Consider the following 57,671-nt stretch of genomic DNA (forward strand, 5'->3'; position numbering starts at 1 on the left):
GTGAAATGGGAAGAGCTAAGGCAACTCGTCATGGACGAGTTCGCGATCTTTAAAGGACATCGATATGCCACGGTCATCGCTGACGCAAAGACTCACCAAGTCATTTGGATAGGATTAGGTCGTAGCCGCAAAGACATACGGCCGTTCTTCGAGCAGCTAGGTGAGCATGGGATAAATATCGAAGCCGTCGCGATGGACATGAATACGGCTTTCGATCTTGAAGTTCAAGCGCACTGCCCGAACGCAAAATACGGCTCTTACAATTAGAAGAGCCGTTAGTTTGTGAGCCCCTGTTGTGTAATTAAGTGATCAGGCAGGCTCTTTAAAGGTTTTAACCGCGTCATTCAGAGCTTTTTCACGATCTCCTAATGTCTTTTGAGCTCTAGTGATTATTGGGTCTAATATAGCTTGTTCTTTAGCTACTTCTTCTAAAGACATTGTTGCAATATCAGCGGTGAATTTTTCCTGTACTTGCGTAATTGCTAGAGCGGCGTCAGAGGCTGATTTAGCAAGTGATTGAAGAATAGATATCTCCGCTTCGGTCTCTAGTTTTACTGCATTGAATACGACTTCGTATTGGATGTAGTAAGTGTATATTGAACTGCCACTAAAAATTTTTGCGTTATCTGACTTTTCAACAACCGCGTAGACGAACATATAAGTTCCAGGGTTGATTTGTTCTGCTGAAAATCCCTCAGAAAAGGTGTCTTCAGAGGAAGTGTCAAGATTGTTGAGGACAGAGGAGACGATTCCGAGCGCAGCCGCTGCCATTACGTTTTCACCTCCTGTTGCAACAGCAAGCGCTGAGGAAGATAAAGAGCTAGTAGCATCCTTAATCTTATTACCATCAACTTTTGCTTTAGTTTCACCGGAATCTACATCTTTTGCTTTCGACGGATCTGTCAGCATACTAGCAAAAGCTTGCACTACTTTATCGATACGTGTGAAGGTGGATGTAAAAGAGCCACTGTAATCGTAGGAAGATCCCACAAGTAGAGTGTCGCTTTTACTCAGCGAATCACCAAATACTTCTTTGTTCAATGACTCTATTTTTTTAGTTCCTGAAGAAACGTATTTGCTTTCCACAGTTCCTTTTTGTTTTTCTACAAACGCGTCAAATTCTTTCTGATCTGATACTTTTGAATTACCCATAATAAATTCCTTTTTCTATTAAGTTGATTTAACGTTAAGCCGTAATTGAGTCGGGATCGTATGAGAACTTGACACCAGAGTTTTTAAACAAAATAAAGATGTCTGATGCATTTATATCTGATAAAAGAGCATGATTAGGGAACCCTGGTTGTGCGTTTGAAGTGATTGTTCCGTGTTTTTTAAGAATCGAATCTTTTGATATTAAGGTGATTTCACCTTTACCGATTCCTGTTATTCCGTCTGATACATCTCTACTTCTGTAGTCCATCGACTTTGCTTCGAATAGAGCAATACTTGCATTCATAAGAATGCCTTGCGTAGTAATTTCATTTCGTTTTTCTAAACGCTCTATGAAATTTGACTCGTTGGTGATGGCGCCTCTGAAAGCAACAATATCCATGTATTCATATCCTATAATAGGTATTAGAATGCAGGGTCCATTAACGAATGGTTATCCTGCTAACTGAAGTCAACTGACGTTGACTAGAAAAATATAGGACACTTATTGCATATTACAAGGAGTTGGCATAGCTTTTTCAAGCTAACTTAAGCAAGGTGCACAAATTTGTAAACTCACTCTCAAAAGTGAGTGATATAAATAGTAGATATATAAACTACAAGCGTAACTTGAACGGTAAACAGTTGCTCAGTAATTTATTCTTGATTCTCTGAGCATTGATCGATTTGATATCAAACTCTGTGCCTTTTGAACTTGGTTAGGTGAGCATGAATTAGTGTCGACTTGTAGGGATATTGCGTTTTAAATTACTGAAATTATGAACATAAAATGTACATTTAGGTTTGATGTTGAGCTTCGAAATAGTCATTTGGGGTTCGAAGTTAAATATTCCAAAGTAATTAAGGACACTCCTCCTAACTCGAAGATATCTAGAGGTTGGAGCTTACTGTGGCGAATAAAATCGTGATCTGTAGCCACACCTCATGCAACAAATGAATATAAACCTTAGAAATTTTGCTGTGCTTCACAGTTTTTTAATTTTGGGAACTTACATTGGGGAACAAATCTGACGTGAACATTTATCGACATAGGGTCTCTACATGAAAAAGAACATTATCATCCTCGCTCTTGGTGGCATGCTAGCCTTTGGCGTAACCCCATTTTCTTTTGCTGCTAACGATGACACAGTTCAAGCTTCTGCCGATTACGCGCAGTTAGTCACTAAGCGACAAGTTGTCGATCAATTGCTCCTTGATGCTCTGCAGGCGTTTAAGTCTCCGGCAAGAATTTCCCATGCTGGCTTCACGGCCAAAATGCCAAGCAATATGGAAATTGTGACCAACCGATTGTTAGAAGCGTACCAGTTAGAACCTTACCGTACCGACTTGCTGATCTCCGCAGCAAACGCTCAGATCTATAACAAGAATGCAGAGCGCGCTATTGAGTTGTTTGAGCAAGCTCTGACGGTTGCACCAGACGATGTCGATCTTCATGCTTATCTTGCGGTTTGGCAGCGATTTGAAGGTAATGAAAGTGAATCCAACAAACACATGGAAAAGCTAGAAAGTCTGAATAAAGGTAAGGCAGAAGATATTAAACGTATTTTTGCTACGGTCGATCGCGTGTTAGAAACACCACTTAAAGAATCTGCGGACAAAGGTTTGCTTGATGATCACGGCGCTATCGTGACTCTAGGTTACGCGTTGAATCCAGACGGCTCAATGCACCAAATCTTGATTGAGCGTCTTGAGACGACATTAGCGATGGCTAAAGCGAATCCGGATGCGATGATCGTGTTAACGGGTGGCGTGCCGAAGAACCGCAAGACTGAAGGCAAGTTGATGGCGGATTGGCTTATCGAGAAAGGGGTAAGCAAAGATCGCATTATTGAAGAGAATTATGCGACCAGCACGGTAGGTAATGCCTTATTCAGTAGTTATGCGTTAGCTCGCCACAATATTAAGCACGCGACTATTATTAGCTCGGCAAGCCACGTTCGCCGTGGTCAAACTCTGTTTGAAGTTGCAAGCTGGCAAACCGGCCCTCAGGGCATTACCTTCGATACAGTTTCATACCCAGACAAGCCACTTGCAGCACTTAAGACAGCGAGTGATGGTGAACTGTTAGGTATTTACCGTGATGCCCTTAGAACTTATGGTATGTGGAGCTACCGTTCTTATCCATTAGAGTCTCGTTAAGCTTAAGGCTACTTTATTATTCGGAAGTCTAAGTTGTTGGTACAATCGAGCACAGCTAGATGATATGCTGTGCTCCTATTTTATTTAGTGTTTCAAAGGTAAAAAGATGAACCCGATTCTAGCAATGTTGAAAGAGAACAATATTAGCGATGAGCAGATCAGCGAGCTATTCCAAACGTTGACTGAAAACCCTCTTGCAGCAATGGCGACGATCAGCCAACTTGGTTTACCACAAGACAAGCTTCAAATGCTTATGGGTCAGGTAATGCAAAACCCTGAGCTAATCAAAGAAGCAGTTGCAGTGCTTGGCCTAGATTTTTCTAAGGTTGAAGCCGCTAAAGAGCAATTTCAAAAATAATTGAGTGTGAAGGGGCAATTTAGTTAGTGAGAGATAGCCAGCTAGGTTAACTGTTCTTAGCTATACCAATCAGACTTGAGTAAAAAGCCGTTTGAGTTGTAATACTTAAACGGCTTTTTTGGGCCTGCATAGAACAGGCTAGACAGGGGAGACGACAAACAATCGCCAGCGCGATGTAACTCCCTCGCTTAAATCATGTGATTATATTTTAACACTCATGCATCAATAAACTGAATTCCGGCGTTGCCCATGAAATCTAGCTTAAGTATTCGATCTTACACCAAGCCATTTTATAATAAAGTTTCTTAAAACTGCTGTCGTGACTTACATCTGGCGACAACAGTACTTAAGTTGGTTTATCAGCACGCACGTTATTGTTTACGTACTTGTTTTCATGACGTGTGGCTTACAGGTCGACCATAATGGTCTTAGTCGTGATCCCGCCTTGGTCATCGATGATTCTTAGTTTCACTTCATGCTTTCCGTATGAAGGGAAGATAGAAGTGAATGTACGACCTCGTTTCACTTTACCATTTGGTAATGTCCACTCTGTATCGACAATTCGACCATCGCTGTCTGAACTTGTTGACCACATTGTGACCCAACGACCCAAGTGAATGTACTTAGCGCTTGCTTCAGGAAGCGCGTTGGGAACCTCAACATTAACGAGTGAGCTAAACGATGCGTTAGCGCCTTTGTCGTCGACTACCGTTAGGCTGACTGTGTACTCGCCGGTTTCTTGGTATGTCCACGTTGGCGTGATTTCACTGCTTGTTACGCCGTTCCCGAAGTCCCATAGGTAGCTGATGATCTCGCCATCTTGATCTGAGCTGAAGTTACGGGCTGATACGTTCAATCCATCCGTATTGAGTTCGAAGTTTGCTGTTGGCGCAATGTTGTGTTGGCTTACTTTCGATAGACGTATAACACCATATTCGTTGTCATCGCTTTGGTTAACAATGTCTATCACCAAACCAAACTTAGTCAAAATACGACCTGAATCAGGAGCTTGTGGTGATGTGTAATCTTGGTCATCAGAGAAACTTGCTGTACTCACTAGGCTCGTGTCCTGGAGTACATCATTGTCACTGTTTACAAGACGCATTGGAGTATGGTCTTTCAGTGAGAACGCAGCATCACGAACTTGGTAGCGTGTTTGAGCGGCTTTTCCTGAGTTTTGCCAAATCATGGCATTTTGGTCGGCATCGACCACACCCAACCAACCTTCACCAGGGTGTTTGCCTACCCAGTTATCTGTGAGTGATTCATCGACATACCAAATGATCAGGCCTGGATCGAACGACATGAGTTGACCCATGCGCTTGATATTCGCCAAGCCTTCATCCACGTCCATGTGACTACGCCATTGGAGTAGGTAGTAGTGTTGAGCTTGATGGAAGCCATTACTTAATTTGAAGCCATTGAGCGCAAAGCTAGAGTTATCTTCGCCGTCATCTACCGCAACCGTGTCACCGTCAACAACAAGGCTGAGTTTGTCTAAGTAGAAACCTTCCATGGCTAAGCCGCCATCGGTGATGTATTCGAACGACAGTTCTACCTCTTGGCCAGCCCATTGAGAAACATCAAACTCAGCATCAACCCAACCGTTTGACTCGCCACCAACCGCTGGAACTAGACCGGTATTGTATGGGTCATCCATAGAGGTGATGTTGCCTGCGATGGCTTGTCCGTTCACAAGGATACGAGCAAAGTCATAGTCTTTCTCGATTTGGTACCAAGTTTTGAAGGTAAGCATTGCTGATTCGCCTGCCGGGATTTCCAACTTGCGGGTCATGCTATTTTTTAGGTCGTCGCCTTTCTGAGAGTGGAATGAGTACTCACCCTCGAACGGTTTCAGACCTTCAATTTGTTTCTCTGGAAGGTCGACCTTAATCATGTTCGGGCGGTCGTTATCTGTCGTGTGGAACAAGGTGTAAATTTGTGGGTTATCTTCTAGGTCATTAATTGAGATTTGATCATCGTTAATCCAGCGACCACCAATCGATTTTTGTAAGAAGTGTTTTGCCCACGAGCTGAATGCAGTCGGTTGTGTACCACCGATTTGACCAGCCCAACTGCCTGAAGACATGATAGACCAATAGGAGACAGGTTCACCTTTGCCTGTGTATTGTGTGTCGTACTCGTCTGGCAGACCTAAGTCATGGCCATATTCGTGCGCACAAACACCGGCAGCAGCATCGATCGGCTGAATCGTGTAATCAAACGCCGCGTACTGGCCGCCAAAGCGGTCTGGAAGTGAGCTTGAGGTACCTTCGAGTACATGTGTGCGACCAAGGTTGAACCGGTGAGACCAAATTGCATTAGGGCCTAACACGCCACCACCGGCCTCTTCGCCTACAGAGGCATGGAATACCATTAGGTGATCAATTACGCCATCTGGCTCACGGAAATTTCCGTCGCCATCGTAATCGTAACGATCTTCTATATCGTAATCAGCAAGGTTGATGCTAGGGTCTTGCGCCAACTGGTCAAGGGCTTCACGCACTAACTCTTGGGCATTCAAGTCATTGTCCGTAGTAGGGGAGTTACCACCATAGAAAGCGACAGGTTTAGAAGCACGATACCAACCTGCTGCCTGACCAGCCACACTGTAACTGTCACCCGATTCGCTTTGATAATACTGGCGCATCGAGATTAAGTTTTCGCCATTTGGCCCAGTATAGCCTGTGTCTGAAAACAACAGCTCTTGGTAGTGTTCAGGATTGTAGCTCTCGTAGAGCATTTGGGTGTGCTCTTTGGTTAACCTGTTGTCATCCCAGTTTAAGTCGGGAAAGTCGACAAGTAGCGCGAGCACTTTGTCTGTGCGCTTAGTGCCGACTTCCAGAGCAAAAACACTCGCTTTTTTAACGCCAGACTCTTTTTCGATGGCTTTGAGTATTTTTGCTCGTTGTTCCAGTGCTTTTTTACCAAATTGAGCATCACCTTTAAAACCAGAGTTAATCTTGTTTTTTAGATAACGGTCAAGTGCACCATGCTTTACCGCATCGGTTGCATTTTGGTCAACTAAGCCCTGTCTTACTAACATTTCAATTAGCTTATCTTCATTAACAACACCAAGATCTATTGGTGTTTTGGCATAACTACTGACGCTAAATAGAGTAAGCATTGCTGAAGCGAGCAATGTTTTTCTCATTATTTTCATTGTATTTCCTTTTTATATTTCCATGTCGATGTTTGTATCAACTAGCCTTATTCGGTTCGATTGTCCGATTTGGATTTATACACTCTGTTGGTGTTTTATTTTTCTGACGTTTGTTTTCTATCTCTTTATATTTTTTTGAATCAAACTGGTGGCTCTTTTGGGCTTTTGCATTGAGATAGATACGCAAAGCCTCTTGGTTGTCCTCATAACTTAAGCCGGGACAGATAACGCCTTTTTCTATCAATGAGTTAAGTAATGGTTCATCATTATCAATAGTGGAAGCCTGTGACAGTGATGTAAAGAAAAGAACCATTAAGGTCATTGTTTTCAGAGGCATAGATAGTAGAGCCATTAGTTTTGATTATGCAACAAAATATATTTATAAAATCAACCAATCAAATGAATGTTTTTTACAAATCATTGTTCGTTCCGTTTTCAACATTAAGAGTTAATATCAATTAGTGAATGTAAATTATCGTATTATCAGTTATTTATTTTGTTTTGGTGAATTTATAGTTGATGGTTTTAATATTTAATGTCGGTGTGGTTAATATGATTATTGTCGCTAGCGTTAATCGAGGTAAGGCTTTAGATAATAATAAAAATACCACTATATTATTTTTTGATATAAGAATAATGAATTTTATTGTCAGACCAATAGTGAATTATTAGTGTTGAAATTATTTTCACTTAAAATTTCAGTATTTCTTTGATTTCGGAGAGGTGAACATGCTTTTAAAAGGTATGCTAAGCCAAGTTAAGGGGTGGAACGGCTGGTGGTTGTGCGATAACAGACAGCAACGTTGAATTCGCTGTATCACGGATAAATTATCGACCGAAAAGTGTTTAGACTTCAAGCAACCCGCTATTGTCTTTAAAGAAATGGTATTGGCTGCTTGATATTGGAGAGTGTCACACATCGCAGTTGAATTGGGGGGGAACTAGCTTAAATTCGTATAAATAGCAGGCATTTACACAAAATGTGACGTTCACATTTTGTCATAACTTTAATAATTGTATATATTCCTCGCCTAAAATAATAATTAACAAAAGTTAATAACAATGATTGTCAGTTCATCTTCTTCATCTCGTGAAACGTTATTCAGCGAGCACGAGCAACTAGTGTCAACGACGGACCTTAAAGGCGTGATTACTTACAGTAATGATGCTTTTTGCCGTATCGCAGAGTACAGCCAACAAGAATTGCTAGGACAACACCACAATATTGTGAGGCATGGTGATATGCCTAAGGCTGCTTTTGCCGACATGTGGTTAAACCTTAAGCAAGGTAAAGCGTGGCGCGGTATCGTAAAAAACAAAACTAAATCCGGTGGTTTTTACTGGGTAGATGCTTATGTGACGCCAATTTACGATAATGGAAAGGTGAGTGGTTACCAATCTGTACGTGTAAAGCCTAAAAACGAATGGGTACAAGTTGCCGACAAAGCATATCAAGGTCTATTGAAGGCTGAGAAATCTGGTCGTCAATGGTCGCTGCAGATCAGTGATAGTGTTCGTTATGCTGTGTTGCTTGGCTCGTTAGCTGCACCATTGATTTCAAATCTTGTCGAAGTAGGGCAAATGTCCCAATGGCTTTTGAGCTTACTACCTGTTTCTGCTCTTGCGTTGTTGTTCCGCCAAGAACTCATCGACACTCCTCTACAATTGAAGAAACTGCAATCAAAGTTCGATAGTGTGAGTCGCCTTGTTTATTCAGGGAACAGTAAGTTTTCTGTGGCTGATTTTCATTTAAAGCTCTTGTCCGCTCGCATACGTACGGTATTAGGCCGAATGACAGATTCAGCGAAGCCATTGCAAGATTTGGCTGACAATCTTAATGCCACGTCGTTTGAAGTGTCTGAAGCGCTAGATCAGCAAACAAAAGACATTCTGCAAGTACGCGAGGCTACCGAAGAGGTTGAATTAACCGCGAATGAAGTCTCGTCTCGCACCGAAGAAGCGCATCAGATTGTCGATGTGACTCTAGAGACTTGTTCTGGCGCTAAAGAGAGCATTAACCAAACTCATCGCAACCTTGAAAACTTAGCTTCACAAGCTGAGAAAGCGACACAAACTACTTACCAACTGAGCGATCAAGCGCAAAGTGTCAGTAAGATAATGGAAGAGATTGGTGGCATCGCGGAGCAAACCAACCTGCTGGCGCTCAACGCAGCAATAGAAGCGGCGAGAGCGGGTGAGCAGGGTCGAGGTTTTGCCGTAGTGGCTGATGAAGTACGTGCTCTGTCTGGGCGTACCTCGAACGCGACAGTACAGATCAAAGAGAGCATCGAAACCATGCTCACAACCATTGAAGGTTGGCAGAAAGATATTCTGGCGAACAGAGAGCAGACCGATGCGTGCGGTGATGTGGCTAAGGTGAGCGCAGAACGTTTATCTGAAGTTGAAAGCCTGATGCAATCTATGAACGAGTTGATGCAGTCGGTAGAAAATTCTGCCCATAAGCAACGTACTCTTTCGAGTGAGGTTAATCTTCACATGCAATCTATCGCGTCGACTGCAGAACAGAATTTAGTTGCCACTCATTCAGTGAAGGATCATTCGACAGAGCTTAAAGAACAAGTAAACGAGTTCTATCGGTTAGCTAAACGTTTTGAAGAGAAATAGCGGCCTTAGCTTGCCCAAAGGGCATGCAAAGATGAAGTCTCTGTTTCAATGGTTAGCAGAACAAACAGTATCACTACCAAAAAGCTTGCTATATGAATTGATATCTATCCACGAACACGACAAGTACCTTAATGAACAAATCAAAACCCAAGATAACAAGCTTCAAACTATTGTTTATAAAAACGAAAGTGCTCAATTATTCAAAACTATAGCTGGAATTGGCGATCTTACATCCAAATTGTGTATTGCCGATGTAAGCTCTCCGAGTAACTTCACTAATGGCCGAGAGATGGCTGCTTGGTTGGGGCTTGTGCCAAGGTAATTCTCAACGGGAGGAAATACCAAGCTACTTGGTATGAGTAAACGAGGAAATAAACACCTCAGAGCTCTGTTCATCCATGGCGCAAGAGATGTACTCTCTAAACTAGAGACGACAGGGAAAGTGTTTGGAGAATGGCTTTTGAACCTACGAGCCACCAAACCATTTAATGTAGTGGTAGTCGCATTAGCCAACAAGCTAGCTAGGATAGTTTGGGCGGTGTTATATCACCGGCAAGCTTTTAAGGCTGTTTAGCTATAACCAACTTTGCAACGCTAATGAACGTGATGACAAAAACGGTCAATCGGCCATATTAAGAACCTGACACAAAAAATAGCAATCAATGCTTTGGGCTTTTTAAGGATAATCTGGCGCGGATATCATCGTGGAGCTGGGAAGCGAGTGCTCCAAACAAGAACTCCGAATACATTAGCGCAAACCAACTCCGTTATTACTTAATGGTAGTTGCAATAACGGGGCGGACCATACATTTACTTTGGCCGGAAAAATCTTGCTGATGTTCTTGATGCAAGTGGGCGAGCGATACCGTACGATCAACCTTCGAAGACTAGTCAAGAAGATCATCATTTTCGCGCTAGTGGCTGAGCTTATTGTCTTTGTAATGCTCTGTTTCCCATGGGCTCCCGAAATCGGGTGGGCAACAGGAAGCTTTTACGCGCTCTTTCATAAGATATCAATATTCAATAACGCAGGTTTTGCTCTATTTTCAGACAGTATGATGGGTTTTCTTGATGATCCACTTGTGATCTTTACCTTAGCGGGCTTGCTTATTTTCGGCAGACTATGATTTACAGTGGTCGGCGATTTGTCGAGCAACTGGCGTAAAGGTTTTCAGTATCAGCATTTACATTACAGACCAAGATCATGCTAACCGCCACTCCGACTCTCTGTTGTTTATTGAGAGAGCTGTTGGTGAATTGAACGAGTGGGCTTTAGGTTAGATATTAATTAGCCCTAAAACATCTCAACGTATTCTTCGTAGCCTTCTTCAGCCAATTTATCTGCTGGGATAAAGCGCATTGCGGCTGAGTTCATGCAGTAACGTAAGCCTGTTGGTTCAGGGCCATCTTTGAAGACATGACCTAAGTGAGAATCACCAAATCGGCTACGAACTTCTGTGCGTGGGTACAGCAATTTGTAGTCTGTGGTTGTCACTACGTAAGCTTCGTTGATTGGTTGGGTAAAGCTCGGCCAGCCCGTACCTGATTTGTATTTGTCTTTTGACGAGAACAAAGGCTCACCGGTAACGATATCAACATAAATACCTTCTTCTTTGTTATCCCAGTATTTGTTGTCAAATGGACGTTCAGTCGCGTCTTCTTGCGTTACATCGTATTGAAGTGCTGTAAGCTTCGCTTTGATCTCCGCATCAGAAGGCTTAACGTAGGTTTTAGCATTGGCTGTCGCATTCTTACTGTCGATAATCTGGCGAAGTGTTTTAGGATTATCCTTTCTATCGTCACCGAAGATTTTATCTAAATACTGATCACGACCTGAAGCGTAGCGGTAGTAGTTATAACGAACCTTACTCTTCTTGTAATAATCTTGATGGTAATCTTCTGCTGGCCAGAACTTCTCAAATTTGATCAGTTCTGTTTTTAGTGGTGCACCAAAGATTTGAGCCTTGTCGATCTCCATCATAAAGTTCTGAGCAACGTCTTTTTGCTCTTGGTTATGATAGAAAATGGCAGGTCGATATTGCGGACCACGGTCTACGAATGACCCTTTGTCATCGGTTGGATCGATATGTCGGAAGAATTGGTCAAGAACCTGTTCATAGCTGACAACATCAGGGTTATAGGTCACATTGATCACTTCGATGTGACCAGACTTACCTGAAGAAACTTGTTTGTAGGTTGGGTTTTCTAGCTCGCCACCAGAATAGCCAGAGACAACGTCTGTTACGCCTTTTAGTTTCTCTAGATCAGACTCTGTACACCAGAAACAACCGCCCGCGAGTGTGGCGATTTCACTTTTCCCTGAATTAGCCGTTTTATCCATTGTATTGGCAGTGCCAGTTTGGCTGACAAACAACGAAATCAGTGGTAGTGCAACCACGAGTGATACCAATATTTTAGATAATTTATTCATAGATACCTCATCTTGACGTTCTTTTTCATTCGATTTTGAATGTACGAATAGAGACAGGTTTTAGATGGAAAAAATTGCACCATTCATGAAAAAAATATGTGTTAGAGAAAATCTTGCTCATGAATGCTGCCAGTAGTAGGGTGTCGGTACTAACAATAAATAACAGACAGTGATGGCGGTTATCGGTCATCTAAGGAACAGCATGCAAGCAGAAGTTAAATGGGTCGAAGGTTTTAAATTCTTGGGTCAATCTCAATCAGGCCACTCTATTGTTATGGATGGCAGCGGTGGTGCAACGGCGCCAAGCCCGATGGAAATGGTCCTTATGGCCGCTGGTGGTTGTAGCTCTGTTGATGTGGTAGATGGATTGAAATCTGCTGGTCAAAACATTACAGGCTGTAACGCAAAACTTGAAACGACACGTCGTGAAACCGCGCCAAAAATCTTTACCGCGATTAACATCCACTTTGAAGTATCAGGTGACAACCTTGATCCTGAGTTGGTTGCAAAAGTATGCGCTGATTCATTAGAAAAATACTGTTCAGTGTGCCTAATGCTAGGTGCAGGCGTAGAAATGACGCACAGCTGGGAAGTCTTATAAGTTCACAGGGAGATAAATGCAAACCTGTATCTGTCGGCTTTGTGTTTAAGTGTCAGGATTGGCGAAATACTGCACTGTATTTCGCCAATTTTTAAGCCAATTTATCGTAAAAAGTTGCGTTTATTTTGTAGCTTCTACAAGCACCTTTTCAACTCGCACTTCTTGGTATTCAAAAGAAGGGATTATTGCGTCAACACGTCTATTTTGAGCTCGGCCTTCTGCGGTATCGTTTGGTGCAATCGGGTTGCCTTCGCCTTCACCGGATGCTGAAATACGGTCGGCTTGAATACCTTGTTCTTCGATGTATTTTGCTACAGCATCTGCTCTTTTCTTGGACAGCATCATGTTGTACTCTGCCGCACCTGTTGAATCTGTGTGTCCAACTAGAATCACTGACGACTGAGGGTAAGATTGAAGAACATCAACAATAGATTTTAGTGCCATTTTACCGCTTGTCGATAGGGTTGAGCTGTTGGTTGCGAATATTTCTTGAGAGTAGCTCTGTGCCTGTTCTTTAGTCACTACAACTGTTGTATTTTCTTCGACCATGACTACGGGCTCTACCACTGGCGCAGACGGAGCTTGTGTCACGACTGCAGCTGCAGCTGCAGCTGCCGCCGATGCTGTTGTGTAGCCTGTACCAAAATTGTAGCTAAAGCCAACAGACAGTAGGTTAGAGTTTAGGTTTTGAACGTAGTTGTCGTCGAAGTCGTCAAAGTACTGGTATTCAACACGTAGAGCCCAGTCAGAAGAAAGCTGCTTCTCTACACCGATACCAGCAGAAAGAACAACGTCATCTTCGCCACCGTGAGATATATACGCAGGTCCCGCTTTGAAGAATACGTCAAACTCTTTTTGTACGGGCAGACGGTACATCGGGGTTAGTGAGATTGCGATTAGCGGATCGCTGAATGCTGCAGTAGTTCCATTCTTTGAAAAACTAGTTTTGTAATCACCTAAGAAGTCAGAGCTTAACTCGATACCAAGTCTGTCAGTGAAGTTGTAACCCGAGTAAATACCCGCACCAATGGCACTATCATCACATTTAACACCGCTTACACATGCGCTGTCTAACCAGCCAGCACCGACTTTAGCACCAATATACGTAGTCGCAGCGAAAGAAGGGATAGCAGCGAGGCCTGAGGCCGCTACTATAGCGCACATAACTTTTGAAAGTTTTTTCATAATCTTATCCTTGGATTAACTCTTATCTTTATCTGAACTTACCACTAAAACGATCACTTATTGGAGTACGACACTGCTTATCAAAAGTAAATCAAGGTGCAGGCTCAGGTGAATCTATTTTTTCAGTAATTATATTGTTAATCTGATTGCGTATTAGAGTCAATGAAATTGTTAGATATTCCATATTCTGATGGTTTTTATTGTTTTTTATCACTTATTTAGGTTACTTACACTTAAGCTATAGACTAGCCTCATCAATTTGCCAGCAATTATGAGGGGAATAAGTAAAAAACTTGCGCTTTATCATGCTTGTAAACGCAAAAATCCGCATCAAACATTTTAACTCGGCTGAGTACATGATTAGATAGAGATTCAAACTAAAGCTATATTAGGTGCTTTCTTGCGATTTACATCACGGGAATAGCTCGATTTTGTTTATGGACGCTCACCTGCTAGTAAGCGCTTCTCGATATCAGCAATGACACCCGGCAGATCTGCAATAGTATCGATCAGGTAGTGTGGTTTTGATTTGTTTAGCTTAACGCTCGCTTTTTCTCGTGCTGCTGTGAGCGTTGCTTCATCTGCATCTAAGTATTCTTGGTAGGTTAATCCTGCTTCGTTGCCTGATAACACAAGGCCTACTGTCCACATGCCTGCGTTGTGACCTTCATCGATGCCCGGGGCCGCATCATCCACTTTCACACAGGCTGCAACGTTTGTTGCGCCTAGGTCAATCACGTTTTTAAGCGCCATGAATGGTGCAGGGCGACCACCTTGAGGTAAATCATCGGTTGCAACCACGTTGTCTGGACGATAGCCGTAATCTGCTGCTGCAGGAATGAGAACATCCATCACTTCACGTGGGTAACCGGAACAAGAACCGATTTTTACGTTTTTCTCTTTTAGGGTATTTACCACTTCAATCGCGTTTAAAATTGGCGCTGCGTGGTCGGCTACTTTGGCTTTTTGAAGAGGCATGAATGCCGCGTAGATCGCATCAACGTCTTCACTGGTCATCGAACATCCGAATTGTGCGTTCCAACGCGTATCAACTGAGGGGATTCGACCTACTGCTTGGATGTGATCCCATTTGCCGATACCCATAGGTTCACGAGCTTCTGCTAAGTCAATGTCAAAGTCGAAACCTTGTTTGAATGCTTCAACGAAGATGCTGGTTGGAGCAAACGATCCAAAATCAACGATAGTGCCTGCCCAGTCAAAGATAACCGCTTGGATTGGTGATGTTGTGTTCATAGTGGTGTCCTTTCTTGCCACTCCCATTTAAAAGTACGGGAGGGACGAATGTGTTTTAGGTTATTGGTTTAGTGTTGGTTTAAAGGTATTCAAAGTCTTTACAGACTTTTGCTATCGCGTTTTCGAATACAGACAGAGCTTCTTCTAGCTCGCTACGGCTGATGACCAATGGTGGGCTCAACTGAATCACATTACCTTGTGACACCTTAAAGCTCAGGCCATCGTTCAGACACTGATAAAGTACGGCTTCTGCTTCATCGAACGCGCGGGTTTTGGTGATATGGTCGGTGACCAACTCAACGCCCCAAAGCAGTCCGATGCCGCGAACGTCACCAATGACTGGGTATTTCTCTTTCATTTGAAGTAGTTGCTCACGCATGAATGCACTGTCCGCTTGTACTTTTTCAAGCAAATTCTCTTGCTCAATCACTTCCATGGTCGCCAGTGCAGCCGCGCAGCCAATTGGGCTTTTCTCGTGGGTGTAATGCCCAAGTGATACTTGCGCTGCCGTGTTGTATTTGTCTTTGGTGATCATGGCGGCAATTGGCAACAAGCCACCGCCAAAACCTTTACCAATACATAGGATGTCAGGTTCGATATCAAACGCTTGGTGAGTAAACCATTCGCCGCTTCGTCCCATACCGTTTGGAATATCATCAATGATTAACATGACATTGTGCTTATCACAGATCTCACGGATGCGCTTCCAGTAAGCTTTGCTTGGAACTTGAACATCGGTGTTACGCACTGCTTCCGCAATAAAGGCACCAATGCCACCTTCTTTTTCAATCACATACTCAAGGTAATCGGCGTAGTGAACATCACATGATGTCTCACTTTCACCGCCTGAGTTTTGCCCGCGAAGCGATAAAGAGTCATTAAGCGGGAAAGCACCACGATAAGAGACTGCTGGTGGGATACGTTCTACGCCAGCCATTAACGGGCCCATACCTTCGCGGAAACAGGCTTCACCACCGACAGAAATCGCATCCAATGACGCGCCATGGAATGAATCCCACAATGAAACAACTTTGAAGTTGTTGGTGACATGTCGAGCCAGTTTGAGTGCCATACCAATCACAGAGGTGCCACCCGGTGCAAACAGCACGCGATTTAAATCACCACCGCAAATCTGTGTTAGCTTTTCAGCGCATTGCACGGCGGTTTCGTTGGAAAAGCGACGTGGTGAAAACGGCAATGACGCCATTTGCTGAGTCACTTTATTAATGATGTGTGGGTGGCCATAACCTAGTTGATGGACATTATTGCCATGAAAGTCCATGTACTTTTTGCCCGTCGCATCTTGAATGTAAATGCCCTCTGCGGCTTCAAGTGTGTCTAGGCAAGGCGTTGACATCGCTTGATGGAGAAACACGTCAGAGTCGCGTTTTAACATCGCTTGAGTTGCCTCGTCGTTTAGCGACTCATTCCACTTTTCACGTGCGGGGGTGGTGTTCACATCGCCTTCACTTCGAAAGTGCGTTGCCTTTAGTGCTGGCTCTTGGTTAGTTATTGTCATTACTTAATGTCCCAGTACATAGCATTCTTAACAGCACCAATGAGAGCTTCAATATCAGACGGGTAAACTTCACCAATGTTACCAATGCGGAAGCAGTCTGCGTTTGAAACCTTACCCGGATAAATCACAAACCCTTGCTCTTTCAAACGGTCATAGAATTCCTTGAATTGGTAATCGCTATGAGTTGGAGAATAGAAAGAGGTGATGATAGGAGAGTGAAGTTCATCAGTAAGTAGTGGTTCAAACCCTAGGGAGCGCATGCCAGCAACTAACGTGGTTTGGTTGGTGTGGTAACGATTATGACGAGCTTCGATGCCACCTTCTTGCTCAAGCTCAAGCAGTGCTTGGTAGAAAGCACGCACCGTGTGAGTCGGGGAGGTGAAGCGCCATTTGCCGTGATTGATTTCCATGCAGTGCCATTGGTCAAACAGGTCAAGGCTTAGTGAGCGAGCTTGGCCTTTACACTTTTCTAGTTCCGATTGCTTAGCAATGACAAAGCCGAAGCCTGGCACACCTTGGATGCACTTGTTAGCTGAGCTGATCATGTAATCGATACCTAAGTCAGCAATATCCATAGGGGTGCCACCAAAGCTCGACATTGCATCAAGAATGACTGTCTTGTTGTGCAGTTTTGCCAATTTAGCAATGTCATCAATTGGATTCAGCATGCCAGTAGTGGTCTCACAATGCACAATCGCAACATGAGTGATGTCTGAATCCATGGCCAATGCCGTTTCCATTTCGTTCAAGTCAGGCTGTGATGTTTCACCAGGAGAAACGACATGGCATGGAATGTTTAAATATTTTGCGATTTGAGCAATACGAGCGCCGTACGCACCGTTATCCACCACAAGAAGCTTTCCATTTTTAGAGATAACGCTACCAATTGTTGCTTCAACTGAAGCGGTACCGCTACCTTGCATTAATACGCTCGTGTATCCCGCTTGTTTAGTCGCTAAATTCACAAGCTTGCTACGAATCACTTCAACAATGTCTTTGTTGTATTCATCATCCCAAGTACACCAATCTTTAAGCATCGCTTGGCGAACTGTTTCAGAAGTCGATAGTGGGCCCGGTGTCAGTAATAAGTAATCGTTTCTCATGTTCAATTTCTCGTGATTTAATTTGGACTATACCAATTTGTGCGGTTACTTTAACAACCAATTTAAACGGTCGTAAATAGTCAAAATGCCATTTTCACAAAAACTTCATATTGAAATTAATCCCTTGCCCTGAGAAATTCATCGATCTTTAAACTGCCATTTTTTGTTCATTTAACCGTCATAAAAGCCAGTTAGCTTAATAATCAAAATCTGGTACATACCAATATAAATGTGTGCCAACAACATAAATGAATTTATGGATATAGCTGTCTCTTGATGGGACTTCTAATTTTTAACTTTGGCATCGGGCCTGACTGGAGAAAATGATGAAAAACCGTTTTATGAAAGGATCACTTGCAGCATTAGTCACTCTATTAGCTGGTAACGCTTATGCGGCACAGGAAGTGACGGTTTACACCGCTTTTGAAACCGACATCTTAGCGAAATACAAAAATGCTTTTGAAAGCGAAAACCCAGGCATCAGCATTAAGTGGGTTCGTGATTCAACCGGGATCATGACGGCAAAACTGTTGGCTGAGAAAAACAACCCTCGAGCAGAAGTGGTTTGGGGCCTTGCGGGGTCTTCAATGGCTCTGCTTAAAGAAGAGGGCATTCTTAAGCCTTACACTCCTCAAGGTGTAGAAGCGCTACGTACTAACCTCAACGACCCGCAGTCTACTCAAGCATGGTATGGCAATGATGCATTTTTCAACGCAGTTTGTTTCAACGAAGCGGTAGCAAAACAACTTAACCTACCAGCACCTAAATCTTGGGAAGATCTCACTAAGCCGATTTACAAAGGCCACATTGCGATGCCAAATCCAGCGTCTTCTGGTACGGGTTACATGCAGGTTTCGGCTTGGCTACAAAACATGGGTGAAGACCAAGGTTGGAACTACATGCAGAAGCTAGACCAAAACATCGCTCACTACACGCACTCAGGTTCTAAGCCATGTGTTCAAGCGGGGATGGGTGAAGTCGCTATCGGTATCTCGATGGCTAGCCGCGGCGCTAAGCTGAAAACTCAAGGTGCACCGCTATCTGTGATTACACCTGAGGGTATTGGTTGGGAATCTGAGGCGGTTGGTCTTGTTAAGCCGTCGGATGCGGCGCAGCGCGTTGTTGACTGGTCTATCTCTAAAGCAGCAAATGAGCTCTACATCGAAATGTACCCAGTTGTTGGCCACCAAGACGTGACAGCAACAATTGATAACTTCCCTAATGTTGAAAAGAACATGGCAAAAATGGACTTTGCACGCATGGGCAGCGAGCGTGCAGACGTATTGAAAACATGGTCTGAGAAGTTCGACGCTAAATCAGAGCCAAAATCTTAATCTATCGAACTACTCATTCAATTAACTATTTAGTTCGTTAGAAGTTAGTAATCAGTAAAGGAAGGCTTCGGTCTTCCTTTTTTAGTTTTACGCCTTTAAGTCTTAGGTAAGGTACAACAAATGACAAAGCACTACTCATATTGGTTCAAGCAAGCACTAGAAAAAGAATTTGGCAGCATCAACGCAGGGTTAGAATCAGCCAGCCCACTTCAAAAAGACATCAACTGCGATATCGCGATTGTTGGCGGTGGTTACACAGGGCTATGGACGGCGATTTTAATTAAACAACAGCAACCTCAAAAACATGTTGTGGTGATTGAAAAAGGCTTGTGTGGCAGTGGTGCTTCTGGTGCGAACGGTGGTTGTATGCTGACGTGGTCGACTAAGTACCCAACGTTGAAAAAGCTGTACGGAAAAGAGCAAGCAAAATGGTTAGTTCAAGAATCGGAAAAGGTCATTTACGAGATCGAAGCTTTCTGTAATGAGCACAACATAGACGCACATTTGTACCGCAGCGGGACGTATTACACGGCAACCAATGAAGCACAAAAAGGTGGTATGCAACCTGTTGTGAATGAGTTGGTTAAGCAGGGTATCAATAGTTGGAAGAAGTGTGGAGAGTCTTTGTCTAATAAAGCGGGATCTGAGCGTCATATTGAAGGTTATTACTCAGAAGCTGCAGGCAGCGTGCAGCCAGCATTGTTGGCGAGAGGTTTACGTCGAGTTGCTATTGATCTAGGTGTTGAGATTCACGAAAACACAGAGATGACTTCGCTTGATTATGGTGCTCCAGCTCGAATCCAAACTAAGGGCGGGTCTGTATTTGCCGACAAAGTGATTTTGGCGCTCAACGCATGGATGCTCGATCACTTTAAAGAGTTTAAACGCAGTATTGTGGTTGTTTCGTCAGACATGATCGTAACTAAGCCCATCCCTGAAAAGCTCCAGCAATTTGGCCCAGAGAAAGGAGCGGCAGTGGTGGATTCACGTATCTTTGTCCATTATTACCGAGACACCCAAGATGGACGACTGATGCTGGGTAAAGGTGGTAATAAATTCTCGTTTGCCAATCAAGTTGAAAGCATGTTTAACCAAAAGACAAATTACCTGCCGATTCTGAATCAATCCTTCCAAAAACTGTTTCCTAAGCTGGCGCAGAGTGAATTTGATTACAACTGGTCGGGTGGCTCAGATCGTTCGGTAACAGGATTACCATTTTTCGGTAATCTAAAAGGCCAAAACAACATCTATTATGGGTTAGGTTATTCCGGTAATGGTGTGGCTCAAACTCGTATGGGCGGGAAGATTTTATCATCTATGGTGCTCGGCGCAGACAACGCTTGGACCTGCTGCGGATTAACCAAAGGACCGCTTGGCTATTTCCCACCAGAGCCATTTCGTTGGATAGGGGCGATGACGGTGCGCAATGCAGTACGTAGAAAAGAAAACGCAGAAGACTCAGGCAAGGCGCCATGGTGGTTAGATAAGCAATTGGCAAAGCTGGCTGGTGCAGCAGGCAAGGCCGATAAGGTGGAGTCATAGGTCAATCTTAATATCTAAACCAAGACTAAACTCAGCCCTCGTGTCAGTTTTATATCGCTACAGAGGGCTTGTAACACTGTATGGGCATGCATCTTAAATGCTTATTATATCTGCAATATAACTGTCATTTAGCTTCTATAAATTTGTCACTCAACTGAAATATTCAAAGTTTAAATTTGGTATATACCATTTAAAGAGTGCTGTAGTATGAGCAACCAAACTTATTTGAATATTGAAAACGTTGTAAAGCAATTCGGTCAATTTACAGCGCTTAAAGACATCTCCTTATCTATTGAAAAAGGCGAGTTCGTCTGTTTCCTTGGCCCATCTGGCTGTGGAAAAACTACCTTATTACGTGCTATTGCGGGTCTAGATTTACCAACTTCAGGCTCAATTGAGCAAAATGGTCGCGACACGACCTTTTTACCACCAGAAAAGCGTGACTTTGGCATCGTGTTCCAATCTTACGCTCTTTTCCCTAACCTGACAGTGGAAGAAAACATTGCGATCGGCTTGAAAAACCAAGGCATGTCGACCAAAGAAGCACTAGAAACGGTGGAATCTTGGCTAGAAACCATCGGCTTACCAACATCCGGTCAAAAGTATCCGAATCAATTGTCTGGTGGACAGCAGCAGCGTGTGGCGCTGGCTCGCGCATTAGCACTGTCTCCTGGGTTACTTCTGCTTGATGAGCCGCTGTCTGCACTCGATGCGAAAGTAAGAACACACCTGCGTGATGAAATTTGTCAATTACAGCGCAAATTGGGCATCACCACGATCATGGTGACACACGATCAAGACGAAGCTTTGACTATGGCAGACCGCATCGTGGTCATGAACCATGGGGTTATTGAGCAGGTGGGTGCGCCGCAAGAGATCTACCAAAAACCAGCGAGTCGTTTTGTTGCGGAGTTTGTCGGTAGCATGAACTTCATTCAAGCCTCTGTGGCTGTGCAGGGCAAGATGCGTATTGCTGAGTCTATGTTGCCACTTCCTGGACTAGACAATCTGACTCCAAAGCAGGGGGATGTATTTGATATTGCAGTTCGCCCAGAGCAAATCCAGTTCGTTGATCGTTTTAATGAGTCACTGCCGGTAAGAATCCTTTCGAGCGAATTTCTGGGCGCGTTTTATCGCGTCGAATGTCAATTGCAGCATGACTCTACGGCAAAAGAGATAATCGTTGATGTGCCAGTCAAAGAGTTCAATCGATTGAAACTGCGTCGCAGTGATATTCGTTACGTAGCGTTTGATCAAGAAGGCTTACGAGCTTATCCATCGAAAAGTGTTCAAGTGATGAAAGACGAGGCGGCGTAAACAATCATGGAATCGACTCAAATGATGCAATCTAAGCTGCTAATTCAACGACGAGTACAGCCTTTTCTGGCTCGGTTAAGCACGGACAATGTGATTCTATTTGGGCTGTTGGCATTTCTGTCTGTAGTCATGACGCTGTTTATCCTGATGCCTTTGTGGGCGATGCTGAAAAAAAGCGTTCAGAATGCGGATGGCGAATTTGTAGGTCTACAGAACTTCGCTACGTATTTCGCCTCGCAAAGCCTTTGGCAGTCCGTGGGTAATACATTTACGCTTGGCATACTGGTAACGGTTGTCGTTGGTGTTCTGGCGTTTGGTTATGCTTATGCGTTGACTCGCTCATGTATGCCTTTTAAGGGGCTATTTCAGGTGTTGGGCTCTGCACCTATCCTTGCCCCCTCGCTGCTTCCAGCAATCAGTTTGATTTTTCTGTTTGGTAACCAAGGCATCGCTAAAGAGGTCTTAGGCGGTAATTCGGTATATGGCTTGATTGGTATCTCATTAGGCTTGATATTCTGGACCTTTCCACACGCTCTAATGATTCTTACTACCTCATTAAGAACCTCGGATGCACGCTTATACGAAGCGGCTCGCGCACTGAATACTTCATCTTTCAAAACCTTCTTCATGGTGACGTTACCTGCAGCCAAGTATGGGCTGATCAGTACACTTATCGTGGTGTTTACGCTGGTGGTTTGTGACTTTGGTGTGCCGAAGGTCATTGGTGGTAGCTACAACGTTCTATCGACGGATATTTTTAAGCAGGTAGTTGGTCAGCAAAACTTCTCGATGGGTGCGGTGACCAGTATTTTACTGTTATTGCCTGCATTGTTAGCCTTTACCGTTGATCGTTGGGTGCAAAAGAAGCAGAAGAGTTTGTTTGATACTCGCTCAGTCGCCTACCAGCCAGAGCCGAACGCCCTGCGTGACGGTGCATGTTTTCTGTATTGTGCAGCGATATCCGCGGCTGTGGTTATTGTTCTCGGTATGGCGGTATACGGATCAATGGTCACTTTTTGGCCTTGGAACAAAGCCCTTACACTGAATAACTATAACTTTGCAGAAATGAGTACCTATGGTTGGACTCCATTCTTCAACTCATTAACGTTAGGTGCTTGGACTGCGATAATCGGTACCATACTGATTTTCTTAGGCGCGTACTGTATTGAGAAGGGTAGAGCGTTTGGTCCTGTTCGTCAGGCAATGCAGATGCTCAGTGTGGTACCTATGGCGGTTCCGGGGATGGTACTGGGTTTGGGCTATATCTTTTACTTCAATGACTTGAGTAATCCACTTAACTTCTTGTATGGCACAATGGCGTTCTTGGTGATAAACACTGTGGTTCACTACTACACTGTGGGTCACATGACGGTGTTAACTGCGTTAAAGCAGCTGCCTGCGGAAATTGAAGCAACCGCGGCCTCTGTAAATCTTCCGCAGTACAAGTTGTTCTTTAAAGTGACGGTACCCGTTTGTCTGCCTGCCATTTTAGATATTGCGACATACCTGTTTATTAATGCACTCACCACCACATCTGCGGTAGTATTCTTGTATTCTACCGATACGATACCTGCGTCAGTTTCAGTACTGAATATGGACGATGCGGGGCAAACCGGTGCAGCAGCAGCCATGGCGGTGATGATCATGATATCCGCAGCGAGCGCGAAGTTGATTCATATGCTGATCAACAAGTTATTTGAGAAGCGCACTCAAGCTTGGCGAAAGCGCTAGCGAACCATTTTATATTGCAGTTGGCCAAGGAGTGGCTGACGACAAGAATAAGAATGAAAGGAAATTAAGTGCAGTACGTAAAAATCAAAGATGTCATCGTAGAGCAGATTGAGTCTGGGATGTTAACACCACGACAAAAACTGCCTGCAGAACGTAAGCTTGCTGAGTCGTTTGATACGACGAGAGTGACGCTGCGTGAAGCATTATCTTCACTTGAAGCCGAAGGACGCATTTATCGAGAAGACCGACGTGGTTGGTTTATCTCACCAGCGCCACTTCGCTACGACCCAACTCAAACGCTAAATTTCACTAATATGGCGTTGTCGCAGAATCGACAGCCGAAAACTGAGCTGATCGCTGCCAAAGGGATGTTAGCTACCAAGGAGGCGACCAAGCTTCTTGAACTGCCTCCTTTCTCAGACGTTTATCGCGTAGATAGAGTTCGTTATCTTGAAGATAGGCCAGTTGTGTATGTGACAAACTATATCCGACCAGAGCTTTTTCCTAACTTGCTTGAACATGATTTATCGAAATCACTGACGGACATTTACCGTGAGCATTTTGGTGTGGTGTATCAGAAGATCCGTTATCGCGTGAGCACAACGTCACTATTGGGCGAAACAGCACAAGCTCTGCGTGCGACTTCAGGTTCTCCGGCCATGGTGGTAGAGCGTATTAACTACAACCAAAACGGCGATTTGATTGATTGTGATATTGAGTATTGGCGCCACGATGCAATCAGTATTGAATCGATAGCCCAACTCGAGCGCTAATCACTCCGACATAGTGTTGTTAACTAACGGGTTCCTTATAATTCTGTAGGGGCGTCCGGTTTCAATGATTTAAGGTCTCTCATCCAGAGACCTTTTTTATCACTTCAATTAAGCTGTTGCTTTTATTTATCTATTTACCAATTTTATTAGGAAAGAAATGGAATTCTCTGCCATTGTTATCGTCATTATCTCCGCTTTATTGCATGCGGGTTGGAATGTTCTCGGTAAATCCAACCAAGGATCTGGTTCATCGTTTTTCCTGGCCTCTGGGTTTGCGGCTGCAGCGATATTGACTCCTTACCTTATTTGGTATGTCGATAATGTTGGATTTTCAAATATCTCTCTTCCATTTTGGCAATTGGTTTTGCTTAGTGGGATCTGCCAAATTATTTATCTAATTGGATTGGGTGCTGCTTATAAACAAGCTGATATAGGTGTCATTTATCCGATGGCTCGAGCGTTGCCTGTGTTGATGGTTGGTTTGGGTACAGTCTTGATTGGCTATGATCTTTCCGTTAATCAATGGGTTGGATTTACCTTGATTACATTGGGTTGTTTGTTTGTTCCATTGAAACAGTTCTCTGAGCTGAGGCTCAAAGCTTACCTGAATCTTGGCGTGCTTTGGGCACTTATCGCCGCTATCGGTACCACCGGCTACTCGATCATCGATAAAGAGGCGCTGCTGTTATTGGAGCCTTTAAGCACAACGGTTATTACCAACAAACACACGGCGATTTTCTATTTAGGTATTCAGTTTTGGGCAATCGTGATTCCGCTGAGTATTTGGTTACTGGTAACTAACCAAAGTGTCGAGTTTACGAATGCTTGGATACTACGCAAGAAGGCCACGGTGGCCGGCATTATGATGGCGTCGACTTATGGATTGGTGCTGTTTGCAATGACCATGACAGAGAACGTCAGCTTAGTGGTTGCACTTCGGCAGGTAAGCATCATCTTCGGTGTCGTGATGGGGATCTACTTTTTGAAGGAAAAGTGGCACATGACTCGCGGTATAGGCGTTGTTTTGATTCTCATCGGTCTAGTTACTTCGCTGATTTAAAGCGACTTTTATATCTCATATCATCCTAAAGTGTGACTTTTTGGTCTCATTTTCCTTATTGATAGCAAACGTTTTACTAATGTTAAAGGTGTGATCCTCCTCATAGACAAGGCTGTAAAGTTACCGGTAACATCCACTCCAACGTTACCGGTAACATATAACAACAAGCCGGACTCTGTGAAACTCATAAGGATACCCAAATGAAAGCTCTGACTAAAACGCTGATTGCTGCTTCCCTCACTGGCCTATTTGCTACTTCAGCAATGGCTGCAGACTTTAAACTTAAGATTCAATCTTCAGATCCTTCTGGCGATTTGAACTTCAAAGTTCAGCAGAAGTGGGCTGAGCGCGTAGAAACGATGTCTAACGGACGCATCGACATCGACCTTCTACCAGTCGGTGCTGTGGTTAAGCACACTGAAACACTAGGCGCTATTAAGATGGGTATCCTAGATGGTCATATCACAGCAACGGGTTACTTCTCAGGTAAAGATCCTGCTTTTGGCCTAATCGGTAACATGGTTGGTGCATGGTCAGATACAACTCAGCTGCTTCAGTACATGAACTACGGCGGTGGTAACGAGCTAATGACTGAGCTTTACAAACCTTACGGCGTTCAATTCGTAGGTGCATCAACAACAGGTGTTGAGTCCTTCATCTCTAAAAAGCCAATCGACGGTGTTGATGATCTGAAAGGTCTTAAACTGCGTGCGCCAGAAGGTCTAGTGCAACAAGTATTTGCCGCTGCAGGTGCAACCCCTGTAAACCTGCCTGGCTCTGAAGTATTTACTGGCCTAAGCAAGGGCGTAATTGATGCTGCGGACTACACGGTATTTTCGACAAACCAAAAAGCGGGCATGAACGATATCGCGACTCACCCAGTTCAACCTGGTTTCCACTCACTACCGCTTATCGATATCTCTGTTTCTCAGAAAAAATGGGATAAGATGCCAGCGGACCTTCAAACCATCCTACAAACATCAGTTCGTGACTTCTCTTACGACATGACGACTCAGCTGAAAATGGCTGACCAAGCGGCAATTAAAGAAGCACAAGCGAACCCAGAAATCACTATCCATGACTGGTCTCAAGAAGAGCGTAAGAAGTTCCGTGAGATTGCAAAAGGTCAATGGAAAGTATTCGCAGAGCGTTCTGAGAACGCACAGAAAGTTTATGATTCAGTAACTGCGTTCCTAGAAGACAACGGCTTACTGTAATTCAAACTTAGCTTATTGATGGGGGAGAGCATTGCTCTCCCGTTTTTTCCCAGGAAATTTGGCCCATGACAGACAAAATCCCTCACGCACCAGCTGAAAACGATGAACAGCCTAGAAATATGCTTGATCGTCTTATCATAAAATTCAGTAACTTAGTTAGCTGGTTGTTCATCTTCACTGTATTGATTTCATTTTACGAAGTTGTGATGCGCTATGTATTTGATGCCCCAACCACATGGGTACATGAAACGGCTTCATTTATTGGTGGTTCCCTATTCATTATCGGTGGCATTTACGCTTTCGCGGCTGATAAACATGTACGTGTTGTTCTTATCTACGATTCTGTTTCTAAACAAACACGTAAGTATCTTACTCTTGTTCACCACATTGTTGGTTTAGCTTTTGCTGGCATGCTTGCTTACGCAGCTTACTTTACTGCGCAAGAAGCGTGGTTTGCACCTTGGGGTGAATTTCGCCTTGAAACATCAGGTTCGGTATTAAACGCTCCATACCCAGCTTTGCTGAAAGGTCTAATTTTTGTCGTTTTATGTGTTCTTGTTGTCCAGTTTGTATTGCACCTAATCCAAGAGTTGATGGGTCTAAGGAAGAATGACAATGTTTGATTTATCTTCGATTGGTATCGCATGGGGCAGTTTGCTCATGCTCGTTATGATGATTGGTTTGCTACTAACGGGTATGCAGCTGGCTTTCGTCACAGGCTTTGTTGCCATTTTCTTCACTCTATGTTGGTTTGGCCCTGATGCATTACCTTTGATTGCGAGCCGCACTTACAGCTTTGCTTCTGGTTATGTATTCCTCGCAGTACCAATGTTTGTATTGATGGCAGCTCTCTTGGACCGTTCTGGTATCGCACGTGACTTGTTCGATGCAATGAAATCTGTTGGTCGTAAGGTTCGTGGTGGCGTTGCAGTACAAACCTTATTGGTCGCCGTTTTACTTGCTTCGATGTCTGGCGTAATCGGTGGTGAAACTGTACTGCTCGGCATTCTTGCTCTACCTCAAATGCTTCGCTTAGGTTACGACCGAAAACTTGCCATCGGTACAACCTGTGCGGGTGGTGCGCTCGGAACCATGCTGCCACCAAGTATCGTGTTGATCATCTACGGTATGACAGCCAGTGTTTCAATTGGTGACTTGTTTAAAGCATCGTTTTTACCAGCGTTTATCCTTGCGGGTTGTTACATCGGTTATGTACTAATTCGCTGTAAGTTGAACCCTTCTCTTGCTCCAATTCCTAGTGATGAAGAGACAGAAGAAGACATCGCGAATCAGCCTAGTTACTTCAAAGCGCTGTTCTTCCCACTGCTTTCTGTTGCAACGGTTCTAGGTAGTATTTACACCGGTATCGCTTCGGTAACGGAAGCGTCAGCACTGGGTGTAGTTGGTATCATGATCAGCGCGTTAATTCGTGGTGAGCTGAACTTCAACATGCTGAAAGAGAGTGCCATCGCGACCATGCGTACCTGCGGCATGATCATGTGGATTGGTATCGGTGCGAGTGCACTGGTTGGTATTTACAACTTGATGGGCGGTATTGATTTTGTTGAAGAAACCATCCTTGCGCTAAGTGGCGGCAACGCAATGGTTACGCTGTTAATCATGATGGCAATCTTGCTAGTGCTTGGTATGTTCCTTGACTGGGTAGGTGTAGCACTTCTAACCATGCCAATCTTCGTTCCAATCATTACAGGCCTTGGTTTTGACCCTGTGTGGTTTGGTGTTGTGTTCTGTCTAAACATGCAGGTGTCTTTCTTGTCACCACCGTTTGGTCCAGCGGCATTCTACTTAAAATCGGTAGCGCCAAAAGACATTAGCTTGGGCGAGATTTTCTCTTCACTACTGCCGTTTATTGGACTTCAAATATTCGTGTTGGCCATGGTTATTATCTTCCCTCAGCTTGCGCTTTGGTGGCAATAACATGAAAGGTTCCTGACCAAATATAGGGTTCAGGAACCGAGCCTCAGCAACACCAGTTTAAATAATAGATTCGATTGTCAGCCCCAATTTTGGTTAGGGCTTAGGGAAGGCTTGCCTTATGAAAAGCAAAAAAATACTCGTGATGGGCGTATCTGGATGCGGAAAAAGCCTGATTGGTAGCCGTATTGCAGAAGCATTAACGCTTCAGTTTTTCGATGGAGATGATTTCCATCCACAAAGTAACGTAGAAAAAATGCGTCAAGGTATCCCACTGACAGATGAAGATCGTCAAGGATGGCTAGAAACTCTAAATAAACAATTTATTAAGCAACCAAGTGCTGTCATCGCTTGTTCGGCATTGAAACCTCAGTACCGCGCTATTTTGCGCAGCAATAATGAAGAGTTGGTCATCGTATATCTTAAAGGTAGTTTCGATACCATTTGGAATCGTCACAAAGCACGTGAAAACCATTACTTTAACGGTCAAGAAATGCTGAAGAGCCAATTCGCAACCTTGGTTGAGCCAGAGCCAGATGAAGCATTGTTTGTCGACATATCACAAGATGTTGAACAGGTCGTCGAAAGTGCACTGAAGCAAATTAAACAAATAGGCTAAACCATGACTCAGATAAAAAATGATATTGCGATGATTGGTTTAGGTGTCATGGGCAAGAGCCTAGCACTAAACCTACTTGATAATGGATTTAATGTCGCAGGCTTCGACCTTAATTCTGACAACATTGAACGCGCGAATTCGGAAGCCAAGCTGCTCAACGAATCCTTTGAAGGTAAAGGAGAGTTCACCAAAGGCGCTAGCCTCGAGCATGTATTGCAAGGGTTAGCTAAACCACGAGTTATTGCATTGTCGGTTCCTGCAGGAAAGCCGGTTGATATCGTCGTAAATAACCTGTTGGATGCGGGTTTGGAGAGTGACGATATTGTTATCGACACGGGTAACAGCCTGTGGACGGATACCGAGACTCGCGAGCTGAACTACAAGGGTAAGCTTCGCTTTTTCAGTACTGCTGTTTCTGGTGGTGAAGAAGGGGCACGTGTCGGTCCTGCATTGATGGCAAGCGGTGATCAGTCGGCTTGGCAATATGTAAAACCAATGTGGGAAGCGATTGCGGCAAAAGTAGATGTGAACGGTTTGCCCGTTGCTCAATTTGAAGCAGGCGAAGCATGTGCCGCGTATGTCGGTCCTTCAGGCACAGGCCACTACGTTAAGATGGTACATAACGGTATTGAATACGCCGATATGCAGCTTATTTGTGAGGTGTACCATTTCATGCGTGATGTTCTGAAAATGCCGGCTCAAGAGATTGGTCAAGTTTTCGAACAGTGGAACAAGGGCGTACTTAACAGCTACCTGATGGAGATCAGTGCTGACATCCTTCAACAAGAAGATGTAGTTACTGGTAAGCCATTTGTTGAGGTAGTACTTGATAAAGCAGGGCAGAAAGGCACAGGGCTGTGGACAGTAGTAAACAGCCTTCAAGAAGGTTGCCCAACGCCAACGATTGCACAAGCGGTTTATGCGCGCGCGATGAGTGGTCAAAAATCGCAGCGTATCCAAGGCAGCCAGCTGTTAAAAGGCAACATTGCTGATGCAAGTCAGCTGGATAAAGCTGAGGTCATCTCGGAGCTACATGACGCACTTTACTGCGCTAAGCTGTCTGTTTATGCGCAAGGTTTTGACTTGTTGAAGACGGCATCTGACAAAGAGGGCTGGAATCTGGATTTCACTCAGATCGCTAAAATCTGGCGAGCAGGCTGTATTATCCGTGCGGCTTTCTTGCAGAGTATTACTGCGGCGTATCAACAAAATGGAGAGCTATCGAACCTGTTGTTTGATGCGGCTTTCATCAAACAAGTGGAAGAGCGTGAGCTTGCTTGGCGTATCGCGGTTGCTAACTCTGCTTTATATGGAGTGCCGATGCCAGGAATTAGCTCTGCATTGAGCTACTTTGATTCTCTGCGCTGTGAAGTGTTGCCTGCGAATTTACTGCAAGCACAACGGGACTATTTTGGTTCTCACACATATTCTAGAGTCGATAGAGATGAAGCGGAAAAGTTTCATGTGACTTGGAGTCAGTCTCCAAGAACGGAAGTAAAGGTCAACGCTTAAATCATATGTAACGCCCTATCTATTAGGGCGTTTGTATTTGTGATGCTATATCAATATTTTAATCGATTAGGCTTCAAATTCCACGTCAGTTGGATACACTGTTACCAGTAACATAAGTCAAAAAAATAATAATTACTAATTATGTCGAACAAGAAAAAACGTCCTACATTACAAGATGTTGCCAACCTAGTTGGCGTCACCAAGATGACGGTTAGTCGCTGTCTGCGAGATTCCTCTCAAGTATCAGAAGCGCTGCGAGATAAGATCAATGCCGCTGTTGAGGAGCTCGGCTATATCCCAAACCGTGCCCCTGATATTCTTTCCAATGCAAAGAGTAATGCTATCGGTGTGTTGGTCCCTTCATTAACTAACCAAGTTTTTGCAGAAGTTATCCGTGGCATTGAGCAAGTCACCGCTCCAGCCGGCTATCAAACAATGATTGCCCACTATGGTTATAGCGCAGAGTTGGAAGAGCAGAGCATTGCTTCACTGCTCTCGTACAATGTGGATGCCATTATTCTTTCTGAAAATGTCCATACCGAGAGAGCTCGTAAAATGCTTCAGACCGCTTCGATCCCTGTTATTGAAATTATGGATTCGGTATCGCCTCGGATTGAGCAAGCGGTTGGCTTTGATAACTTCGAAGCCGCTAGGGCGATGACAAAGACAATGCTAGAAAGAGGGCGTACCAATATTGCTTATTTGGCGGCTCGTATGGATGAACGTACTCGCTTGAAAATGGCGGGTTATGAACATGCAATGCAGGAGGCTGGTAAAGACCCTGTCACATTGCAAACTGAGGATGCATCTTCGTTTACTTTAGGTGCAAAGCTCATAGGAGAGTTGATAGAGAAGCACCCGCAGGTCAATGGCATTTTCTGTACCAACGATGATCTAGCGATTGGTGCTTTCTACGAATGTATGCGACGTGGTATTCAAGTACCTGAGCAGATGGCAATTGCAGGTTTCCACGGACACGACATTACAGTAGCGATGACACCTCGTTTAGCCACTGTGGTTACACCTAGGGAGCAAATTGGTAAAGTCGCCGCAGAACAAGTTGTAGCGCGTTTAAAAGGCAATAAAGAGTGGGTTGCTAAGCTTGATCTAGGTTACGAGATTGAATTAGGCGAAAGCATCTAATCTTAACGCTCTATTTCAGTCTTCATTAGAAATTAAAAACGCCCTTAACGATGGGTTGATCGTTAAGGGCGTTTTCGTATTTGATCTTGAGACGGGCTATTTGGTGATTGGCCTAGTCCGCTAGAGCTTGAGCATCTTGCTGTTTGATAACCTTGTGCCCATCTTCACTGACGCCACGTTTCCAGTAGCTGCTGATGTAGATGTTCTCTTTCGCGACTTCTTTTTCGTTTCTGAAGTACTGTCTGAGTTCACGCATGCTTTCAAATTCACACGCTGTCCATACTGAAACCTGACCATCTAACCACGTTAAGTTGCGGACCGCTTGTGACAACGTTTCTGACGTTTGATCTTCAATTAACCAAGTGATCTTGATGCCTTCAGGGGCTTCAAGTTCTTGCTTGTCTGCAGCTGAACTGATCTGAATAACAGCGTGACCTGTTGCGTTTTCTGGAAGTGTTTTTACTTTTGCTGAAAGCGCAGGGAGTGAAGTCATATCTGCCACTAAGAAGAACCAATCCGACTCAAGGTTTAACCCCTGAATTAACCCCGGACCTGCTACTGAAATAGTATCGCCAACTTGTGCGCTCATTGCCCATCTCGCAGCAAAGCCACATTGTAGATCTTTAGTGATATGGCGAACGAAATCGACCTCGATGAACTTCTCTACAGGATTGTAGTGGCGAATGGTGTAGGTGCGCATGGTTGGACGCTCACCTTCATCTAATTGACTCAAGTCAGTGGTGCCTAGTGGCGAGAATAGAAGCTTGATGTAGCCACCTACACATTCAGCTGGGTACTTACTTAATCCCTCACCGCTAAACGTAATACGCTGCATGTTTGGAGTAATGGTTGAGGTTTGAGTAACGGTTAATGTGATAGGGCTAGGCTTGCTCATATAAGGCTCTCTTAGATTTTGATGCACACATCATAATCTCGAACCAGAAAACACTCAATACTAATAATTATCATTTACTGTAATTTACACAAGGACAATTTAGTTAAGAGTGTTTTGCTTATATTGCTAACTTTTATCAACAAAAAAGCCCTTTAGTAAACTAAAGGGCTCGATGAATAGCTTGCTGAATAATAGCGTGATTAGCTGTTTGCTTCTTCTAGTTGAATGGTTTCATCAGCGGCTTTTGCTGCTTCAAGCATCTTACGAATAATGAAAGATGCAGCCATCGCAATACCTACCATTACTACCGCAAGAACAGTCAGCATTTGGAAGTAATCGCCGTATACCGTTTGCACGATCTCTTGCGTGATCTCTTGACCTTTTTCTAGTGCGATTGACGTTGAGAATACCGCGCCAACGATACCTGATAGTGCGATTGCTACAGAGAATAAGCTTACAGAGAAGTTCTCGATGTGCTTAGGAGCCACAGACAGGATGAATGCCACTACCATAGAACCCACAATTACTTCACCGAATGCTAAGAAGAAGTGGATTGCTAGGAATACTTCAGGGCGAATCAGAACGTCTTCACCCACGGTAGTCACTGCCATTGTCAGGATACCAAAAGCTATAGCCGTCAGGATGAAAGAGAAACCTACTTTCGTTGCGGTAGAGAAGTTGATGTTTTTCTTTTCTAGGCCAGAGAAGATACCGGCGATGATAGGACCTGCGACCATACACCATAGTGGGTTCATTGCCATTGACGCTTCTGGAGCAACAGGGATGAAGCCGAATAGGTCACCACGCATTGTGTTGATCGCTACCATTGTCATCGATGTCATCATTTGGCCGTAGTACACGAAGAAACATGTAGTCAGGAATGTGATGATTAAGATCGTGCCCATTTTTAGCATGTCTGATTTCTTCGATTTCACCATCAAAGAGACAAAGTAGATAATGGCTGCAGCACCGATCGCATAAACGATGTTTTGGCCGATATCCATGTTAGAGAACATGAAAAATACTAAGCCGATCATTGCGGCAGATAGGCCAAGGAAAGCTGCCCAGTTTTTAGTGCTTACCGGTTGCTGGTCGATCTCAGCACTTGCTTCAACAAGGCCCTTACGTACAAACAACATCATCAGTAGTGCTGCGCCTGCTAAAACAGCAGACAGAAGGAAGCCACCGTGGAAGCCAACAACAAGCACTAGCATAGGGAATAAGTATTGACCTAACAGTGCACCAATGTTGTTTACTGAGTAGTTGATAGGGTAGCAGTTTTCAAAATCTTCTTGTGTTTTGAACGTGCGTTTGTAGAGACTTGGGTAAGAAGGAGACATCAAACCACGTGCATAACTTGCTAACGCAATACCACACAACGCCATAGGAACATTGGTTGCTGCTGCGCCTAGCACCAGCAAAACGTAACCACTCGCGAACCCAAGGAAGGCGATGGTCAAAGAGCGGTAAGCACCTAAGAATTTGTCAGCGATGAAACCACCTGCGATAGCAAACAGTGGCCCAATTGCAGAGAAAGCACCAACTACCATCATGGTGTCAGCTTCGTTGTAGTTAAGGTCCTCAAGGAAGAAACGAGTCAAGATCACCATGACGCCATAGAACGAAAGTCCAAACATCATTTGGCAGAACATCATTGATTTGTTTAATCTATTCCACATTATTTTATTCTCACATTAGTATTAATATGTAGTGTAATCACCCAATTATAATACCATCAATAGTGATACATAAAATGAAACATCCATCCCAAATGGGACTTTGCTCGATATATCTTTTCTTATAAGTGCATTCATATTTTTCATGAATGAAATTTGCAATATTAGATTTTGCTTGTGGATGCATGCTTGTATGAAATTTCACCATATTCATTTGTGGCTAAGTAATGTACTATTAAAGGGGAAGTAAGAGGAAGTCATTCGGTAATTTTTTAAGTGAGTATCACTTTCAACTGGCCGCTGGGTTCTAGCCAATAAAAAAGCCAGCTTGATGGCTTAACACTGATCATATAAGCATTTTCCTGATCAGTTGAACGATCCTACAGATGGTTAACAATACCCTTAAGCACTTTTGTTTAAGGGTGTTTTTTATGCTGTCACACTGGTTAATCGATGTTGACGATTTTGCTAATCCAGAATCTCTTTCTTTGTTCCAAAAAGACCTTCCGCTAGATTGGATAAACCAAGCTTTATCTGAAACGAACAAAGCGAGTATGCGCCGTAGAAAGTTACCTTCCGAACTTGTTGTATGGTTAGTCGTTGGCATTGGTCTTTATCGAGACAGGCTTATTACTGATGTATTAGACAAGCTTGACCTCAAGCGATCTAACTCATTAGGCGAAGCTATTGCACTAAGTGCTATCCCTCAGGCAAGAAAAAGGCTTACCGCTAGGCCTTTAGATTCACTATTTTCAATGGCCGCTAAACACTGGGTAAAGTCCGAAGATATAGATGATACATGGAATGGCTTAAGCTTATTCTCTATCGATGGCACTCAATTCAGAACTCATGACAACCCCCCTATTTATCTGAGCATTATCAATATGTTTACTACCGAAAAGACAGACATACTGAGTAGCCAGTTGTGCGGCTGTGTGGACTCAAATCATTGCCTAGTCGTCTTATTCATGATGTCACTTTTGGTAAGAGCTCTAAAGGTGAAATCAGCTATGCAAAAGATTTAATCACCTCATTATGTCCCAACTCATTGATCATTTTTGACCGATGCTCTTTGAGTGCAGAATAATGCTTAACTGGAGACAAGAGCATGGAACAAGTCATTGGATGATACCAATAAAGTCAGACGTAAAATATGAAGTTATTGAGTAACTTGACGATGAAGGGCATGACCTTATTGTTGAAATGAAAGTCTCTCCTCAAGCCCAAAAGCAAGACTCAACGTTATCAGATACATGGAAAGCAAGTTTAGCTCTTTACCCTGAAGGAGGAGAGCCAAAGCATATCAAAGGGCTAATCACCTCTTTAACCGATAAAGGGTACAGCTTAAAATCTTCATTAGACGTGTACTTCGAAAGGTGGGAAATCGAAAATAGCTACGGAGAGATTAAGCATGACATGCTTGAGGATGAGATTCTCCTCATTAGCCAGTCAATGGAGGGTGTTGAGAAAGAAATATGAGGCATTCTGATTGACTATAATCTAGTACGTCTTGATATTAGTCGGATAGCAAAAGAAGCCAATGTGTCACCACTTAGAATCAGTTTTACGATAGCAGTTCGTGACATTCAAGATGAACTAATGTGGTGTGCTATCGTCTCCCCGGGATCAATCCCGAAAAAACTGCGAGCCATGAGAGAGCGAGTGAAACGTTATATTTTGCCAGAAAAACAAAAACGGCCCAAAGCTAGGACCGTTCGTATTAGTAAAACTCGCTACAATGTACGTTCTAAGTACTGTGGGATCCCCACGAATTTCATCATAAGTCTTCAAACTATATAGTCAGTTTTGATAACTGGCTATACACGTAAATTAACAAAGGTTCATCAGGGCAATATCGGGTATCATCGATGACCTCTCTACCTAAATAGACATAAGACAAGACGCACTTTCGTCTCTCTGTATTGGCTTGCAGCAAGCGGGATTGGGTCAGTTGTGCACTCACAAACCCCACGCACCAAAGCATAAACGTTATCAATGATGCGATTAGTATCAGATTGTCATAACGTTTTGCGCTTTTGGAGTTAGCGTACTCCAATCCTAAGCCCAGTTTTCCATTTTTTGTATCTCTAAACGCTTCCTCTACCTGCATACGCTGTGCGTATAATTTGACGACTTTAGTTGCACTGACTTTCTCATACTCGGGTAAGTTATATACCAATAACCAAGGCTCAGTCGCTTTCGCCTGCTGGTATTTATCTGTCGTACACTGTGACTTCCCACCTCGCTTTTTCTTTGCAATCCGACCTTTCTGTTTATTTTGATAAATAACCGCTTGGCATTGAAACTTTTGCGACTTGCTATAGTAGATTTCGCCCAGTTTCGTGGCACGGTTGGTTGCCTGTTCAAACCAGGTTTTACAGCGAGTCCATATTATTGAGTCAGCCGATAAACAAACGTTACCGCGAGCGCGTCCCACCCAAAACCATCCTTTTTTCTCGATAGCTTGAAACCAAGGCGTCTTAAAAATAGCATCGGATAAGATGATAGGCTGGCAATCGACAGGCAAGCAATGTGCAAGATTATCCAGCAAGTCAATGTGGGCCTTTTCTGAGTTTAATTCAGACTCTGGATACACTTTTTCATATAACGTTAAGGCTCTTCCACCCATAGGGATACTAGCCCTAAGTACTTGAAACATATCCTGACCATTGATAGGAGACCAATCGACAATGACAAGAGGGTGAGGATTTTGGCCAACCAAATGTTCAGTCATGAACTCATAAAAATAGAGCCGCTCACTGTGCAAGTAAGGGTTCCCAATTAACCTGTCGGCTCGCTTTATATCGTGCTTCTTATCTGTATCAGAGCTATTTTTAAGACCACGACCAAGGTATGTGACCGTAACTCGTTGGTCACGCATTCCAGATTCAACAAAAGTAAAAACGGTACTTAGCCTGACGGAGTGAATATCAGGGTAAGTCGTTGCAATATCTTCTTTAAGGGTTTGAAATACAGTCACTGTGATAATCTCATTTTTTCCAATGATTTGATCACATAGTTGCTCAAAGGTCGATCCCCTACTCAGTTAAAACCAATATTTCGTGGGGATTCGTCAGTTCTAAGTACCTTAAGTGATAGGTTTTAGCTTAAAAGCCGCTTTTTGATACGTTTAGAATGATTGCCTAGGATTCATCTTCCTCAAAGTAATCTGCATAGCCTTTCGGTGGTGGTGTCCACCCACGTTCTGAGCGAGAGTGTTTGTCTGAACGATCTTTCTTCATATTTTCTTTCATTGCGTCTTCAAGGTGAATGAATATTTGTCGGTAGTTGTTGTCGTAGCGAGGGTTCTCTTCCGTTTCAGACCAAGCTTTGTATAGCTTTTCAGACTTACGGCTCTCAACACGTTGATACGTCGATTTTTGCTGTTCGACGAAGAATGGGTGATGACCCAAAGAACGTAAGGCTTCAGCACCCATTTCAAGTGCTGAGTGGTACGTTTCTGATTCTACAAAATCAGCACCCGCTTCTCTTAAGCGATAACTATGGCCACGGTCGAACGCACGAGCTAAGATTTTTACGTTAGGGTAGATGTGCTTAACGTACTTGACCAACTCCACGCTTGAGTCTTGGTTGTCGATGGCAACAACAAGCATTGCTGCTTCTTCGATACCCGCGGTGTGTAGTAGGTCGTGACGAGTCGCATCACCAAAGTAGGACTTGATGTTAATAGAGCGCAGTACATCTACTTGGTTAGCCTGATGGTCCAGAACCACCGTTTTGACATCATTCGATACCAATAAGCGATTAACGATCTGACCGAATCGACCGATACCAGCAATGATTACCGTGCCTTTCTCTTCGATAGTATCTTCTTCACGGTCATTCGATTTTTGCTCGTAACGAGGCAGAATCACCTTATCAAACAAAATAAACAGGCCCGGAGTTAGGAACATTGAAAGAGCAACCACTAGTGAGAGCGTTTGAACAATGTCAGCCGGCAATACGTGGTTTTGCGCCGAGAAGCTTAATAGTACGAATCCAAATTCACCGGCTTGCGCCAAGCTCAGTGTAAATAGCCAACGATCGCTGTTCTTGATTTTGAAAATCAATGCCAAGGTAAAAAGCACAGCTGCTTTTAGTAACATGACACCCAGAGTTAGCCCGATGATTAGGATGAAATCATTGAACAGAACATCGAAGTTGATTCCCGCACCTACCGTAATAAAGAACAGTCCAAGCAGCAGTCCTTTGAACGGGTCGATGTTCGATTCCAGTTCGTGTCTGAATTCACTGTTCGCCAGTACAACACCCGCAAGGAAAGTGCCTAGTGCAGGCGATAAGCCGACAAGGCTCATCAGTGCAGCAATACCAATAACCAGCATGAGTGCCGTTGCCGTGAAGATCTCACGCAGGCCAGAGCTTGCGACAAAGCGGAAAAGTGGACGGCTTAAGAAGTGCCCGCCAACAACCACAATAGCGATAGATGCCGTAATCACAAGTCCATAAGCCCAACCAGGTAGACCAGCAACCAGACTTAACTCTTCATGGTGGTCAGAAGCTGAAGTGGCTGCGCTTTGTGCAGCTTCGATCAATTCTGGCAACGCCAATAGAGGAATGAATGCCAGCATCGGAATAACGGCAATATCTTGGAATAATAGAACCGAGAAGGCATTCTTACCGCCTTCAGTCTTAGACAAGCCTTTCTCGTTGAATGTTTGCAGTACAATCGCGGTCGATGACAACGCAAAGATTAAGCCGATAGTGAGAGCGATAGTCCAAGGTTGGTTAAAGGCTAGAGCAATGCCCATTACAATCGCTGCTGTGCCTCCTACTTGTAGGCCACCAAGCCCCATCAAGCGGTTTCTCATTGCCCATAGCATCTTAGGCTCAAGCTCAAGACCAACTAAGAACAACATCATCACCACGCCGAATTCGGCAAAGTGTTGAATGGTCGTGGTTTCCTCACCGACAAGGCCGATGATTGGTCCGATAACCACACCTGCGATTAAATATCCCAGCACTGAGCCTAAGCCAAGACGCTTAGCTATCGGCACCGCGATCACGGCGGCAACTAAGTAGATAAAGGCTTGTAAAAAATATCCAGTCATTCTTTAGTCCTTGTTGATGATTCCGTCGAGATAGTGGTTTAACTTCGCGGCTTTCTTTGCTTTTTTGTAGTCAATATTGTCTGCGACTAGCGACTCCAACAAAAACTTATAGCGCTCAACATGCTCGGTTATGCGGTTCTCTTCCAAGGCGGTTCGCGAGCCAAATAGTGCATAAGGTGCTAAATATTCCATACCACATAAAGCAGCGGTTTGTTCAAGAGGGTGGAGTAGCTCACGAATGGTAAAGTGGTTGTAGCCGTCAGTTTGGTAGGCATCCTCTTTACCTCCCGCGGTAATGCTGCAAAGGAACTTCTTACCTTCTAACTCGTTGCCATCAGTGCCATAAGCGAAACCATACTCAAGAACCAGATCTTGCCACTCCTTGAGAATTGCTGGAGTTGAATACCAATAAAGTGGGAATTGGAAAACGATGATGTCATGGTCCAACAGACGTTTCTGTTCACGATCGATGTTAATTTTGAAAGTTGGATATTCGGCGTAGAGATCAACACAGGTCACGCCATCAATACGCTTGGCTTGTTCGAATAAGGGTTTGTTTGCTTCAGAGCGATGCTGAGAAGGGTGGGCGAATAGCACCAAGACTTGATTTTTCGACATAAAGCCCTCTTTGTCCGTTAACGAATAATGCTTATTGGAATTATAGATATACAATAATAGAAGAATGATTGAAGAACAACGAATTAGCCCATACTTATTTATTTAGATACATAGGTTTATCGAGTACTTAATTATATAAAACACGCTCTGATTTAGGTGTTTCTCTTACCTTCACCCTACGACTAAGTAAAACTAATTATTCGTGAATAATAAAAGCAAATAAGCGTATTTTATGTCAACGTTGGTAGGGAACGTAAATAATTCAATCTCTCTACATAGAACAACAATGAATAAAGGAAAAAAGTATGAGCATGGACTTGCGTCAACAGTGTAATTTGTTTCTTTCAGGTCACTTAGATCCGACTCCGGCACAAACATTTGCTCAGATGGCTGAATGGTGTGAAGAGCACAACATACATCACGATACCTACGGAGATGGCGAGTTCATCGAAGGCTTTGAAGCCAAAGTTGCTGAGTTGCTTGGCTATGAGGCGGCTGTGTTTGTAATCACAGGTACCATGAATCAACCAACAGCGTTAGAGATCGCCTGCTAGGAGAAAAGAAACCCGTTGGTTGCGATGCACGAATCGAGTCATATTTTGCGTCATGAGCGCCAAGGGTATCAGCTCCAGAACCGCTTTAATGTGTTGCCAGTGGGCAATGTGTTTCGCACTTGGAATGTCGATGACTTGAAAGCGTGGCCAGATGAAATTGCAGCAGCGCTATACGAGCTACCGATGCGAGAAATTGGTGGTCAGCTACCAGAATGGGAAGAACTCGAAGCGATTAAGCGGTATTGCAACGAACAATCCATTCATCTGCATATGGATGGCGCGCTTGTGGGAGTGTGGTGCATATTACCAAAAACCTTACAGTGAAATCGCAAAGGGGTTTGATAGCGCTTATGTCTCTCTATACAAGGGGCTAAATGGACTTGGTGGCTCACTGTTGTTGGGTGATAAAGCGTTTGTAACCAAGGCATCAGCTTGGATGAAACGACAAGGCGGTAATGTCTATCATCGTACGCCTTTTTTTGTATCGGCAGCTATGCAGTTCGATCAACGACTAGCACAAATGCCTGCTTTGTTCGAACGTACAAAACAAATCTACCAAATCTTATTGGATTACCCTCAATTCAAAGTGAACCCGCAACAACCGCAAGCGAACATGCTTCATCTTTATTTACCGGTGAGTTACGAAGACGGGGTTGCTTTAAGAGACAATATCGCTAGTAAGCACAAGGTATGGATAGGAAACCCAGCGATCTGTGAGTTACCGAATCAATGTAAGATTGAGTGGTATGTGGGGGACAATTTATTAAATCTACCGGATCATGAGCTGATCGATATCTTGGACCTGATTAGCGAAGCGCTGATTTGAGTGCAGAGAAGCTAAATTGAATGAGGTGAGGAGTGCTCATTAGAATGAATACAGGCGGGCTTACTTGTATTCATTCGAACAGAGATCGCGGCAGGGTGTTACATATATTGGTTGATGTACACGTCGACTAGGAACATGAATACTGGAACGGTGCTAAGAACTCCGAAGAAGACGATAGGCACCCAGTTTTTCATTTTCTTTTTAGGTTGCTCTGTATTGTTCATAGTTTCGGCCTTAAATTCGTTGTTGAGTCAGCGCTTGAGTTAGAACTGAATGGTATCAAATAAATTCAAAGAGCCCTATGTGGATTTAGTGTTTCGTGGCGTGCATCAAACACAGAAAATCGCGTTGATTCATAAACGGTTCATAAAGGCTCAACAATAATGAACCTATTGAAACAAGTACTGCCTTATTTGGCATAGTAATTAATTAGCATTCGAAGAGTTGGAGAATACAGAATGAAAACAATAGGTAACATCATTTGGTTTCTGTTCGGTGGCGTATTTATGGGATTGGCGTGGTGGTTCTTTGGGCTGCTTGCATTCCTTACCATCGTTGGTATTCCGTGGGGCAGAGCGTGTTTCGTTATGGGGAACTTCTCGTTCTTTCCATTTGGTCAAGAAGCCATTTCTCGTGATGAACTGACTAATGAAATGGATATCGGGACAAGCCCATTAGGTATGATAGGTAACATCATATGGTTCTTGTTTGCAGGTATTTGGCTTGCAATTGGTCATATCATGTCAGCGGTGGCGTGTTTCATTACCATCATCGGTATTCCATTTGCGATTCAGCACCTTAAGCTAGCAGTTATCTCACTGGCACCAATCGGTAAAACAGTGGTAGATAAACGCGAAGCAGAAGCGGCTCGAGTAAGAAATTACAAAGGTTAAGAATTTGGTTTAACCTTTATCTGAAACCAAAAAGCACATCATTTGATGTGCTTTTTTATTGGTTCTTGGTTCTTGGTTCTAGTTTGCCTTCTCAAGCTTCTCTCGCCGCTATACGTTGTTGAATAAGACTTCGATTCGAAGAGTGATATTGGCCTCTTTTGTATGCTTTTCGTATGGCTCGCGTTCCCATTGGTAGCGCGGGATGATTTCGTAAAATAGCCACTCTTTCCATATGTTCTCTCGATAGGTGACCGACACTTGCGAGTATTCGTAGTGGTTATATGGCTCGCTAGTCGCGGTTATCGTGGCGCCGTATTGCAGAGCTTGGTCTTGGGAAAGGTAATGGTACAAGGTAATTCCCGTACCATACTCCCAGCATTTGAGATCATCGTTATAGTCTGCAAAATTTGACCAACGCGCTAAGAAATCGTCACTCAATGAAAGATCAAAATCGATATCAGTGATCTCTCCCGTCTCTCTTTTCTCTTGATACACACGTTGAGTCAGCCGGAATACTGCATCTGTGGTGAGCGGGTAGGTAAAACGATAGCGAGCTTCTATTCTTGGGCGCAATGTCGCTTTGATATTGAAACTACTGTAACCCTTAGCATAGGCGTCATAACGAAGACCAAGTGCATTTTCTAACTCTTCAGAGTCTTGTGGGAAGAAGTCTAAGAACTCTTCATCACCAACGGACTCGTAGATTAGCTTAAGCCTTTTGCTGACAAAGGGTAAATGTAAGCGTGCGTTTAGTTTGGTGGAATAATCAACGTCACCGCCCTCTGAATAAATGAAATCATTGTACCAACGTACAGAGGTTCCGGCTCTGGCGTCTTCGGTAATACGATCATCAACGAAGAAGTTATCGAACCATAGGGCTGGTTGGCAAAATTTGCTATTTAGGTAGTGATAGGCTTTTTCGACACGGGTGTCTTCTAACGGCTGACTGTGACAATCATCCGTTTCCTCTGCAACAGCAGAGTGGGTAGCGAGTGATGCCAATAATGAAGTGCTAACTATCCAACGACTCAATGGAACCTGTTTGTTATTTTATGTATCAATAGTTTGACTATAACTAAGCAGTTACAACAATGCGACTTTTAATGAGGTTTAACTGGAGTTGTGGTTATTCAAAACAGAGGCTTGAATCGCGTGTGGCAGGCAAAGAAAACGGGCTCTGAAAGTGAGCCCGTTTGTAGGTTAACTTATAAGTGACTTAACGCTGGATTACATTGCCGCTTCGAAAATCGCAGAGATTTCTTCGTGAGTCGCTTGTTTAGGGTTAGTAAAACCACATGCATCTTTCAGTGCGTTGTCAGACAATGTAGGAATGTCTTCTAGTTTCGCACCAAGTTGCGCGATACCTGTTGGGATGTTCACGTCATTTGCTAGTTGAACAATCGCTTCGATCGCTGCTTCTGCACCTTGCTCTGGTGTCATACCTTCAACATTCACGCCCATTGCTTTTGCAACATCACGTAGACGCTCAGGACAAACTTGCGCGTTGTAGCGTTGAACGTGTGGTAGCAAGATAGCATTACATACACCGTGTGGAAGGTCGTAGAAGCCGCCTAGCTGGTGCGCCATCGCGTGAACATAACCTAATGACGCGTTGTTGAACGCCATACCCGCCATGAACTGTGCGTAAGCCATTTGCTCACGCGCTTCAATGTCTTCGCCGTGCGCTACTGCCGTTCTTAGGTGTGCTTGTACAAGTTCAATGGCTTTAATCGCTACTGCATCTGTAATTGGTGTCGCTGCGATAGAAACGTAAGCTTCGATAGCGTGTGTTAGCGCATCCATACCTGTTGCAGCAGTTAGTGATGCAGGCTTAGCAAGCATTAGCTCAGGATCGTTTACTGAAATAAGCGGTGTTGTGTGCTTATCAACAATAGCCATCTTAATGTGGCGCTCTTCATCTGTGATGATGCAGAAACGTGTCATTTCTGAAGCTGTGCCCGCAGTTGTGTTGATAGCGATAAGAGGCATCATAGGTTTTTCAGATTGATCAACACCTTCGTAATCTGCAATCTTGCCGCCGTTAGAAGCCACAAGTGCAATACCTTTTGCACAGTCGTGCGGAGAACCGCCACCTAGAGAAATAACGAAATCACAGTCGTTGTCAGTCAGTAATTCAAGACCGTCGTTAACGTTAGTGATGGTTGGGTTTGGTTGAGTGCCGTCGAATACCACAGCATCCACACCGCGCTGGCTAAGAAGGTCTTGTACCTGCTTAACCACGCCAATTTGGTTTAGGATTTTATCGGTTACGATAAGACCTTTTTTAAAGCCTTGAGACTGAATGCTATCAGCCGCATCCTTTAAACAGCCAGTACCCATGAAGTTTATTGTAGGGATGTAAAATGCACTAGACATTGGAAAACTCCGGTTAATTATGATTTTTAATTGCCTATATGTTGTCGGCAAACAACTGGTCGACCATTGATCTGGAACAACTTTGATTCCGAACTACCACTTTCTGGTTATTGGTTGTGATAGGGCTCATATAGCAATCGTTTTTATGGTTTTCTGATGTGTATATTGTCAGTTATGGATAGCGAGTGATTGATAGAACTATGGTCAGTATGCTGCTCTATAACCATGAAAAATAAAGGTTATTCAGACAGTGCCGGTTCATGTTCTTCTTCTGTTAGCTCTTGAACAGAATCAGCACTGCACTCGACCTGATTTTTTGGTTGCTCAGGCGAATCTGACGCCTCTTGTGGCTCTTCATCGTAGTATTTGACCAGGAATGGGGTGAGCATGATGGATGAAGGTAAGAAGTGCTTCATAGTACCTCCCGGTACAGTTCGTGTATTTCCTCTATGGTATTGGTTTAAGATGTGGCAAAATTTGCGATACATCATGACTTGTTGCTTGTTTTCTATAAATTTTTAGAACTATCTTCAGGCTCACAAAAATGGTAGTAGAATGCACACTTAACCGTTGAGGTTAGGAAATAATAAATATAAATACGGCGCGATAGCGCGAATAATAGGACAGATAATGAAGTACGATTGGATATTCTTTGATGCGGATGAAACCTTGTTCCACTTTGACGCTTTTCAAGGAATGAAGCTAATGTTCTCACGTTTTGGTGTGGATTTTAGCGAGCAGGATTATTCTGTTTATCAAGAAGTTAACCTACCACTATGGGTTGATTACCAAGATGGTCGAATAACGGCTGATCAATTGAAGCACACACGCTTCGAAAGCTGGGCTGAAAAGTTAGAAACAACAACTGCAGAATTAAACAGCGCATTTCTAACAGCAATGGCGGACATCTGTTCTCTGCTACCAGGTGCAAAAGAGCTAATGGAATCGTTACAAGGCAAAGTGAACATGGGCATTATTACTAATGGCTTCACCGAGCTGCAATCGATCCGTTTAGAGCGTACTGGCATGACAGATTACTTCGAGCATGTGATCATTTCTGAAGAAGTTGGCGTTGCTAAACCAGATGCTGAGATCTTTGAATATGCACATAAGCTGGTTGGCTTACCAGCAAAGCAGCGCATTTTGATGGTGGGAGATAACCCACATTCAGACATTTTAGGTGGCTTAGATTTTGGTATCGAGACCTGTTGGTTAAACAGCCAAGAGAAGGCAACGCCAGAAGGTATCAACCCTCATTATCAAGTCAAGTCTCTGGCTGAGCTGCAAGCACTTCTGCTAGCGTAACGGCTCACCGACTTTAGCTTTATTCGTTGATCATTACTTTATTTATTGATCATTAATAGCCGAGTATAATTCTGTGCTCGGCTACTTAGTTTTTACTGGTTTCAATTTTCGATTGTGGTACTCAAGCGTATTTATGCTTTAAGCTGCCACCATAACCACTCATAACAAATAGAAGGAAGAAGCGTGCTGAAATCTCATCGCCATAGCTGCTACGGCATAGCTGCCATTTTACTTTGGAGCTGCTTAATTGCGTTGTCTCGTAGCGTGTCAGAGCAATTAGGTCCAATTGGCGGCGCAGCTAGCCTTTATACAGTGAGTTCACTGTTTTTGGTTTGCGTAATGGGGTTGCCTAGGCTGAAGCGCTTCTCAAAGTCTTATTTGTTGATTGGTGGCGCGCTGTTTGTCTGCTACGAGATCTTTCTGGCCTTGGCGTTAGGCATGGCAAATAACCGACATCAAGCTTTAGAGATGGCGGTTATCAATTACCTTTGGCCTGCACTGACAGTATTGTTTGCGGTATTACTCAGCGATAAAAAGATAAATTGGCTGGTGTACCCAAGTATCTTTTTAGCTTTCTTTGGTGTGGCTTGGAGCATCAGTGGCGACCAAGGCCTCTCTGTTGAACAGATTGCGGCAAATATCGCGACTAACCCTAAAACTTATTCGATGGCGTTCTTCGGCGCGATTATTTGGGCGGTTTACTGTAATTACACTCAGAAAGTTGCGAAAGGGCAGAATGCGATAGTGTTGTTCTTTATCGCTACAGCGATCACCTTGTGGATCAAATACGCATTGAGCAGCGAAACCGGTATGGTAATGACGAGCAGTGCCGCGATTGATTTGGCTCTGGCTGGCGTGTGTATGGGCGCGGGTTACGCGCTTTGGAATACCGCAATATTGGGAGGCAACATGGTCTTTCTCGCGACTATGTCTTATTTCACGCCAATTTTTGCGACCTTACTCTCTTCTATGATTTTAGGTTTAACCTTGACCATCACGTTTTGGCAGGGGGTGTGTATGGTGACGATTGGGTCACTGGCTTGCTGGTGGGTTACAAGAGAGAAAAAGCCGACGGTTAAGGCGTCGGCTTCTGAAGAGATTCAATCTCAATAGCAATTGTGTTCATCTACCGATTGCTAGGGTGAGAATTAGCTCGCGATGTTGAGGTTCAGTTGAAGCTCATATGGCATCTTAGACAGGCGTCGCTTTAGTTGGCGGCGTGTACGTTCAATATCATCGACCGCAATCGCTTGTTGGTCGTTGGTATGAATATCAACGTTGATTCTTAGCTCAGGACCAACCTTAGTCACACCGATTAGCTCCAAATCTTGTTCTGCTTCTTTGTCTACCGCGACAACGTTCTTATCTACCGCGTCACAAATTTCTTTGTTTGCCGACATCATTAGTAGCTCACGCATAGCTTCTCTTAGCATATCGAACGGTACTTTGATGAAGTAGAAAGACATCAGCAACATCATCATTGGGTCTGCATACACAGCGTATTTTGCGAACGGCGAGAATGTCATTGACCAAGCCACGACGAAACCTGCTGTTACTGCGACACTCAACAGTGTATCCATTTGCCACTGCTTAGATTCAGCTTGAATCAAGCCAGATGAAATGCTCTTACTCTTCTTAGCGATATACCACCACGCATAACCACAGCCCAATACGTTAAAAATACCAAACAGAGTTGCGATAGAAGCATCAACTTCACGACCGCCTGTCATCAAAGCGCCAATCGCTGAATACAGTGAATAACCAACCACAAGTAAAATGACAGCGGCTTTAATCGTGATGACGATAGGCTCAATGATCGCACGACCAAACGGGAATTCACGATCAGAAGGGCGGTTAATGTATTTTGAGGCAGCTAGTGACAATAAAGTTAACAGTAAGCTAATAAGAGAGTAGACACCGTCAAATACTATGACCAGAGAGCCAACGAGAAGACCCAACACCAATCCGCCAATAGCGAAGCCTGATGCTAAAAGGGCTGAGAACAATAGAACTCGATTTTCGTTTTGGCTTTTCCTGTCACACATAATATTTTCCAAATGTTTTTGATAATTTCATTGTTCTAATATTGAGCGAGATTTTCAAACTTTATCTGATGTTGTTTATATTACAGAACATAGTTTTTTATATTATTCATTTTAATTCAGTTGCTTACATGAAATTTTAGGTGTCAGTAAAATTGACGATGACTGTTTTCTCGGACTAGTGTGCAACTGAATCAAGATCGCTTATCATTAATAAAACGCATCATTGAGCGGTGTTTTATAGCTCGGTGAAGGGCATTAGCGCTTGAGATAGTGGGAAAGAAAGGATGGCAATGAAGTTTGATGGTATTAGCGACAGCGATTTGTGGGCAATCGCTAACCCTATTATGGATAATTTGATGGAGGGCTCAACCAATGTTGATCATGCCCAACATTGCCGCGACTTTACTCAACGAATGAAGGACATAGTGACGCCTGAGTATTTAGAAAAGGTGTGTCATCATTATCAACACAGCAACGGCTTTTTTGCAGAGCGTGAACCTGTTGCGGTGTTTAGGCGTTCTGATTCCGTTGCTTTTATATGGAAGCAAGTGTACACCATTGCCAAAGGCGAATTCGTTGCTGAAATGGTGTTAGTTGAAGAAGACGGACTCTATTTAGTTGACCACGTGATGGTCTTCTAATAAGCGCTAGTTAGAAATCAAACAAGTAATCACTCAGCTGGTCCGCGAGCCAGTTCATACCTGGGTGTTCTGCCATCCCAGCAGCCGTAAACATGCAGTAATCTTCTTGAGTTAGGCCGTAGGTGTGCTTGATTACCGCTAATTCTTGCTCACGTAGCAAATGACGAATCAACGGCTCTGGCATTACGCCCCATGCCTCTTCACGTAAAATCGTATCTAGCATAAAGTCAAAGCTAGAGAAACCAATGTAACGACGAGAGAAGGGCTCAAGCTCTGGATTATCTTTTTCGTTGAGATAAACCATGGTCGCTTGCATCGAATTTCTTAACACCTCGTCGGAGACGCGGCGCATTGCACTCAGGTCATGTCCTTTCTTACATACAGACATCATCCGAATCTTACCTAGCGGGTTATAGATGATTCGCGGGTCATCTACACGTTCGTAATCGACGCCGAATGCAAAATCAACTTGTTGAGTTTCAACGAGGTTGGCTAAGTCACCACTTGATGCAAGAACGAAGTTGAAAGAAGTGGAAGGGTACTTGTTATTCAGCGTGTGAGATAAATCTTGCCACATTTCATCGGGCAGAGAATCATCGCGAGCAATCCATATCTCGGCGTTGAACTCACCAGAAACATGGAGGCAGGTTTGTTTAATACGCGCAGCTGTCACTAACATTCCTTCGCAATCTTTATAGATGGCTTTACCTGCTTCGGACAGCTCGACATGGTTGCCGCTACGTACGAAAAGTTCTACATCTAACTCTTTCTCCAAGGCTTTGATCGACATACTAAGCTTGGTTCGGTTGCATTCTAGCTGGCGAGCAGCTTCAGAGACTGATCCTAAATCAGCAACAGAACAGAAGGCTTGGACTTGAGATAGGTTCATTTCATTTCCAGATTGAGCGGTTGTTGGTGCATATTATACGAATATTGTGCTGACTATCTTAGAAATAGTCCATCTTTGCATGATAACTCTATGACGAATTGACTAATTTAGTTTACTCTGTGCAGGATCCGAACGTACAAGAAGTAAAGATGGAGGCCATGATGGCGAAACAATGGGACGAGTACGCCGTTGATTGGGATAAAGATCCCGCGACCGCAGTATTCGCACAGTCCGTATTTGACCAGTTAACACAGCTCGTTGATTTAAACGGAACCCGTGTCCTTGATTTTGGTTGTGGTACAGGACTACTCAGCCAAAAAATATCTCCTTTAGCAAAAGAGATCATCGCACTCGACATGTCTGAAGGGATGATTGAAGAGCTAGACAAGAAAGAGCTATCCAACGTTGAACCGGTTGTTGATATTCTATCGCGCGGGCTTGCAGCGCAGCATCCAGCATTCCGAAATCAGTTCGACCTAGTGGTAGCGTCGTCGGTTTGTGGCTTTATCCCGAACCTACAAGACACAGTAAGCCTGATTTATACGCTACTCGAGGACGATGGTGCATTTGTTCACTGGGACTGGTGCTTAGAAAACGGCAGCGATGATTACGGCATAAGCCCTGAGCGTTCAGAGAACGTATTGAGTGCTGCTGGGTTTTCTGTTGTTGAAGTATCGACACCTTTCTCAGTTGATACTCCACAAGGCAAGCTAAAAGTGCTTATGGGCGTTGGGCGTAAGTAGTTCATTTGAAGCTTATGGCTCAGTGATTAGCGAAAACTAAAATCCAAAACACGTTTTAGCGAATAAAGTAAAACATAAATAACCGAACCCACATCAACGGCCTTAGTGCCAGTTATGTGGGTTTTCTATTTCTAGTAACCTCGATAACTTATGTTTTAAACGTGTGGTGTCAGGGTATTAGAAAATACTAATTACAAATATATCATTTCCATTTTGGAAATGTAGTCTTGCATAGATTTCATTAGTGGAAATCAAATCGTCAGATATAGAATAAGCCCATAACAATACTAAGGGTTTAATCATGAGCCACCAATCTGCTTCTCCACAACTTTCAGAACAACAACAGCGCTTTAGCAATATCATTTCAGATGCCAACCTGTCGCCAAAACAGAAATCGAGCTATCTTGCCTTAGAAGCTGAAGCGAGCCTACCGTACATGCCGGTAAGTCACGAAGTAGAACAAGCCTTACAACAAGGCGTGCTATGTGACATGTTTGAAGGTCACGCTCCATTTAAGCCGCGCTATGTGCTTCCTGACTATTCTAAATACTTACATCAAGGCTCAAAGTATTTAGAGCTTAGCGCGGCAACTAATTTCGATGAAGCATTGAACATGCTTACCATCCTGTACCATCACGTCCCTTCGGTCACATCTATTCCGGTTTACTTAGGTCAGTTGGATGACGTGTTAATGCCTTTCGTTGGCGACCTAACAGAAGAGCAGGTTTATCAGAAGCTTAAGCTATTCTGGATCATGCTAGACCGCACACTGCCAGACGCGTTCATGCATGTGAATATCGGCCCAACAGACAACGTTATCTGCCGTACTATTTTACGAGTTGATGCTGAACTCAAGCAGATTGCGCCTAATCTTACTTTTATGTACGACCCAGCCGTAACACCTGATGATCTGCTGCGTCATGCTGCGAGCAATATTTGTGAATGCAGCAAGCCACACATCGCTAACTACCCAGCACACGCTGCGGCATACGGTGATAAGCGCTTTGGCATCGTTAGCTGTTACAACTCTCTGCCCCTAGCTGGTGGCTCAAACACGTTAGTACGTATGAACTTGAAACAAGTGGCGTTAAAGTCTGAAGACAGTGTCGATTTCCTACAGCAAGTGTTACCACACTACAGCGCTATCATGGTTGAGCTGATGAACGCTCGCAGCCGCTTCTTGCATGAAGAATCTAACTTCTTCGAAGGCTTCTTAACTAAAGAACGTTTGATCGAGGAAGATCGCTTTGCACCAATGTTCGGCATCTACGGTATGGCTGAAGCCGTGAATATCTTGATGGAGAAAGAGGGCAAAGCGGGGCGTTATGGTCATGACGAACAAGCTAACCAACTTGGACATCGCATTTCAGAAAAACTGGCTGAGATCGTTGATCGTTCTGAAGTGAAATATGGTCTAGAAGGCAAGGCTTTATTGCATGCTCAAGGTGGTATCAGCCTAGATGAAGGTGTCACTCCAGGTGTGCGTATCCCTTATGGAACAGAACCAGATCCTGTCTCTTACGTTCGTGCGACTGCGGGTCATCATAAATTCTACACCTCAGGTATCAGTGACATTTTGACCATTGACGAAACCGTGAAGTCAAATCCTGAAGCCATGTTCAACCTGTGTAAGGGGGCGATTCAAGCGGGTTACCGTGAGTTTACCGCTAACGTTGCATCAAACGACTTAGTTCGTGTGACAGGTTACATGATTAAGTTGTCTGACATCGCTAAATACGACGAAGAAGGTTCGCGCACCAACACGACTTTCTTAGGAGCTGAAGCGGCGAAAAATACGGGCATCTTAGAGCGTAAACCTCGCGTGGCAAGCTTAGAGATGTCGCCAACGTACGAATAACCTAGTACTCGAATCGCATTAACTATGAAAATTTCTGATCTAACAACTCAAATGGCTAGGGTTAATAACAATAAGACAGAAAAACAAGCGAAGGTCAGCCGTGTGCTGACCTTTTCTTGTGTTGATGGACCGGGGAATCGGCTTGTACTGTTTCTGCAGGGGTGCAACTTCGACTGTATAACCTGTCATAACCCTCATACCATCAATCACTGTAATCATTGCGGAGATTGCGTTAGTGGGTGCCCAAGCGGTGCTTTGAGTGCTATTGATGGCAAAGTGATATGGGATCCCGCGGCTTGCACCAATTGCGACCAGTGTATTGATGTTTGTGGTCACAAATCGAGTCCGAAAATTACCACGATGACGGTTTCAGAAGTACTAGAGCTTGTGAGACATAATCAGTTCTTCCTGAGTGGTATTACCGTTTCTGGTGGTGAAGCGACCATGCAGTTGCCGTTTATCATCGAACTGTTTCAAGTGATTAAAAGTGATCCGCAGTTAGCGCATCTCACGTGCTTTATTGATAGTAATGGTTCGTTGTCACTGCAAGGGTGGGACAAGGTGTTGCCTTACCTTGATGGAGCGATGATTGACCTAAAATCCTGGCAATCAGAAACACACCAATGGCTGGTCGGCAGAGGAAACCATCGAGTGTTTGAGAGCATCAATTACTTAGCAGATAAAGGTAAGTTGCATGAAGTTCGGTTGCTGCATATTCCGAACAAAAGTGATCTTGAAGATGAAATTGAACAGGTGGGGCGTTACTTAAAGACGCTACCAAGTGATGTTCGAATTCGACTGAATGCATTTCAGCACCATGGTGTAATTGGCAAAGCATTAGATTGGCCGAAATGCACCGAACAACAGATGCAGAGCTTTCACGATAAGCTCTACACAATAGTTCAAAGACCGATGCAAACCCCTGAGGTTTATACTTAGTCTTTAAGTTTCTTAGGCGGTCAATCAGGCTTCAAAGAACGTAAAGTCTCTATAAATATCAAGTCTCTAAAAACAGGTCACACAACCACTTGATCGCCTGATCATTCATGTTGGGCTTGTTCCACACTAAGCTATAGGCCACCTTTCCGTAATCAAAAGGCAAGGGTTTGCTCACTAAGCCCTGAGCTTGCTTAGCATGCTTAACCCACTGTTTCGAACAAGTGAATAGGAAGGGGGTATGATGACAAAGCACAGCTGCAGCCCCAAAGTCAGCGACTGAAATAGCCATCTCTCTAGGCTTGTGACGTTGCACTAAACTCTGTTCAAAGTAAGGCTGCGACAGTTCATTATCTAAAATCCCAATGTGCTTGTAATCTAGGTAGCCTTCCACCGTCAGTTCTTGCTGAGCAAGAGGGTGGTGTGCGCCCATCAAACAAACCATCTCATCTGGAAGAATTGTTTCCCAAACTAGCTCTTTATTGTTTGTCGGTGGTTGGGATATATCATGAGGCAATAAGATCAAATTCACTTTGCCGCTAAGTAACGCATCGAAGCCGAGCTGTTGTTTCGAATAGATGTTGAGTTTGGCGTTTGGTGCGAGTTCAGTGGTGATTCTACTGATCTTTGAGGCGAAGACTTCAAAAGTACTCTCGCGCATAGAGAGTGAAAAGCTGCCTTGATACTCCTTTGGGGCAAAGCTCTTCTGATGCAACAACCCATTCATACTAGAAAGAATCGCGTGAACCGTTGGTGCGACTTGAAGCGCAAAGGGCGTTGGGATGAGCTTGGTACCATCTCGGTAGAACAGCCCGTCGTTGAGGATCTCACGAAGCTGAGACAGAGTTTTACTTACACTTGATGGGCTGACACATAGCTGCTCAGAGGTTTGAGTCACGCTATGGGTATTCAGCATTATATGTAGGGCAGTGAGGTGCTTAAGGCTCACTCTCGATAAGTGTAAGTAATCCATGTATGACTCATGCATTCAAATTGGCTTGTGATTTTGAATTTACATCAAAACCGAACAAGCCAAATTGGATAAAAGTTATTTACGAGCTAACTTATGGTGAGCTCGTGAAAAGTGGCCTGCGCAAAATGCGCCTACGATTGAAAGCTCACCTGCTAAACACAATGCAGCACAAACCTCAGCTAAAGCTTGGGATTTGCCATTGCCGTGCAGGCCTAGCAAATCAAGACACGCTTTTTGGCTTGGAAGGCTTGTGCCACCACCAACAGTACCCACCATTAGGTTAGGAAGCGTTACGCTTGCGTATAAGCCGCCTTCTTTGTTCAGTTCTATGCGAGTCATGCCAATAGCTGATTCTGCAACACACGCTGCGTCTTGTCCGCAAGCGATGTAAAGTGCAGCCAGTGCATTAGCGTAATGGGCATTGATACCTATAGTGCCGCTCAGAGCGCCGCCCACAGTGGTCATTTGACCAAACTGAACCATTTTCTCAGGCGTTGTGTGTAGATACTTAGCAACAAGTTCTGTTGGGATATTAACTTCAGCGGTTACCTTTTTGCCACGCACGCTGCGCAAGGTTTGGGTATTCGCTTTCTTATCGCCTGATAAGTTGCCATCAAGGAAGGCATGGTCAGGCTTAACTGGTGTGTGTTCTATGATGTACTCAAATACCGCATTGGTCGCGATGGTCACCATATTCTGACCAGATGCATCTCCCGTAAGAAACTCAAACACCAAATAAACATGGTTACCTTCAATGTTGATATTGATGTCGGTAAGTTTGCCATGGGAAGTCGTCGATTCAGCTAAGGTTTTAAACTTCTCATACTGGGTTACTGCCCATGCCACAAACTGTCCAGCTTCTACTAAGCCTTGAAATGCAAAACCGGGAGTTCTTGTTACGCCTTCATTGAGCAACATTGCACTCGCGCCACCACAAGCACTAATGAGTTTAGAGCCTCGGTTATAAGACGCGACAAGTGCTGCCTCGGTTGTTGCCAGTGGGACTAGGTAATCACCTTGGGCAAATAGGCCATTAACGCGCAGTGGACCAGATATACCGACAGGCACTTTCACTGTGCCAACGAAGTGCTCGATGTTTTTTTCATAGGCTTGCATCTGACTTTCGGTATGAGGGTCGAGTAGCTCTTGTTGTGATTCTGCGTTGTCGAGAGCTGTCCAACGGCGTGTCACATTCTTTTCTGTCAGGTAAGGGCTAGGTGTCAGCTTATTTACTGGCTTTTCAAAATGAGGCTGGAGTTTATTTTCTAATTCGTCTGCGGAGATATCGCCCCCTAAAATAGAAACATAGTCGCGGCGATGCAGATTTAGTTTTGGCATAAATAGTATGAAGTAAAGTTTGTGCAGCAAATTGGATTGCGCTGATTCTACCGAGTAATAAACCAGAAACAAGCGACAGATATAATGAGTTACAGTTTGTGTGTTTGTTGAAGCAAAAAGCAGCGAAGTTTCGCGAAATATAGGCTGTATTTTAGCTAAATTTAGATATGAATGTCGAGAAGGCTACCGATGGCTTCGTTTTGGCGATCAACCACACTAGCTCCGACTCGGTTATAGCTAGCACTTTGGGTTAATTTGATCATTGCATCGTTTGATGAAGAAGAGGGTTCTGAATCTTTGTATTTGAACGAAAGAGACTGTTCGGGTTCAACTTGATTAAAGCTGAGATCACTGCCTTTGAAAGCATCATCAGATTCAAGAGTATCTTTAGAGACTGGGGGATGCTCAGACGCTTGTTTGAGCTCGATCGCCGCTTCTTCAGCCATGTTGGCAGACTGCTGAATAATGGCGTAACCAGATTGAATACCAGATATCGACATAGCAGAACCTTTAATTGACGTATGGGAAGAGTCTAGGTGGACGATATTTTGAGCGCAATGTTGAACAGATGAAATTTACGGTGAGAATGTGAACTTAAACTAAAATAGTGATGTCTGTCTATTAACTGAAAAGATCGTTAAGTGCATTTAGCTCTTCATCGGTAAGCAGAGTCTCTTTCTCTGTTTCCAGATTACCGTCGATTTCACCTTGAAGTGCTTTTAATTGCTGTGTACTAAGAAGCTGTATTTGCTGCTTAAATTTTTCAAATTGTAGTGTATTCATGATGTGACCTTAGTTCAAATCAATACGCTCTAAAGAGCATAGCCTACTAATACAGGAAATCAAACAAGATTAAGTGAATATTAAATGATGTTTGAAATTTCCTGAAACTAAGACAACTATAAATTTATGTGGTCGTTTTTTGTCCGAGAAATGTTAGGCAAAGTTAAGGCTTGGTCAATCAAAGTCAGAGGAATTCTACGATGTAAAAACTCCTGCAACCCTTGTGGCGAAAGGGTAGGCAAGTAATTGCTCTACCCAGTTTGGGGTATGGGTAAAGCAATGTATAAATACGACCTTTGATCAAAAGGTAAGCAGTTGGCGTTATCTTTTTGTTTTTACGTTATTTGTGCTTCGTTCAAGAGGCGTCCATTTCAAACGCTTTGTCGATTTTTACTTTAACTGCAAATTTGGTTGCTAGCGTATGCAGTTCTGGAAGCATTCGATAGATCAAATGCAGCTGCTGCAGAACCATTTTGACAGAACTTTCATCTTCTTCTCGCCACTCACTCAAACGTTTATCCAAATCAGGATCATAGGTATTTTTGACTTCACACTGTTCGCAGTGAGAGTAAAGCTGATCATTGAGCGCGTCGAGGTGCTCATGGATTACACGGTGAACATCTAAAACGAGCTTGTGTGTTGACTCGTCGTCGATACGTGTTCTATGCGCACCTAAAGCGGAAATGTAGCTTAATAGGGCGTGGTTGAGCGTTAGGAAGCGGAAACTCTCATCTTCAGAAGTACGATATTTCCCAGGTTCGACTAACATACTGCTGATCGCCACGGTTAGGTTCGCATCGTTATTGTGCGCACTGCGACGAGCGATACGGTAATTCAACGTGTCTTTCTTGCCGACTCGATATTGACCGATGATTTGCGCCAAGTAGTTCTTATTGGCATCGAGTGCGTCGGCCATTACCTTATGCAGTCGCTTTGATTGCCAATCGGGTAACACATAAACGACGGCCAGTACCGCCAGAGCACAACCGATGAAGGTATCTGCAAGCCTTGGCAAAACCACCGCATAGCCTTCACCAAGTTGGTTAAAGCAGAACAGTACCAATAGAGTGATGAAGCCTGTCGCGAAGCCGTAGTTGTTAATACGGAACGCAAAGAACATCACACCACTTATCACAATGAAGACCAATTGGCTCTCTTGAGAAGGGAAGAAGGTCAACAGTGGTACACCGATCAACAAGCCAGCAACAGTACCAATAACACGAGCAGTCAGCTTTTGGCGGGTAGCACTGTAGTTGGGTTGGCAAACAAACAGTGTCGTTAGTAAGATCCAATAACCGCGTTCTATTTCAAACCCTTGGATGATCCCATAGCCAATGGTCAGTGTGATTGCCATACGAATAGCATGACGAAATAGCATAGAGTCAGTATGTAGGTTGGCTTTAATCTTCTGCCACATTGCTGACAACGTATGTGGGTTGGTGTCGTCTAATACATCTTCCTCTAGCTTTTCTGCGTCTGGGTTACTGATGTTTGATAGCTGCTTCTCAACGGTTGCTAGGTT

At 43.8% G+C, this 57,671-nt stretch carries 48 protein-coding genes and 5 pseudogenes (1 of these 53 running past the window's edge); 28 read left to right on the top strand and 25 right to left on the bottom strand.

The genetic code is table 11. The features are described from left to right. Nucleotides 1-249, top strand: a pseudogene (locus L1D11_RS11120) (transposase); the annotation flags it as partial. 60 nt (nucleotides 250-309) lie between these two features. Here the strand turns inward: L1D11_RS11120 and L1D11_RS11125 are convergent. Next, nucleotides 310-1,152: a hypothetical protein gene (locus L1D11_RS11125; protein WP_239834839.1), complete on the bottom strand. Its 843-nt coding sequence runs from the start codon at nucleotides 1,150-1,152 to the stop codon at nucleotides 310-312. Nucleotides 1,153-1,186: 34 nt separating this feature from the next. After that, nucleotides 1,187-1,552 (bottom strand): hypothetical protein, encoded by a 366-nt coding sequence (locus tag L1D11_RS11130; RefSeq protein WP_239834840.1) that lies wholly within the window; start codon nucleotides 1,550-1,552, stop codon nucleotides 1,187-1,189. 659 nt (nucleotides 1,553-2,211) lie between these two features. Between L1D11_RS11130 and L1D11_RS11135 the strand changes: the two genes are divergently transcribed. Both L1D11_RS11135 and L1D11_RS11140 read left to right on the top strand, forming a co-directional pair. After that, nucleotides 2,212-3,309: a YdcF family protein gene (locus tag L1D11_RS11135; protein WP_239834687.1), complete on the top strand. Its 1,098-nt coding sequence runs from the start codon at nucleotides 2,212-2,214 to the stop codon at nucleotides 3,307-3,309. Nucleotides 3,310-3,415: 106 nt separating this feature from the next. Beyond that, the gene (locus L1D11_RS11140) at nucleotides 3,416-3,667 is read left to right on the top strand and encodes a DUF2999 family protein (RefSeq protein WP_239834688.1); all 252 of its coding nucleotides are present in this window, start codon (nucleotides 3,416-3,418) and stop codon (nucleotides 3,665-3,667) included. Between the two features lie 406 nt (nucleotides 3,668-4,073). On the opposite strand, the gene L1D11_RS11145 is transcribed toward L1D11_RS11140, so the two are convergent. Continuing rightward, nucleotides 4,074-6,830, bottom strand: coding sequence for an immune inhibitor A domain-containing protein (locus tag L1D11_RS11145; protein WP_239834689.1), 2,757 nt, complete (start codon nucleotides 6,828-6,830; stop codon nucleotides 4,074-4,076). Nucleotides 6,831-6,867: 37 nt separating this feature from the next. After that, entirely contained in the window at nucleotides 6,868-7,167 is a 300-nt protein-coding gene (locus tag L1D11_RS11150; RefSeq protein ID WP_239834690.1) for a hypothetical protein, read from the bottom strand. A 725-nt stretch (nucleotides 7,168-7,892) separates the two neighbouring features. On the opposite strand from L1D11_RS11150, the gene L1D11_RS11155 reads away from it, so the two are divergent. The 3 genes and pseudogenes from L1D11_RS11155 to L1D11_RS11165 form a co-directional block, all read left to right on the top strand. Continuing rightward, on the top strand, nucleotides 7,893-9,455 hold the full coding sequence (locus tag L1D11_RS11155; RefSeq protein ID WP_239833477.1) for a PAS domain-containing methyl-accepting chemotaxis protein: 1,563 nt from the start codon (nucleotides 7,893-7,895) through the stop codon (nucleotides 9,453-9,455). 1 nt (nucleotide 9,456) lies between these two features. After that, nucleotides 9,457-10,029 (top strand): annotated as a pseudogene (locus tag L1D11_RS11160) (transposase); the annotation flags it as partial. Nucleotides 10,030-10,264: 235 nt separating this feature from the next. Then, a pseudogene (locus tag L1D11_RS11165) lies at nucleotides 10,265-10,683 on the top strand (potassium transporter TrkG); the annotation flags it as partial. Nucleotides 10,684-10,749: 66 nt separating this feature from the next. Here L1D11_RS11165 and msrB read toward each other — a convergent pair. Beyond that, nucleotides 10,750-11,886, bottom strand: coding sequence for a peptide-methionine (R)-S-oxide reductase MsrB (gene msrB / locus L1D11_RS11170; RefSeq protein WP_239833476.1), 1,137 nt, complete (start codon nucleotides 11,884-11,886; stop codon nucleotides 10,750-10,752). A gap of 202 nt (nucleotides 11,887-12,088) precedes the next feature. On the opposite strand from msrB, the gene L1D11_RS11175 reads away from it, so the two are divergent. Continuing rightward, nucleotides 12,089-12,487, top strand: a complete 399-nt coding sequence (locus L1D11_RS11175) for an OsmC family protein (RefSeq protein WP_239833475.1) — start codon at nucleotides 12,089-12,091, stop codon at nucleotides 12,485-12,487. A 120-nt stretch (nucleotides 12,488-12,607) separates the two neighbouring features. Here the strand turns inward: L1D11_RS11175 and L1D11_RS11180 are convergent, their stop codons facing one another. The 4 genes from L1D11_RS11180 to phnW all read right to left on the bottom strand — a co-directional run bounded on the left by L1D11_RS11180 (nucleotide 12,608) and on the right by phnW (nucleotide 17,548). Further along, nucleotides 12,608-13,672 carry an OmpA family protein gene (locus tag L1D11_RS11180; RefSeq protein WP_239862465.1) on the bottom strand — a complete coding sequence of 355 codons (1,065 nt, stop codon included), beginning with the start codon at nucleotides 13,670-13,672 and terminating at the stop codon, nucleotides 12,608-12,610. 435 nt (nucleotides 13,673-14,107) lie between these two features. After that, entirely contained in the window at nucleotides 14,108-14,926 is an 819-nt protein-coding gene (phnX, locus tag L1D11_RS11185; protein ID WP_239833473.1) for a phosphonoacetaldehyde hydrolase, read from the bottom strand. A gap of 79 nt (nucleotides 14,927-15,005) precedes the next feature. Continuing rightward, a complete protein-coding gene (locus L1D11_RS11190) occupies nucleotides 15,006-16,445 on the bottom strand; it encodes an aspartate aminotransferase family protein (RefSeq protein WP_239833472.1) in 1,440 nt (479 codons plus the stop codon). Further along, nucleotides 16,445-17,548, bottom strand: a complete 1,104-nt coding sequence (gene phnW / locus L1D11_RS11195; protein ID WP_239833471.1) for a 2-aminoethylphosphonate--pyruvate transaminase — start codon at nucleotides 17,546-17,548, stop codon at nucleotides 16,445-16,447. The genes L1D11_RS11190 and phnW overlap by 1 nt, the downstream gene beginning before the upstream one ends. A gap of 323 nt (nucleotides 17,549-17,871) precedes the next feature. On the opposite strand from phnW, the gene L1D11_RS11200 reads away from it, so the two are divergent. The 12 genes from L1D11_RS11200 to gntR all read left to right on the top strand — a co-directional run bounded on the left by L1D11_RS11200 (nucleotide 17,872) and on the right by gntR (nucleotide 31,731). After that, nucleotides 17,872-18,882: a putative 2-aminoethylphosphonate ABC transporter substrate-binding protein gene (locus L1D11_RS11200; RefSeq protein WP_239833470.1), complete on the top strand. Its 1,011-nt coding sequence runs from the start codon at nucleotides 17,872-17,874 to the stop codon at nucleotides 18,880-18,882. A 120-nt stretch (nucleotides 18,883-19,002) separates the two neighbouring features. Next, nucleotides 19,003-20,424 (top strand): FAD-dependent oxidoreductase, encoded by a 1,422-nt coding sequence (locus tag L1D11_RS11205; protein ID WP_239833469.1) that lies wholly within the window; start codon nucleotides 19,003-19,005, stop codon nucleotides 20,422-20,424. Between the two features lie 207 nt (nucleotides 20,425-20,631). Next, a complete protein-coding gene (locus L1D11_RS11210; protein ID WP_102423400.1) occupies nucleotides 20,632-21,741 on the top strand; it encodes a putative 2-aminoethylphosphonate ABC transporter ATP-binding protein in 1,110 nt (369 codons plus the stop codon). Between the two features lie 6 nt (nucleotides 21,742-21,747). Continuing rightward, on the top strand, nucleotides 21,748-23,472 hold the full coding sequence (locus L1D11_RS11215) for a putative 2-aminoethylphosphonate ABC transporter permease subunit (RefSeq protein ID WP_239833468.1): 1,725 nt from the start codon (nucleotides 21,748-21,750) through the stop codon (nucleotides 23,470-23,472). Nucleotides 23,473-23,540: 68 nt separating this feature from the next. Further along, nucleotides 23,541-24,245, top strand: a complete 705-nt coding sequence (gene phnR, locus L1D11_RS11220; RefSeq protein WP_171368300.1) for a phosphonate utilization transcriptional regulator PhnR — start codon at nucleotides 23,541-23,543, stop codon at nucleotides 24,243-24,245. A gap of 157 nt (nucleotides 24,246-24,402) precedes the next feature. Next, nucleotides 24,403-25,305 carry a multidrug transporter gene (locus L1D11_RS11225; protein ID WP_239833467.1) on the top strand — a complete coding sequence of 301 codons (903 nt, stop codon included), beginning with the start codon at nucleotides 24,403-24,405 and terminating at the stop codon, nucleotides 25,303-25,305. Nucleotides 25,306-25,505: 200 nt separating this feature from the next. Further along, entirely contained in the window at nucleotides 25,506-26,522 is a 1,017-nt protein-coding gene (locus L1D11_RS11230) for a TRAP transporter substrate-binding protein (protein WP_239862468.1), read from the top strand. Between the two features lie 65 nt (nucleotides 26,523-26,587). Continuing rightward, complete coding sequence (locus L1D11_RS11235) at nucleotides 26,588-27,145, top strand: TRAP transporter small permease subunit (protein ID WP_239862470.1); 558 nt, start codon at nucleotides 26,588-26,590, stop codon at nucleotides 27,143-27,145. After that, a complete protein-coding gene (locus tag L1D11_RS11240) occupies nucleotides 27,138-28,460 on the top strand; it encodes a TRAP transporter large permease subunit (RefSeq protein ID WP_128163787.1) in 1,323 nt (440 codons plus the stop codon). Before L1D11_RS11235 ends, L1D11_RS11240 begins: the two co-directional genes overlap by 8 nt. A 118-nt stretch (nucleotides 28,461-28,578) precedes the next feature. Next, a complete protein-coding gene (locus L1D11_RS11245) occupies nucleotides 28,579-29,076 on the top strand; it encodes a gluconokinase (RefSeq protein ID WP_239862472.1) in 498 nt (165 codons plus the stop codon). Nucleotides 29,077-29,079: 3 nt separating this feature from the next. Beyond that, nucleotides 29,080-30,588, top strand: coding sequence for an NADP-dependent phosphogluconate dehydrogenase (gene gndA / locus L1D11_RS11250; RefSeq protein WP_239862474.1), 1,509 nt, complete (start codon nucleotides 29,080-29,082; stop codon nucleotides 30,586-30,588). A gap of 141 nt (nucleotides 30,589-30,729) precedes the next feature. Then, complete coding sequence (gene gntR / locus L1D11_RS11255) at nucleotides 30,730-31,731, top strand: gluconate operon transcriptional repressor GntR (protein ID WP_239862476.1); 1,002 nt, start codon at nucleotides 30,730-30,732, stop codon at nucleotides 31,729-31,731. A gap of 112 nt (nucleotides 31,732-31,843) precedes the next feature. On the opposite strand, the gene L1D11_RS11260 is transcribed toward gntR, so the two are convergent. Together L1D11_RS11260 and L1D11_RS11265 are read right to left on the bottom strand one after the other, a co-directional pair. Next, nucleotides 31,844-32,626 (bottom strand): siderophore-interacting protein, encoded by a 783-nt coding sequence (locus L1D11_RS11260; protein ID WP_239834754.1) that lies wholly within the window; start codon nucleotides 32,624-32,626, stop codon nucleotides 31,844-31,846. A gap of 200 nt (nucleotides 32,627-32,826) precedes the next feature. After that, nucleotides 32,827-34,305, bottom strand: a complete 1,479-nt coding sequence (locus L1D11_RS11265; protein WP_102424978.1) for a peptide MFS transporter — start codon at nucleotides 34,303-34,305, stop codon at nucleotides 32,827-32,829. 428 nt (nucleotides 34,306-34,733) lie between these two features. Between L1D11_RS11265 and L1D11_RS11270 the strand changes: the two are divergent. Then, nucleotides 34,734-36,102 (top strand): annotated as a pseudogene (locus tag L1D11_RS11270) (IS4 family transposase). Here the strand turns inward: L1D11_RS11270 and L1D11_RS11275 are convergent. From L1D11_RS11275 to L1D11_RS11285, 3 genes are all read right to left on the bottom strand, one after another. Continuing rightward, entirely contained in the window at nucleotides 36,095-37,282 is a 1,188-nt protein-coding gene (locus L1D11_RS11275; RefSeq protein WP_239862477.1) for an IS4 family transposase, read from the bottom strand. The pseudogene L1D11_RS11270 and the gene L1D11_RS11275 sit on opposite strands and share 8 nt — an antisense overlap. A 163-nt stretch (nucleotides 37,283-37,445) precedes the next feature. Beyond that, the gene (locus L1D11_RS11280; protein WP_239862479.1) at nucleotides 37,446-39,371 is read right to left on the bottom strand and encodes a monovalent cation:proton antiporter-2 (CPA2) family protein; all 1,926 of its coding nucleotides are present in this window, start codon (nucleotides 39,369-39,371) and stop codon (nucleotides 37,446-37,448) included. Nucleotides 39,372-39,374: 3 nt separating this feature from the next. Beyond that, nucleotides 39,375-39,989: an NAD(P)H-dependent oxidoreductase gene (locus L1D11_RS11285; protein ID WP_239834762.1), complete on the bottom strand. Its 615-nt coding sequence runs from the start codon at nucleotides 39,987-39,989 to the stop codon at nucleotides 39,375-39,377. 305 nt (nucleotides 39,990-40,294) lie between these two features. Between L1D11_RS11285 and L1D11_RS11290 the strand changes: the two are divergent. Next, nucleotides 40,295-41,369: pseudogene (locus L1D11_RS11290) on the top strand (beta-eliminating lyase-related protein). Between the two features lie 98 nt (nucleotides 41,370-41,467). Here L1D11_RS11290 and L1D11_RS22645 read toward each other — a convergent pair. Beyond that, nucleotides 41,468-41,593: a hypothetical protein gene (locus tag L1D11_RS22645; RefSeq protein WP_008218887.1), complete on the bottom strand. Its 126-nt coding sequence runs from the start codon at nucleotides 41,591-41,593 to the stop codon at nucleotides 41,468-41,470. A 234-nt stretch (nucleotides 41,594-41,827) separates the two neighbouring features. On the opposite strand from L1D11_RS22645, the gene L1D11_RS11295 reads away from it, so the two are divergent. Then, nucleotides 41,828-42,262, top strand: a complete 435-nt coding sequence (locus tag L1D11_RS11295) for a YccF domain-containing protein (RefSeq protein WP_004740303.1) — start codon at nucleotides 41,828-41,830, stop codon at nucleotides 42,260-42,262. A gap of 108 nt (nucleotides 42,263-42,370) precedes the next feature. On the opposite strand, the gene L1D11_RS11300 is transcribed toward L1D11_RS11295, so the two are convergent. From L1D11_RS11300 to L1D11_RS11310, 3 genes are all read right to left on the bottom strand, one after another. After that, a complete protein-coding gene (locus L1D11_RS11300; RefSeq protein WP_239834575.1) occupies nucleotides 42,371-43,294 on the bottom strand; it encodes a hypothetical protein in 924 nt (307 codons plus the stop codon). A 195-nt stretch (nucleotides 43,295-43,489) separates the two neighbouring features. Next, on the bottom strand, nucleotides 43,490-44,638 hold the full coding sequence (gene yiaY, locus L1D11_RS11305) for an L-threonine dehydrogenase (RefSeq protein ID WP_239862481.1): 1,149 nt from the start codon (nucleotides 44,636-44,638) through the stop codon (nucleotides 43,490-43,492). Nucleotides 44,639-44,877: 239 nt separating this feature from the next. After that, nucleotides 44,878-45,054 (bottom strand): hypothetical protein, encoded by a 177-nt coding sequence (locus L1D11_RS11310; protein ID WP_239834577.1) that lies wholly within the window; start codon nucleotides 45,052-45,054, stop codon nucleotides 44,878-44,880. Between the two features lie 214 nt (nucleotides 45,055-45,268). Here L1D11_RS11310 and yjjG point away from each other — a divergent pair, with 214 nt between their 5' ends. Next, nucleotides 45,269-45,943 carry a pyrimidine 5'-nucleotidase gene (gene yjjG / locus L1D11_RS11315; RefSeq protein ID WP_239862483.1) on the top strand — a complete coding sequence of 225 codons (675 nt, stop codon included), beginning with the start codon at nucleotides 45,269-45,271 and terminating at the stop codon, nucleotides 45,941-45,943. A 183-nt stretch (nucleotides 45,944-46,126) separates the two neighbouring features. Further along, complete coding sequence (gene yddG, locus L1D11_RS11320) at nucleotides 46,127-47,056, top strand: aromatic amino acid DMT transporter YddG (RefSeq protein WP_239862485.1); 930 nt, start codon at nucleotides 46,127-46,129, stop codon at nucleotides 47,054-47,056. Between the two features lie 35 nt (nucleotides 47,057-47,091). Here the strand turns inward: yddG and L1D11_RS11325 are convergent, their stop codons facing one another. Then, nucleotides 47,092-47,988, bottom strand: a complete 897-nt coding sequence (locus tag L1D11_RS11325) for a cation diffusion facilitator family transporter (protein ID WP_239862487.1) — start codon at nucleotides 47,986-47,988, stop codon at nucleotides 47,092-47,094. Between the two features lie 290 nt (nucleotides 47,989-48,278). Here L1D11_RS11325 and L1D11_RS11330 point away from each other — a divergent pair, with 290 nt between their 5' ends. Then, nucleotides 48,279-48,629 (top strand): hypothetical protein, encoded by a 351-nt coding sequence (locus L1D11_RS11330; protein WP_239862519.1) that lies wholly within the window; start codon nucleotides 48,279-48,281, stop codon nucleotides 48,627-48,629. 10 nt (nucleotides 48,630-48,639) lie between these two features. Here the strand turns inward: L1D11_RS11330 and L1D11_RS11335 are convergent, their stop codons facing one another. Further along, nucleotides 48,640-49,518: a LysR family transcriptional regulator gene (locus tag L1D11_RS11335; RefSeq protein WP_010428915.1), complete on the bottom strand. Its 879-nt coding sequence runs from the start codon at nucleotides 49,516-49,518 to the stop codon at nucleotides 48,640-48,642. Between the two features lie 161 nt (nucleotides 49,519-49,679). Between L1D11_RS11335 and L1D11_RS11340 the strand changes: the two genes are divergently transcribed. The 3 genes from L1D11_RS11340 (at nucleotide 49,680) to L1D11_RS11350 (ending at nucleotide 53,058) form a co-directional block, all read left to right on the top strand. Continuing rightward, complete coding sequence (locus tag L1D11_RS11340) at nucleotides 49,680-50,261, top strand: methyltransferase (RefSeq protein ID WP_239862489.1); 582 nt, start codon at nucleotides 49,680-49,682, stop codon at nucleotides 50,259-50,261. A 301-nt stretch (nucleotides 50,262-50,562) separates the two neighbouring features. After that, nucleotides 50,563-52,119 (top strand): YjjI family glycine radical enzyme, encoded by a 1,557-nt coding sequence (locus L1D11_RS11345; RefSeq protein WP_239862491.1) that lies wholly within the window; start codon nucleotides 50,563-50,565, stop codon nucleotides 52,117-52,119. 24 nt (nucleotides 52,120-52,143) lie between these two features. Continuing rightward, entirely contained in the window at nucleotides 52,144-53,058 is a 915-nt protein-coding gene (locus tag L1D11_RS11350; protein ID WP_239862493.1) for a YjjW family glycine radical enzyme activase, read from the top strand. 58 nt (nucleotides 53,059-53,116) lie between these two features. On the opposite strand, the gene L1D11_RS11355 is transcribed toward L1D11_RS11350, so the two are convergent. From L1D11_RS11355 to yccS, 5 genes are all read right to left on the bottom strand, one after another. Beyond that, nucleotides 53,117-54,028, bottom strand: coding sequence for a LysR family transcriptional regulator (locus tag L1D11_RS11355; RefSeq protein ID WP_239862494.1), 912 nt, complete (start codon nucleotides 54,026-54,028; stop codon nucleotides 53,117-53,119). A gap of 75 nt (nucleotides 54,029-54,103) precedes the next feature. Next, nucleotides 54,104-55,366, bottom strand: a complete 1,263-nt coding sequence (locus L1D11_RS11360; protein WP_239862496.1) for a hydroxymethylglutaryl-CoA reductase — start codon at nucleotides 55,364-55,366, stop codon at nucleotides 54,104-54,106. 161 nt (nucleotides 55,367-55,527) lie between these two features. After that, the gene (locus tag L1D11_RS11365; RefSeq protein WP_239862498.1) at nucleotides 55,528-55,866 is read right to left on the bottom strand and encodes a hypothetical protein; all 339 of its coding nucleotides are present in this window, start codon (nucleotides 55,864-55,866) and stop codon (nucleotides 55,528-55,530) included. 121 nt (nucleotides 55,867-55,987) lie between these two features. Beyond that, complete coding sequence (locus tag L1D11_RS11370) at nucleotides 55,988-56,149, bottom strand: hypothetical protein (protein WP_239862500.1); 162 nt, start codon at nucleotides 56,147-56,149, stop codon at nucleotides 55,988-55,990. A 355-nt stretch (nucleotides 56,150-56,504) separates the two neighbouring features. Beyond that, nucleotides 56,505-57,671, bottom strand: the 3' portion of a protein-coding gene (yccS, locus tag L1D11_RS11375; RefSeq protein ID WP_239832101.1) for a YccS family putative transporter. The gene runs 1,017 nt beyond the window's last position; only the last 1,167 of its 2,184 coding nucleotides appear in the window; its start codon lies beyond the right edge, outside the window; the stop codon is at nucleotides 56,505-56,507.

It is taken from the genome of Vibrio sp. Isolate32, from assembly GCF_022397955.1.
Taxonomy (GTDB): domain Bacteria; phylum Pseudomonadota; class Gammaproteobacteria; order Enterobacterales; family Vibrionaceae; genus Vibrio.

What these genes read in the sequence shown, in the direction of transcription:
- L1D11_RS11125 (WP_239834839.1), bottom strand. Translation starts at nt 1,152, where the DNA reads ATGGGTAATTCAAAAGTATCAGATCAGAAAGAATTTGACGCGTTTGTA.
- L1D11_RS11130 (WP_239834840.1), bottom strand. Translation starts at nt 1,552, where the DNA reads ATGGATATTGTTGCTTTCAGAGGCGCCATCACCAACGAGTCAAATTTC.
- L1D11_RS11135 (WP_239834687.1), top strand. Translation starts at nt 2,212, where the DNA reads ATGAAAAAGAACATTATCATCCTCGCTCTTGGTGGCATGCTAGCCTTT.
- L1D11_RS11140 (WP_239834688.1), top strand. Translation starts at nt 3,416, where the DNA reads ATGAACCCGATTCTAGCAATGTTGAAAGAGAACAATATTAGCGATGAG.
- L1D11_RS11145 (WP_239834689.1), bottom strand. Translation starts at nt 6,830, where the DNA reads ATGAAAATAATGAGAAAAACATTGCTCGCTTCAGCAATGCTTACTCTA.
- L1D11_RS11150 (WP_239834690.1), bottom strand. Translation starts at nt 7,167, where the DNA reads ATGCCTCTGAAAACAATGACCTTAATGGTTCTTTTCTTTACATCACTG.
- L1D11_RS11155 (WP_239833477.1), top strand. Translation starts at nt 7,893, where the DNA reads ATGATTGTCAGTTCATCTTCTTCATCTCGTGAAACGTTATTCAGCGAG.
- msrB (WP_239833476.1), bottom strand. Translation starts at nt 11,886, where the DNA reads ATGAATAAATTATCTAAAATATTGGTATCACTCGTGGTTGCACTACCA.
- L1D11_RS11175 (WP_239833475.1), top strand. Translation starts at nt 12,089, where the DNA reads ATGCAAGCAGAAGTTAAATGGGTCGAAGGTTTTAAATTCTTGGGTCAA.
- L1D11_RS11180 (WP_239862465.1), bottom strand. Translation starts at nt 13,672, where the DNA reads ATGAAAAAACTTTCAAAAGTTATGTGCGCTATAGTAGCGGCCTCAGGC.
- phnX (WP_239833473.1), bottom strand. Translation starts at nt 14,926, where the DNA reads ATGAACACAACATCACCAATCCAAGCGGTTATCTTTGACTGGGCAGGC.
- L1D11_RS11190 (WP_239833472.1), bottom strand. Translation starts at nt 16,445, where the DNA reads ATGACAATAACTAACCAAGAGCCAGCACTAAAGGCAACGCACTTTCGA.
- phnW (WP_239833471.1), bottom strand. Translation starts at nt 17,548, where the DNA reads ATGAGAAACGATTACTTATTACTGACACCGGGCCCACTATCGACTTCT.
- L1D11_RS11200 (WP_239833470.1), top strand. Translation starts at nt 17,872, where the DNA reads ATGATGAAAAACCGTTTTATGAAAGGATCACTTGCAGCATTAGTCACT.
- L1D11_RS11205 (WP_239833469.1), top strand. Translation starts at nt 19,003, where the DNA reads ATGACAAAGCACTACTCATATTGGTTCAAGCAAGCACTAGAAAAAGAA.
- L1D11_RS11210 (WP_102423400.1), top strand. Translation starts at nt 20,632, where the DNA reads ATGAGCAACCAAACTTATTTGAATATTGAAAACGTTGTAAAGCAATTC.
- L1D11_RS11215 (WP_239833468.1), top strand. Translation starts at nt 21,748, where the DNA reads ATGGAATCGACTCAAATGATGCAATCTAAGCTGCTAATTCAACGACGA.
- L1D11_RS11225 (WP_239833467.1), top strand. Translation starts at nt 24,403, where the DNA reads ATGGAATTCTCTGCCATTGTTATCGTCATTATCTCCGCTTTATTGCAT.
- L1D11_RS11230 (WP_239862468.1), top strand. Translation starts at nt 25,506, where the DNA reads ATGAAAGCTCTGACTAAAACGCTGATTGCTGCTTCCCTCACTGGCCTA.
- L1D11_RS11235 (WP_239862470.1), top strand. Translation starts at nt 26,588, where the DNA reads ATGACAGACAAAATCCCTCACGCACCAGCTGAAAACGATGAACAGCCT.
- L1D11_RS11240 (WP_128163787.1), top strand. Translation starts at nt 27,138, where the DNA reads ATGTTTGATTTATCTTCGATTGGTATCGCATGGGGCAGTTTGCTCATG.
- L1D11_RS11245 (WP_239862472.1), top strand. Translation starts at nt 28,579, where the DNA reads ATGAAAAGCAAAAAAATACTCGTGATGGGCGTATCTGGATGCGGAAAA.
- gndA (WP_239862474.1), top strand. Translation starts at nt 29,080, where the DNA reads ATGACTCAGATAAAAAATGATATTGCGATGATTGGTTTAGGTGTCATG.
- gntR (WP_239862476.1), top strand. Translation starts at nt 30,730, where the DNA reads ATGTCGAACAAGAAAAAACGTCCTACATTACAAGATGTTGCCAACCTA.
- L1D11_RS11260 (WP_239834754.1), bottom strand. Translation starts at nt 32,626, where the DNA reads ATGAGCAAGCCTAGCCCTATCACATTAACCGTTACTCAAACCTCAACC.
- L1D11_RS11265 (WP_102424978.1), bottom strand. Translation starts at nt 34,305, where the DNA reads ATGTGGAATAGATTAAACAAATCAATGATGTTCTGCCAAATGATGTTT.
- L1D11_RS11280 (WP_239862479.1), bottom strand. Translation starts at nt 39,371, where the DNA reads ATGACTGGATATTTTTTACAAGCCTTTATCTACTTAGTTGCCGCCGTG.
- L1D11_RS11285 (WP_239834762.1), bottom strand. Translation starts at nt 39,989, where the DNA reads ATGTCGAAAAATCAAGTCTTGGTGCTATTCGCCCACCCTTCTCAGCAT.
- L1D11_RS22645 (WP_008218887.1), bottom strand. Translation starts at nt 41,593, where the DNA reads ATGAACAATACAGAGCAACCTAAAAAGAAAATGAAAAACTGGGTGCCT.
- L1D11_RS11295 (WP_004740303.1), top strand. Translation starts at nt 41,828, where the DNA reads ATGAAAACAATAGGTAACATCATTTGGTTTCTGTTCGGTGGCGTATTT.
- yiaY (WP_239862481.1), bottom strand. Translation starts at nt 44,638, where the DNA reads ATGTCTAGTGCATTTTACATCCCTACAATAAACTTCATGGGTACTGGC.
- L1D11_RS11310 (WP_239834577.1), bottom strand. Translation starts at nt 45,054, where the DNA reads ATGAAGCACTTCTTACCTTCATCCATCATGCTCACCCCATTCCTGGTC.
- yjjG (WP_239862483.1), top strand. Translation starts at nt 45,269, where the DNA reads ATGAAGTACGATTGGATATTCTTTGATGCGGATGAAACCTTGTTCCAC.
- L1D11_RS11325 (WP_239862487.1), bottom strand. Translation starts at nt 47,988, where the DNA reads ATGTGTGACAGGAAAAGCCAAAACGAAAATCGAGTTCTATTGTTCTCA.
- L1D11_RS11330 (WP_239862519.1), top strand. Translation starts at nt 48,279, where the DNA reads ATGAAGTTTGATGGTATTAGCGACAGCGATTTGTGGGCAATCGCTAAC.
- L1D11_RS11335 (WP_010428915.1), bottom strand. Translation starts at nt 49,518, where the DNA reads ATGAACCTATCTCAAGTCCAAGCCTTCTGTTCTGTTGCTGATTTAGGA.
- L1D11_RS11340 (WP_239862489.1), top strand. Translation starts at nt 49,680, where the DNA reads ATGGCGAAACAATGGGACGAGTACGCCGTTGATTGGGATAAAGATCCC.
- L1D11_RS11345 (WP_239862491.1), top strand. Translation starts at nt 50,563, where the DNA reads ATGAGCCACCAATCTGCTTCTCCACAACTTTCAGAACAACAACAGCGC.
- L1D11_RS11350 (WP_239862493.1), top strand. Translation starts at nt 52,144, where the DNA reads ATGAAAATTTCTGATCTAACAACTCAAATGGCTAGGGTTAATAACAAT.
- L1D11_RS11355 (WP_239862494.1), bottom strand. Translation starts at nt 54,028, where the DNA reads ATGGATTACTTACACTTATCGAGAGTGAGCCTTAAGCACCTCACTGCC.
- L1D11_RS11360 (WP_239862496.1), bottom strand. Translation starts at nt 55,366, where the DNA reads ATGCCAAAACTAAATCTGCATCGCCGCGACTATGTTTCTATTTTAGGG.
- L1D11_RS11365 (WP_239862498.1), bottom strand. Translation starts at nt 55,866, where the DNA reads ATGTCGATATCTGGTATTCAATCTGGTTACGCCATTATTCAGCAGTCT.
- L1D11_RS11370 (WP_239862500.1), bottom strand. Translation starts at nt 56,149, where the DNA reads ATGAATACACTACAATTTGAAAAATTTAAGCAGCAAATACAGCTTCTT.